Below are 56,723 nucleotides of genomic sequence, written 5' to 3'. Positions count from 1 at the left end.
AACTGAGCGGCGGCGAGCTGAAGCGCGTGTTGTTGGCCTATTGTCTAGTCTGGCCGCGGCGGCTGCTGGTGCTGGACGAGGCCCCCGCTGGTCTAGATAGCCTCAGCGAAGGGGAATTCTATCGGCTATTGGAAGAGCTGCGCCGCTTCCTGGGCTGGGCCATCCTGCAGGTCTCCCACGACCTAGAGATGGTGTCCCGCTACTGTGACCGCGTGCTGTGTCTCAACCGCTCCCTGATTTGTCAGGGATCCCCTGAGGCGGCCCTGGCGCCGGAGATGCTCAGCCGCGTCTACGGCCCCGAGTTTGCCCGCTACATCCACCACCACTGAGGAGGGGCAATGCCGGAGACCTGGGCGCAGGTGGTGGAATGGCTGCAGTTGCCCTTCATGCAGCGGGCTCTCCTAGGCGGCATCCTGACGGGGGTGACGGGGGGGCTTTTGGGCAGTTTTGCCATCTTTCGGCAGTTGGCGTTTTTTAGTGATGCCTTGGGGCATTCGGCGCTGCTGGGTATTCTCGTGGGAGTGGCCTTGGGGCTGGATCCCACAGCGGTGCTGATGGTGTTTGGGGTAGTGTTTGCCCTGGGGGTGACTTTTGTCCTGGAACACACCCAGCTTTCGGCGGATGCGGTGCTAAACATCATCTACTCCTCCTCCTTGGCCCTGGCCATCATTGGCCTCAGCCTGATCCCTGGCTACCGCGGCAACCTTAACCAGTTGCTGCTTGGGGATATTCTCGGCATCAGTCTGCCGGCCTTGTGGATGAGCGGCCTGCTCCTGCTCTTGGCTCTGGGGTATATTGGGCTGACCTTGCCTGCCCAGATGCTGCTCACCCTGGATGAGTCGCTGGCGCGGGCGCGGGGGGTAGTGGGGGGCTGGCAGCGGCTGGCCTTTGTGGTGCTGCTGGCGCTGGTGGTGGCTCTGTCGATCCGCTCGGTGGGGGTGCTATTGGTGAGCGCCTTTGTGGTGATCCCTGCCTCGACGGCGCGGCTTTTGGCATCCAGCTTTACAACCTATGTGCTGCTGGCCATGGGCTTGGGGGGCTTGAGCGCCGTGCTGGGGATCCTCCTCTCAGCCGCCTTCAACCTCCCCTCTGGCCCCAGCATTGTGGCCACCCAGTTGCTGTTTTTTCTCCTGGCCATGGGGCTGAAGGGGGGAGCGCAACTGCTGCGGCGCTAGCTGCCGGCCATTCCCAAAATTCTCTCTGGCAGAAGCTGGCCAAACAGGCGGCGGTAGCTCTCCGGGAAGACCTGGCCCATGAGGGTGGGCTGCTCGTAAACCCGCTTGAGGGTATTGAGATCCCGTTTGGTGATAGTGGGCACCCGCAGCAGGCGGCGATTGCCGGTAGCCGCTGCATGGTGGCCGCCGTACATCAGATCCCGCGGGTTGGGACTATGGCCCCACAGCCCCAGCCCATGGCCAATCTCGTGCCGGGCCACCGCCGTCACTTCTGCCAACCTCTGGTCTTCGGCAATGACAATGCGCACCCGCTGCTGCAGCGAGCCATCGGCGGCAAAGAAAAACTCAGGCCGGGCTGCCCCCGCTATCCCTTCGCCAATGACAGGAACGCGGTAGATGCTCATCCCGTAGAGGGCCTCCTCTTCTTTGCCCACCACTTTCAGGGGGAGGTAGGCCGACCACTCCTTTACCGCCTGCTCCACAAAGGTTTTCCACTGGGGGTGATCCCCCTGAATGTAGACAGGGACGGGGTAGAAGGCCCACTGGGCGTAAGCTCCACCCGGCAGCAGCGGCTCGATTTCTTCGAAGTAGTCTCCCGCCGACTTGTCGTAGGTGTAGCGGGCTAGGCCGGGGGGCAGCTTGAGGCGAACCGGCTGCGGCAGCTCTTCCAGGGGCCTCTGCGCCTGGGCCAGGGATCCCACCTCCCCTAGCGCCAGCGCCAGGAGCATTGCGCCGGCACTAACCCCAAGCTGAAGGATGGAACGCCGCCGCCAGGCCATACCTTGGTTTCCTCCCTTCCTGATTAAAGGCTATTGGCTAGAAAAGCCAACGTCGATGCCAGCCAAGGGATCCCCTGTCCTAGAAGTGGCGGAATTGGCTACACTGAAAATCTGCTGTCCCTAGCTTGGCCAAAGGTTTCCCATGCAGCTTCGTCTTGGCGAGCCGCCCCTAACACAGGCAGAATGCGCCCTAGTTTACTGCTTTGCCCCCACCGGCGAAAACGCCCCCTTCTCGCTGCCTGCCGAGATTGCTGCCTTGGACGAGAAAGTGGGGTCGGGGCTGGTGGCGGAAGCAGTTCAAGAACAGAAGTTTCAGGGCAAGCCCAATAGCAGCCTTGCTCTGCGCCTGCCAGGAGCCATCCGCAAGCTGGTGTTGGTGGGGCTTGGGGATCCGGCTGCGCTGACGCTGGAAGCGCTGCGGCGGGCCACTGCCAATGGTCTGCGCCAGGCCCACAGCCTTAAAGCTAAGCAGGTGGTGCTGTCCTTGCCAGAAACGGGGCTGGATCCGGTGCGGGCGGTGCAGGCAGTAGCCGAAGCCAGCCTCCTTGTGGCCCACCAGGACAACCGCTTTAAATCCCAGCCCAAGCCCGAGGAAGAGCGCGGCTTTTCCGTTGAGGAAGTCACCCTCCTGGTGCCAGGCCTGGCCCAGGCCCGCCAAGACTATGAAAACGCCCTGCAGCGGGCCACCGAGATGGCTGCCGGGACAATCCTGGCCCGCGAACTGGTGGCCGCCCCTGCCAACGTCGTCACACCCCCTGCCCTGGCCGACACTGCCCGGCAACTGGCCCAAGACTACGGCCTAGAGGTGGAGATCCTAGGACGGGAAGAGTGCCAAGCCTTAGGCATGGGGGCTTTCCTCGGCGTGGCCCAGGCCTCAGATCTGCCGCCCCAGTTTATCCACCTCACCTACAAGCCCAAAGAAGGGGATCCCGTCGCCAAGCTGGCCCTGGTGGGCAAGGGCCTCACCTTCGATTCCGGCGGGCTGAACATCAAAACCGACTCCCGCAGCATTGCCATGATGAAAACCGACATGGGCGGAGCTGCAGCCGTCTTGGGAGCGGCCCGGGCCCTAGCTGCCCTCAAGCCACAGGTAGAGGTGCACTTTATTGTCGCCGCCACCGAAAATATGATTAGCGGCCGTGCCCTCCACCCCGGGGACATCCTCACCGCCTCCAACGGCAAGACCATTGAGGTCAACAACACCGATGCCGAAGGCCGCCTTACCCTGGCCGATGCTTTGGTGTTTGCCGAAAAGCTGGGGGTGGACGCCATTGTGGATCTAGCCACCCTAACCGGCGCCTGCGTCATTGCGCTGGGAGAAGAAATTGCCGGCCTCTTTACCCCCAATGAGGCCCTGGCTCAAGAGGTGCAGCAGGCGGCCAACCTCTCTGGTGAGAAGATCTGGCGCCTACCCTTGGAAGAGAGCTATTTCGAGGGCCTCAGCTCCACCGTGGCCGACATGAAGAACACCGGCCCCCGCTCCGGCGGCTCCATCACCGCTGCCCTCTTCCTCAAGCAATTTGTGGAGAAAACCCCCTGGGCCCACCTGGACATAGCCGGCCCGGTGTGGACAGAGAAGGATACGGGCTACAACAACAAAGGCGCCACCGGCTACGGCGTGCGCACCCTGGTGGAGTGGGTCTTGGCGCGGCAGGCTGCAGCCACCTCCCCCTAGCCTGGTTGCTTGCTATTGTTCTCCGCTCCCAAGGTTCTGCTTGTTGCGGCAGTGAGATTGCCCACAATCGCTTCTTGACCCTAGCAGCTTATGATCGAGATGTTGCTAGGCGCCGGCAGTTTACAGGATCCCTCCTTAGGCTTTGTTGAAAACAGTGTTGCTACTCGTAAGGGCAGTGGAGCTTCCCAAGCCTTGCTTGGGTCAACAGCAAGAAATCTAAACCGACCCTAATTGAAAGTCACAGTAGCTGGGTTAAGGATTGAAAGTCACAGTAGCTGGGTTAGAAGTTACTGATTGCGCCCCACTGCTGAAGAGAGTAACTGGGGGATTTGTGTAAGTTGCCGACACTGGATTGATCTGTTGCACAGATACAGAAACCACGCAGGAGGAATTCGGAGCCAGAGTTCCACCTTGAAGGGCAATCGTGGTTGAAGGAATTGCTAGTTGTGTTGAGGAAGCAGGAATGCTGGGGTTTGCCGTGAGCGTGCCACCGCACGTATTTAAAGTAACTACATTCGTTTCAGTAATTCGCAAACCACCTGGCAAAGCATCTATAAAGCTAAGTCCAGACAAAGGTACAGGGGCATCGTTGGTGATGGTAAAGATAACGACTACAGTGCTGCCTGGTGTTGCTGTGCTAGGGCTAAACTCTTTTTTAAAGGTTGGTGGATCAACTGGGTCTACGGTTAGGCTGACAGGTGCGCTTTGAGCGGCAGGAGCCTGGTCGCTGGTGAGCGTTGTGGCAGGGTTCGTGTAAGTGCCCACGTTTGTAGCAACCACCTGAACGCCTATCAAGCAGCTTGAATTGGGACTAAGCTGGCCACCGGTCAGAGAAATAAAGCTTCCATTTGCAGGGGCGCTTGCAGTTCCCCCACAGGTATTGTTGAGGCCAGGGGCGGCAGCAACGGATAGCCCTGCCGGCAAGATTTCCGCAAAGCTGAGGCCGGTCAGTTGGATGCCGGAGTTGTTGGTGATCGAAAAACTTAAAGTAACAGGAACACCCACCGAAGTCGTGCTCGGACTGAAACTCTTGGTAAAGGTTGGAGCAGCCAAGGGGGCCGGAGGCAACCCAACAATGCTGGGAGAAGGGTTGGGGCTGGGCAAGGGTGGGATCGTCGGCGCCGAGACGGGAGGGGACGCGAGAGGGCTGGGCTGGGTTGGGGGAGCAACTCCAACGGGAGGAGTAGCCGGCACTCCCACGCCAGTTCCGCCGGGTTCTACACTTGGGTTTTGCACAGGAAAGATCGGCCCAGGTATAAAGCTGGTTGCATTCTTATCCTTTGCCTGTTGGCAAGCCGTCAGCAAACCAACACAGAGGCAAGCCAAAACCCCAGCCAGCTTTCCGGTTTTCATTCCCTCATCCTCCTGACCTTAAATCTCTCGCAGCAATTAAACACTGCCCTTAGCCAGCTTCACGCTAGGTAGCCTGAGCGCGTGCCTCTAATCTTAGGGCTTGGCCAAACGAATCGCGAATGACCAGGATCACCAAAACCCTTTCTCCGGGAGCAACGTTGGCGCTATAGGCCGCCAGATCAGCCGGGAAGGTAAAGCCATTGGTGAGGGTGATCCCGTCGGTTCGGTCGGCGTAGCTGTTGCCTCGGCCTATGAGCGTATTCCTAAACTGCTCGATGGCTGTCGGCAAGAAAATGCCGGTAATATCTGTGCCGCGGCTGATGTTGAAAAACTGCAGCTCTACGCTGGCAATGACCCCTGGCACCAACAAGCCGCGCAAGGTAACTGTTACAAAAGCGGATCCCACTGGGGGAATCACAGCAGGGTTTGGCGGGGTAGAGAGCAAAAGGTTGAATTCCCCATTTGGAGCTGGCCGCAAGCTGGGTGGATCCGGCAGGTCAGGCTGAATGGGCGGCGGCGTGATGGGGGCAAAGTCTGGCCCAGGGCGGAAGGTGATGGGTGTGAGGTTGGGCGAGATGGTGGGGGCCACGGCCACGGGAGGAGGGGTGGATCCATTGGCGGTCAAGAGGGGTGGCAGGCCGCCCGTGGTCTCGCTGCTGCAGGCAGTGGCTAGCGCCAGCGAAGCCCAAGTTGCCAGAAGAGAAAGGCCGCCACGGCCAGGGCCTGAGCCAGAACGTCGTTTCATCGGGGAATTCTCCACTCACTCACACCACAGCAAATCTTTCCAACAGCGCCCAGCCGGGATCCACTGAATCTGCCCCTATGCATGGGCAAGATTATGAGGGATCCCGTTTCAAAGGCGGATGCCTGCTGTTAGTTCTACTGCATCTTGGGGCGTTGTCAAGCAAGCGGCAAAGCAAATCCAAGAAATTTTTTTGGAAATGGTCCATCCCCTAGATATGGGGTATCATAGCCTCGAGCAGGGGCGGCCAGCTTACCTGTAGCGTTGGGGTTGGGTGCCTTTTCCTCCATTTTGTGTGTGGATTTCCCCAGATTAGGGTGTGTGAGGCAGTGCTGTATGAACTTCAAAGGTCGCTCATTGGCAGTTTTGTGTGGAGTCTTACTTCTAGGCGGCTGCGGTCAAATTGACGAATCCCCCGCCTTGCCGGGGCCTGTCCAGGTGGATCCCACGGCGTTTGTCTCGGCGCAGGAGTACCGCTTTACCCCCGGCTCAGTGCTGGAGACCACCAGCTTGAGGCTGGACTACATCAACCCAAAGTTTGACAACGGGATCCCTGTGCGGAACAGCGGCTTTCAAGGCAGTGGAGAAGCCCGCATTACCAACGTAGAGGCCCGCATTCTGCCGGTCAATGAGATCCCAGCCAATGAACTGACAATTGACTCAACCCTTCGCTCCAGCACACTGGCCCTCCAGATTGCCCGAACCACGCCGCTGGTGAATCTCATCGCCTTCGGCCCCAACGACGGCAGGCTATCTACGCAATTCAGCATTGCCGGCCTGGTTGCCCTTTCGACAAACCCCAACGACCAGCGCATTCGAGTCAACACAACCTTTAGAGCTGCCGATCCGGATACGGAAACTGTTTTAACTTTAACCGTGCGCCGCATCTTGGTTAGCCGCAATGGCAACCAAGTCGTCTTAGAGGGAGATTCTTCTCTCATTGTCCCCACCTTAGGTGTGCTGTTTGAAGATGGTGGCCCTGGTCCTGAGGGTGAGATTTTGGCGCCGGGCTCTTTTGTCAATCCTCCCCCACCTCAAGGGCCTGTCACTGCCATCCTGCAAACCGGCAGCTTCTCCGCCAGCTTTGTGGTGCGGCAGCGGGGCGTGGCCGGCGATGGCACTCCTGAAGATGCCCTGGCTCTCTTTGCTCGCCTGAACTTCCGGCCCAACCAGGCGGAAATCGTCTATCGTCCCACCCAGGTGGGTACGCAGTCGGTGCTATTTGCTCCGGATCCCACTCGTCCGAACATCTTGCCCAACCAGTTGGTACGCATCCGGCGTCTGCTGAACGGTCGGGTACAAGCGGAGTTTGACCCGGCCAATGTCAGCACAGTCCTCAACTTTGTCCAGGTCAGCCCGCCGCCACGACCTTTCCCCACTCCGATCCCGCAGTTGCCCGTCCCTGGACGTCCGGGTGCTCCTACGGCCTTTGACTACTTTTTCTCCCTGCGCACCGAGCGCTCTACGGGTACCTTACCTGGCTCACCTGTGGAAGGAAATACCCCTCAGCCGGTTATTCTTCAGGGCATTGTGCCCGCCACTGGCGATTTTGTCTTCCGCACCCTGGCCGGGGCACAATTGGCTGGCCCATTCAACAGGGCAGATATTGGCGGTTCTCTGCTGCGAGGCAACTTGAATTTGGTTTTCGACTCAACGACTTCTGCCGACCGGATCTCCGGCCAGTGGTTCCTGGAACAGGAGTTTCCTACCGGCAACGTTGAGACTGGGACAGAAGACGAACCGGGAAGCCCTGCTACCCAGCAAGGAGCTATCCTAATCATCCGTGGCTTCTTTGAGGGCGCGCAGGTGCGGCTCTAGCCCTAGCAGCCTGTTTTGAACCCCTCTAGCTCGGCCCTTGTGGCTGAGCCTTTTTTGTTGGATTAGGGAGCCCTTCCTCTATCTGCTCGAAAAAAACTTGAGCCAAACTCTATTCTTCGCTACTCATCCTCCTGGAAGCGCGCAATCGCAAAACCAGGTTCCGGCTCGTGGTTGGGGGGCAGTTGCACGGGCTCCTTGGCCTGCTCTTGCACAAGGCCCATCAACAGTCAATACAGGCGGCTCCCCGTTCGTTATTTTCTGAATTTTCTGGACCAGAGACTCAACCAGCCGGCGAAACTCCTCAAAGGTATATCGCTGGATACGCGGCCAGAGCCATGGGCCCAGCATCCTTCTCGCTTGACCAAGCAGCAAAAAAAGAGGGATCCCGCGGAGGGATCCCTCAATTACTTAACCACTAGAGTTTGCTAGCCAGACAAGGAAGCCGTCGAGGCGATGACAAAGGCCGCGTAGGTCAGGACATACCCCACCGTGAAGTGAGCTAGGCCCACCAGACGACCCTGCACAATGGACAGAGCCACCGGCTTATCCTTCCAGCGGATCAAGTTGGCCAAGGGGGTGCGCTCGTGCGCCCAGACCAGGGTCTCGATCAGCTCTTGCCAGTAACCGCGCCAGGAGATCAAGAACATGAACCCCGTGGCCCACACCAAGTGGCCGAACAGGAACATCCAGGCCCAAACCGCCAGGTTGTTCATGCCGTAGGGGTTGTAGCCGTTGATCAACTGGGCAGAGTTGGCCCAGAGGTAGTCCCGCAGCCAGCCCATCAGGTAGGTGGAGTTCTCGTTGAACTGGGCGGTGTTGCCGCTCCAGATCCCCAGGTGCTTCCAGTGCCAGTAGAAGGTCACCCAGCCAATGGTGTTCAGCATCCAGAACATGGCCAGGTAGAAAGCGTCCCAGGCGGAGATGTCGCAGGTGCCACCCCGACCCGGCCCGTCGCAGGGGAAGCTGTAGCCGAAGTCTTTTTTGTCCGGCATCAGCTTGGAGCCGCGGGCATCCAGCGCCCCCTTGACCAGGATCAACGTCGTGGTGTGCAGGCCGAGAGCAATGGCGTGGTGCACCAGGAAGTCACCAGGACCAATGGGCAGGAAGAGGAACCCATTGGGATCGTTGATGGCTTGCAGCCAGCCCGGTAGCCACACATTGCCGTAGTTGGGCCAAGCTGTAGAGGCAATGCTGTTGGGATCGGACAACAGCACATTCATGCCGTAGAGCATCTTGCCGTGGGAAGCTTGGATGAACTGAGCAAACACTGGCTCAATTAGGATCTGCTTCTCCGGCGTGCCGAAGGCCTGCATCACGTCATTGTGGACGTACAGCCCCAGCGTGTGGAAGCCCAAGAACAGCGATACCCAGCTCAGGTGGGAAATGATCGCCTCCTTGTGATCCAGCACCCGCGCCAGCACGTTGTTCTTGTTGGCTTCGGGATCGTAGTCCCGCACCAGGAAGATGGCCCCATGGGCAAAAGCCCCCACCATCAAGAATCCAGCGATGTACTGGTGATGGGTGTAGAGAGCTGCTTCCGTGGTGTGATCCATGGACATGAACACGTAGGGGTTGAGGGCGTACATGTGCTGCGCCACCAGCGAGGTCACCACCCCCAAGCAGGCCAGCGCCAACGCCAACTGGAAGTGCAGGGAGTTGTTGACCGTGTCGTAGAGGCCCTTGTGCCCTTCGCCCAGCAGGCCCCCGAAGGGAGTACCCTTGGGCGGGTTGTGGGCACCCAGGATCTCGCGGATGCTGTGGCCAATACCCCAGTTGGTGCGGTACATGTGGCCGGCGACGATGAAGATGACCGCAATGGCCAGGTGGTGGTGGGCCATGTCCGTCAGCCACAGGGACTGGGTGTTGGGGTTGAAGCCGCCCAAGAAGGTGAGGATGGCCGTGCCCGCCCCTTCTGCCGTGCCCCAGACGTGGTTGGCCGTATCTGGGTTCTGGGCATACACCCCCCAGTTGAGGGTGAAGAAGGGCTTCAGGCCCGCCGGGTGGGGCAGCGTGGTGAGGAAGTTGTCCCAGCCCACGTGCTGACCGCGCGACTCAGGAATGGCCACGTGCACCAGGTGGCCCGTCCAGGCCAGCGAGCTGACGCCGAACAAGCCGGCCAGGTGGTGGTTGAGGCGGGCCTCAGCGTTCTTGAACCAGCTCAGGCTGGGCCGGAAGCGGGGCTGCAGGTGCAGCCAGCCGGCAAACAGGAACACCGCCGCCAACAACAGCAGGCCGATGGCACCGGCGTAGAGATCGCCGTTGGTGCGCAGGCCGATGGTGTTGAACCAGTAGTAGAGGCCGGAGTAGGCCGCGTTGACAGGGCCACCGCCCCCAGGTTGGGTGAAGGCTTCCACCGCCGCCTTGCCAAATTGGGGATCCCAGATAGCGTGGGCGATGGGGGTGACGCCGGTGGGGTTGGCCACCCATTGCTCGTAGTTGCCTTGCCAGGCGATGTGGAAGACGTTGCCCGAGGCCCACAGGAAGATGATCGCCAGATGGCCGAAGTGGGTGGCAAACAGCTTTTGGTAAAGCCGCTCCTCCGTCATGCCATCGTGGGTCTCGAAGTCATGGGCGGTGGCAATGCCATACCACAGACGTCGAGTGGTGGGATCACTGGCCAGGTCTTGGCTGAATTGCGGAAAACGAGTTGCAGTTGTCATGATTCTCTCTTCCTCCTTGCCTTAGCCGAGTGCGGCAAACCGTGCCAGGAAGAACGCCCACGTGGTGACGATCCCACCCAGCAGGTAGTGGGCCACACCGACCGCCCGACCCTGGATGATGCTCAGGGCGCGGGGTTGAATGGCCGGAGCGACTTTCAGTTTGTTGTGGGCCCAAACGATCGACTCAATCAGCTCCTGCCAGTAGCCACGGCCGCTGAACAGGAACATCAAGCTGAAGGCCCAGACGAAGTGGGCGCCCAAGAAGAGCAGCCCATAGGCCGACAGCGCCGAGCCGTAGGAGTTGATCACCTGCACCGATTGCGCCCACAGGAAGTCCCGCAACCAGCCGTTGATGTTGACGGCGCTGGCTGCAAAGTTGCCGCCCGTGATGTGCTCAATCGTGCCGTCCGGGTTGACGGTGCCCCAGATGTCGCTCTGCATCTTCCAACTGAAGTGGAAGATCACAATCGAGATGGCGTTGTACATCCAGAACAGCCCCAGGAAGACGTGATCCCAGCCGGAGACCTGGCAGGTGCCGCCGCGGCCTGGCCCGTCGCAGGGGAAGCGGAAGCCCAGCTTGGCCTTATCGGGGATCAGTCGGGAAGAGCGGGCAAAGAGCACCCCCTTGAGCAGGATCAACACCGTGATGTGGATGGTCATGGCGTGGATGTGGTGCACCATGAAGTCCGCCGTGCCCAGCACCATCGGCATCATGGACACCTTGCCACCCACGGCCACCACGTCGCCGCCGAAGATGGGGCTCACCGAAGCGCCCACATAGGGAGCGGTGCTGGCGATGGCGTTGGTGTGCAGGGATTGAATCCACTGGGCAAAAATGGGCTGCAGTTGGATGCCGGTGTCCGAGAACATGTCCTGCGGACGGCCCAGCGCCTGCATGGTGTCGTTGTGGACGTAGAAGCCGAAGGCGTGGAAGCCCAGGAACAGACACACCCAGTTCAGGTGGCTGATGATGGCGTCGCGGTGGCGGATTACCCGATCCAGCACGTTGTTGCGGTTCACCGCTGGGTCATAGTCCCGCACCATGTAGATGGCCCCGTGGGCAGCGCCGCCAACAATGAACAGTCCCCCTATCCACATGTGGTGGGTAAAGAGGGAGATCTGCGTGGCGTAGTCGATGCCCATGTAGGGGTAGGGGTTCATGGCGTACATGTGCTGGGCCACGATGATGCTCAGGGATCCCACCATGGCCAGGTTGATGGCCAGTTGGGCATGCCAGGAGGTGGTCAGCACTTCGTAGAGACCCTTGTGGCCTTCGCCGGTGAAGGGACCCTTGTGGGCTTCCAGGATCTCTTTAATGGAGTGGCCGATGCCCCAGTTGGTGCGGTACATGTGGCCCGCCACGATAAACAGCACGGCAATGGCCAGGTGGTGGTGGGCCTGATCCGTCAGCCAGAGGGCGCCGGTTTGGGGATCCAAGCCCCCCTTGAAGGTGAGGAACTCCGCGTACTTGCCCCAGTCCAACGTAAAGAAAGGCACCACCCCGCTGAAGAAGCCCCAATCCACACTGGGGAACATCTCCTTCATCAGGGCCGGCTTGAGGATGAACTCGTGGGGCAGAGGGATCTGAGCCGCCGGCACGCCCGCATCCAACATCTTGTTGATGGGGATGGCCACATGAATTTGGTGACCGGCCCAGGCCAGAGAGCCCAGCCCCAGCAGGCCCGCCAGGTGGTGGTTGAGCATCGACTCCACGTTCTGGAACCACTCCAGCTTGGGAGCCCGCTTGTGGTAGTGGAACCAGCCGGCAAACAGGCAGAGGCCAGCCATCACCAAGCCACCAATAGCGGTGCAGAGGAGTTGAAACTCATTGGTGATGCCGGCAGCCCGCCAGAGGTGAAAGAGGCCCGACGTGATGCGGATCCCTTCAAAGCCGCCGCCCACATCGCCGTTGAGGATCTCCTGGCCAAAAATGGGCCAGACCACTTGGGCGCTGGGCTTGATATTGATCGGATCCGCCAGCCAAGCGGAGTAGTTGGAGAACTGAGCGCCGTGGTAGTACATGCCGCTCAGCCAGACAAAGACCACCGCCAGGTGGCCGAAGTGCGCAGAAAAGATCTTGCGAGAGACGTCTTCTAGGTCGCTGGTGTGACTATCGAAGTCATGAGCAAGAGCGTGGAGGTTCCAGATCCAGGTCGTGGTCTTGGGGCCACGCGCCAGGCTGCGATCGAAGTGTCCCGGCTTGGCCCATTTCTCAAATGAGGTGGGAACCGGATCGATATCAACCGTCACCTTAACCTTTGGCTCTCGCTCCTTGGGTGTAGTTGTCATCAAGAACTCCTCTCTTGCGACAAGGAACGAAGCATTCCCGCCCATCGTCAGGAAACCCCCCAGGGCGGGACTTACCAGGCATTATAGGTCAGGGTTTGTAAACCCCCCGTCGCTTCACAATAATTAAACGAGGGATCCCTTGTCTGATCGGGGTCGGCGTCGATTGGCAATCGTTTTTCCAATTGTAGATGTAAATATATGTAACGAATTTTCACCAACCCAATCTGCTCTGGTGAAATGAACGCTGGGAACTGGGCAACGGGCAGCAAGGGATCCTCTGGGCGGGGATATGTGGTAGAAAGCTGACAGCTTCCTGCGCAGATGTCCTTCTATGACTCTGGAAATTCCCCGTCGCCAGTACGTCAGCAACTACGGCCCCACAGTAGGGGATCGAGTGCGTCTAGCGGATACCGAGCTGATCATCGAGGTGGAGCAGGATTTCACCACCTACGGCGAGGAGATTAAGTTCGGCGGCGGCAAGACCATCCGCGACGGCATGGGGCAATCGCCGACGGCAACCCGCGCCAACGGGGCTCTGGATCTGGTGATCACCAACGCCCTGATCTTGGACTGGTGGGGCATCGTCAAAGCCGATGTGGGCATTCGCGACGGCTACATTGTCGGCATCGGCAAGGCCGGCAACCCCAACATCCAGACGGGGGTGACACCAGGCATGGTGGTTGGCCCCAGCACCGAGGTGATTGCCGGCGAAAACTTGATCCTGACGGCAGGCGGGATCGACGCCCATGTGCATTTCATTTGTCCTCAACTGTGCGAGTTTGCCATCGCTTCGGGAGTGACTACCCTTTTGGGTGGCGGAACCGGGCCGGCCACAGGCAGCAAGGCCACCACCTGCACACCGGGGGCCTGGAACTTGGGGAAGATGTTGCAGGCGGCGGAAGGGTTTCCGGTCAACTTGGGCTTTTTTGGCAAGGGGAACGCGGCGTTTCCTGAAGCTCTGCGGGAGCAGGTGGAAGCGGGGGCCTGCGGGCTGAAGATCCACGAAGACTGGGGATCGACGCCGGCGGTGATCGATAGCTGTCTGCAGGTTTCGGATGAATACGACATCCAGACCCTGATCCACACCGATACCTTAAATGAGTCGGCCTTTGTGGAAGATACCATCGCCGCCATCAATGGCCGCACCATTCACACCTTTCATACTGAAGGGGCCGGAGGTGGGCACGCCCCCGACATCATCCGCATTGCTTCCGAGCCCAACGTGCTGCCCAGCTCCACCAATCCCACCCGTCCCTTTACCCGCAACACCATCGAAGAGCACCTGGACATGCTGATGGTGTGCCATCACCTGAGCAAAGAGGTGCCAGAGGACATTGCTTTTGCCGAAAGCCGCATTCGCCCCCAAACCATTGCCGCCGAAGACATCTTGCACGACATGGGGGCCCTCAGCATCATCTCTTCCGACTCCCAGGCCATGGGCCGGGTGGGAGAAGTGATCATTCGCACCTGGCAAACCGCCCACAAAATGAAAGTGCAACGGGGGCCTCTGCCGCAGGATAGCAGCCGCAACGACAACTTTCGGGCCAAGCGTTACGTAGCTAAGTACACCATCTGCCCTGCCATTGCCCAGGGCCTCAGCCACATCATCGGCTCGGTAGAGGTGGGCAAGCTGGCGGATCTGTGCCTGTGGAAGCCGGCTTTCTTTGGGGTTAAGCCGGAGATCGTCCTGAAGGGGGGCTTGATTGCCTATGCCCAAATGGGGGATCCCAACGCCTCGATTCCAACCCCGCAGCCGGTGTACCCTCGGCCTATGTTCGGCAGCTTTGGCCGCGCCCTGAGCGAGACCAGCCTGCTCTTTGTCTCCCAGGCTGCCCTAGACCTGGGGATCCCAGAAAAACTGGGGATCCAACGCCGGGCCGTAGCGGTCAAGAATTGCCGCGAGATTGGCAAGGCGGATTTGAAACTCAACAGCAGCACCCCTCACATCGAGGTCAACCCGGAGACGTATGAAGTACGGGCCGATGGAGAATTGCTCACCTGTGAGCCGGCAGAAGTCCTGCCGATGGCGCAACGATACTTTTTGTTCTAGGCTAGCGGCAGCAAGTAGCGTCTCGCGGCTTCTGGGCTTTCAGGAGAGGGGCCGGAGCCTCTGGAGCCGTTGGCTAATGTCACCGGATCCGTAGCTAGCAGCGGCGGGGCGGCACCTACCTCTAGTGGTGGCAATGCGGGCAAAGCTGCAAATGACCGGGCAGGGATCCCTATATCGGGTTGAGCACTAGGGTTTGTCTGGTAAACGAATCCCGGCACTTCCCGACACTTATCTTCGTTGAGTCAACACACCATGGCTTACGCCACGCTGCGCGAACCGATAGCGTATTGTGGCACGAACGGCTTTCATCCCGACACTGATTGGCTCTTGGGTAAACACAGTTCACCCCTACAGTGCGGGGCTTCCCGCCGATTAAGCTAAACTGTGGGCAACTTGCTGGCAGGTTCGGGCGATGGCCACTTCTACCTGCACCTTTTTGCATCTAGCCGATGTGCATCTGGGCTACGACCGCTACAACAGCCCGGAGCGGAGCAAAGATTTCTTTTTGGCCTTTCGGGATGTGGTGCGCCGCCATGCCATCCAGAACCCGGTGGATTTTGTCCTCATCGCCGGGGATCTGTTTGAGCATCGGCAAATTCAGCCTGGCGTCCTCAACCAAGCCCAGATTGTCTTGCGGGAGCTAAAGCAGGCCGGGATCCCCGTCTTGGCCATTGAGGGCAACCACGACAATCGCCCCTACGGTGTCAAGACCAGTTGGCTGCGATACTTGGCCGATCACGGCGAACTGATCCTGCTGGAGCCGGAAGCAGGAGAGGAGGGTTTGGAGCTGCGCCCCTGGGCAGGGGGGCGGGGGGGCTATCTAGACCTGCCCTGTGGGGTACGGGTGATCGGATCCCAGTGGTACGGGTCGGCGGCCCCTAAGTCAATCGAGCAGTTGGCGGCGGCCATTCGCCGGCTGCCCCCCGGGCCCGAGCGGGTGGTGTTGATGTTTCACCACGGGCTGGAGGGGCAAATTGCCCGTTACCAAGGGGCCTTGCGCTACCGGGATCTGCTGCCTTTGCGGGAGGCGGGGGTGGGCTACCTGGCTTTGGGGCACATCCACAAAAGCTATACGGAAGAGGGCTGGATCTTCAATCCCGGATCCCTGGAGGCCAACAGTAGCGCCGAGTGGGACTTTCCGCGGGGAGCCTACCGCGTTTGCTGGGGAGATGGCCCGCCTCAGGCTGAGCTGGTGCAGGACTACTATCGGCGGCCTCACCGACGGATCTCTCTCGAAGCCAAGGGCCGGGAAACCCCCGAAGAGATTGCTGCAGCCGCAATTGCCTTGGCCAAGGGATCCGACCTTCCCGAAAGTGGGCTAGAGCCAATGGTGGAGTTTCGGCTGGTGGGGCAGGTGGGCTTTGCCAAGCACGAGCTGGATAGCCGCGCCCTGCAGCAGCAGATTCAGCAGCTTACCGGTGCCCTGCTGGTTCTCTTCCGCTTCGAAGCCACTACTTTGGAGATCGGGTCGGCTGCTCTTTCCCTCGAAGAAGAAGGGCGCAGGCTGCAAATTGAAGAGAAAATCTACAGGGATCTGCTGAGCAGCCATGCCCACTACCGCAAGCGCAGCGAAGAGCTGGCACAGTTACTCTTGGATCTCAAAGAGAAAATCCTGGACGGGCAAGGCGAAGCGGAAGTGTATGCTCACCTAAGCGGCGCCTTTCTGGGGGAAGAAGACTGACCATGCGGATCCTCTCTCTGGCTCTACAGAACTTCAAGTCTCATGAGGACGCCTTCTTCGAGTTTGAGCCCGGTATCAACGCCATTTGTGGAGAAAATGGAGCAGGCAAGACCAGCATTCTAGAGGCCATCGCCTGGGTTTTGTTTGACTACTGCCCCTACAACCAAGAAGAACTCATCCGCACAGGCGCCAACGATGCGGTGGCTACTGTCCAGTTTATTTCCCAGTGGGATCAGCGCACCTATGACGTTCGTCGCAGTGTCAGCCAGGGATATCGCCTCTTCGATCCGCAATTGAAGCAGCGCCTAGATTACGAGCGCAAGGCAGATGTGCTGGCGTGGCTGAGGCAACATTTGGGCGTGCCCGCTGGTACTGATTTGGCACGGCTCTTTGCCACAACCATTGGGGTACCCCAGGGCACTTTCACCGCAGATTTTCTCAAAACCAGTCGGGAGCGGAAAGAAGTTTTCGACCGCATCTTGAAGGTAGAAGAGTACCAGCAAGTTGCAAAGGATCTGCTGGCAGTTGAAAAATACAGTGAGGCGCAAGTTTTGGCCGTCAAGCATCAAATTGAGCTGCTCCATCAACAGATGCAAGACTGGGATCCACTCCAAGTAGAGCAGCAGAGAATTGAGCAAGAACTGAGGCATTGGCAGGAGCGCTTAAGCCACTATACCCATACCTTGGCCGAAGTGAAGTTGGAGCTGGAGCGGCTGGAGAAGCTGCTTGCGCAAATCCAAACGCTCGACCAGCAAATTGCTCAACTGGAGCAAGAGGGATCCCTGCTGGCAGTAGCCCTTGAGCAAGCCGAAAAGCTGTGGGCAGAGGCCCAGCAAGCGCAGGTACAACAACAGCGCCATCAAGAGGGATCCCAGCGCTTTCTGGCCATAGAAGATCGGTTGCGGGAGCTGGAAAAGCAACGGCAGCAGCGCCTGGAGTGGCTGAAGCAGCGGGAGGGCCTGCTCTCGCAAAAGCAGAACCTCGAAAACCAACTGGCGAGGCTGCAGGAAAAACTAAGCCAACAACAGCGCTGGAAGCAGGAGCTAGAGGAGCTGGCTCCCCAGATTCAAGCCCAAGAGGAGCTGGAGCGCCGACAAAGCCACTGGGCTCAGCAGCTCGACACCTTGCTCCAACTGCACCGCGACTGGGAGCAGCTTCAGGGAGAATGGTCAGCCCACGCCGGGCGCTGTCAACTGCTGCAAAGCCGCGTCCAAGAGGCTGAACAGGCGCAGGCCATTTGTCAACAGCACCAATCAGCCTACAGGCGTTATCTGGAGTTGGAGGCTTGGGTGGCAGAGCAAGAGGCGTTGCGACGAACACGGCAGACCTTGACGGCTCAGCGGGAAACTTTACGGCAGCAGCTCCACCAACTCCAATTGCGAGAATCCGAATATCGACAACAGCTCCACCTCTTCCACAGAATGGAGGAGGAAAAGCTACACCTGCAAACTCTCTGCGAAAAGCAAATTGCCCTGGAACAACGGTACTCTCAAATTGGCCAGAAGTTGGCCTCTTTTCAGGCCCTGCGCCTAGAACTAAGACAGAGAGAAACAGAACAGGAACAGGGCCGGGCCCAGTTGGAACAGTTGCGGCTGCAGCTTCGACAGCGACAGGCCGATCGAGAGCACGTAGCCAAGATTCCCCTCCTTGAGGCTCAACAAGAGCGACTGCAAACTCAGCTCAGCCGCCTGGCTGCGGCGCGGCAATTTCAGCAGGAACTCCAAGCCCTTGTCGAGCAGGGCTCTCACCAACTGGCCCAGCACAACCACAGCATTCAAAGTCTTGTGGAGGAGCTGGCCGCTTGCCAACAGAGTTATCCGCAACTCCAACCTCTATGGCAGCGGATCCCGCAAGTTCTGGCCCAGTCTTCAGCCCTCAGCCAACAGCTACTGCAATCCATCCAACAGATTCTCCAGGATCTTTCCCCGCAAACTTGCGAGCCTCAGTTACGCCAGCAACTGGCCGATATCCAGAAGCAACTCAAGACTTTGCAGCCCCTGCTTGGCTTAACGGCGCAGATTCCCGAGTTAGAAGCTCAAATTCAACAGTTGCTGCAATGGCAAAACGAACGCCAGAGCAAAATTGAGGATCTTCAGTGGAGCCTCGAGGCGGAGCCAGACTTTCTTCGGCAACAACAGGAAATTGGCCAAGCGCTGCAGGCACTAGGGGATCCCAAAGGACAAATCCAGCGCCTGGAAAAGGAGCTCAACCATAAGCCGAGAGTTGAGCAAGAGTACCAGCAAGTTGTAGCCAGCATCCAGCAACTTGAACAACAGATACAAACCCTGGAGCAGCAGCTTCAGCCACTTGCCGATCTAGACGAGAGAATTGCCGCTTTACGGGAGGAGCAGAGCTGCCATCGCAACAGCTATGAAACCGTTATCCGTATGCAACCACTTGTCCAAAGTTTGCCACAACGAAAAGATGAACTGCAAGCAGCTCAGTTAGCCCTAGAACAGATCCAGCAAGCCAAGCAGGAAAAACAAGCCCAAATTGATCGCTGGGAGAAAACAGAGGGATCCCAAGATTACCTGCAAGCCCAAATTGCAAAAGCTGCTGAAACCTTGAAGTCCCTGGGGGATCCCAGAAGCCGGGCCGAGCGGCTGAAAGCAGAGCTCAAGCTGGAAAGACAGTACCTGCAAACGCAGGCAGGGTACCTACAGCAAATCCAGGATTTGGAGGCAGCACTCCGTCCCCTTGAGGAAGCGCTGCTGCAAACTGAGCACTTGGATCGAGAGCTGGGATCCCTGCAAGAACAGCGCGAACACTACCGAGCGGATCACGAGCAATATCTACGTCTGGAGCCTATTGCCAAACTGCTCCCCCAACGAGAACAAAAGCTCAGTGAACTGAAGGCGCAACAGCAAGCATTGCAAACCCAACTGTCCCGATTACGGGCAGAGCGGGATCCTTTGGCTTCCCTCTATCAGCCTCAGGAGCACCAACGTCTGCACTCCCTTTTGCAGGCCACCGAAATTCAAAAGGCCGAGGCCCAAGCTCGCCTGGAAAGCCTTGCCCCTCAACTGCAGAAAATCCAGGAAAGGTTACAGCAACTGGAGCGGGTGAGAGAAACCTTAAAACAAGTTGAGACGCAACGCATCGAGAAAGAGCGGCTGCATCGCTTCATTAAGTTTAGCCGAGATACCTACAAAAAGGCCGGCCCCCAAATTACCCAATACTATCTACAGCAGATCAACAACATTGCCGATCACCTCTTCCGGGAGATCCTCAACCGCCCCAATGTTGCCCTCACCTGGGAGGCCGACTACGAGATCCGCGTTCAAGAGGGAGGCGGCCCCAAACGACGTTTTGCCAGCCTCTCTGGAGGAGAGCAGATGTCGGCAGCTCTGGCAGTTCGCCTGGCTTTGCTCAAGGTGTTAGGACAGTTGGATATTGCCTTCTTCGACGAGCCCACCACCAACATGGACGCCCAGCGGCGACAGCGGTTGGCAGAGGCCATCACCAATTTGCGATCTTTTGAGCAGCTATTTGTAATCAGCCATGACGATACCTTTGAGCAAGTAACGGAGAACATCATTCGGGTGGAGAGGCACTCCGGCTCTGACCAGATGAGGAGGGATCCCATCTATGGTATTTAGAGCTGACCGGGTTCTGGCGGTATTGCAGCAAAAGCGAGAGGCTTTCGTGACTTTTGATCAAGGGCTATCGGAGCGCAGAGAAGGGTATCGGCAGGCCATGAAAAGCTTGTGCCGGTGGTCGAGCGCAGAGATTGCTGAAAAAACAGCGCTTTTGGACTTTCCCGGTGCCCTGCCCACTCAAGAATGGGATCTTCATTCCAGTTGGGCAATTCCTTTTAAGCAGCAATGGGCCAGCTACGAAGAAAGCTGTGAGTGGGCAAGGTCGGTTATCAAAAATATTCCCACCTTTGCAGTAGACGGATCCCAGATCTATCCCAGCAAGGATCTGTCGATCCCGGTGGCCTTGGTGCAGATCGGCTGGTATGAGAATCATCACTCTGCCCAAGGCCTGTATGAGAAAGATATTCAAGTCGATGTACTGACTCCAAAGGATTTGGGATCCGATAGCAACGGTGAGCCCAAAGAGCGCGTTGTCAACATGCGTCGCTTTCAAATGGAAACAGAAAAGCTGGTGGAATATATCCGGAGAGCTCAGCCTGGATCCCGAAAGTTGGCCTTTTTAGATGGGGCGTTGGTGGCTACCTTCGCGGAAGCTCTTGAGCCGGAAAGCCGAGATTTCTACGTACAATGTTTACTCCAGGTGCTGCGGGCCAGCGAGCAAAACCGGATCCCCATCGTTGCCTACATCGACACCACCTATACCTCGGATCTGGTGACATTGCTGCGGCATTGCTTCGATCTTCCTGAAGCTCCTCAGCTCCACGATGCCCAATTGCTCAGCCCCTGGCTAGAGTGGGGGGAGCGCACGCCTTTTTTTATCTGCGCTCGTGGCGGCAGCCTCAACCCTCAAGATGGGATCCTCAACTCCTACCAAGAAATGCGGGAGCGGGTGGGATTTATTTATTTGCGCACCAACAACAACTTTCCGGCCCGGCTGGAGATACCGGTTTGGGTTTATGAGGCAGGACTTTTGGACTGGGTGGTGGATCTGGTGCGCTGCGAGGTGATCATTGGAAGAGGCTATCCCTATGTGTTGGAGACAGCCGATCAAATAGCCGTCATTCGCAACGAAGATCGCAACCTTTTCCTGCGCCTGATGCAAGATTGGGCAAGCCGCGAGAAGCTCAGCCTCAGGTTATCTCAGAAAACGGTGAGTAAACTGCAGCGGAGGCGGGTTCGATGAGATTGGGCAAGGTGGTTCGCTCCAACAATCACTGCGACTACGTAGTGCAGGTGGATGACATCTTAGAAGTCAAGAATCCTCCCTCTCCCGACGACTATGGCTTTGGCAGCTTTGTTAAGCTGGAGAGCGATCAACGGCACTGGGCTGTGGGTCTGGTCTATAACACCCAAATTGTCAACCCACTCTTTCTCAACTCCGGCCCACGCCTTTCCAGCCAGCCGGATCCCTATTTTTCCCCTGATTTACAAAACGAGGTGCGCACACTGCTTTCGGTGGTTCTCATCGGAGCTTTGGACGAAGAGCGGGGCTGTGGCCGGCAAGGGATCCCGCGCGTGGTGGTGCCCGTAAACACACCCGTTTTTCGCATGAGCCAAGAAGAAATCCTACGTTTTCACCAAGATCCTCAAGGTCAAACCCAGTTTTCGTATTATGGATTGCTCTTGAGCAGCGGTGGCAACTTTGCTGACCACCTTATTTATCAAGTCTTGAACGATATCATACCCATGTTTTCCGATCCAGCCCAACAGCGGGCCCTGCAAATTCTAAGCAAAGAATTGGCCTGGAAAATGACCGTAGGAGCGATGCGCTGATGACCAAAAAAACTGTAGGGATGCCTCAGCCCTCTGAGAATGGGCGCTATCCAAAAGCTGTTTTCTCCTCTGATGAAGAGGCCCCAGAGGTAATCGGCACCGTCAAGGGCCCCGGTGAAACCCCCAACCAATATGTGTTTATCACTTCCAATACCCAAGCCGTAAGGGTAGGCGATTTTGTCTACTATGAAGTGCGGGATCTCCAGTCCCAAACCCTGCAAATCCTAGGCAAAATCAGCCAAGTCCAGCTTTTGGATCACATTCCCGATCGCATCTTTGCCGACACCGAGATCGATCCCAGCACCATTGTGGCTTTGGTGGGCTTTACCCATCCCAACCCAGAAATCTACGCAGTTACCGTCGAGGTCATCGGCTATTTTCACCGCGCCATGGGCTTTATTAACCCCCGTCGCCCTCCGGATCCCGGTGCCAAAGTCTTTTTGGCCTCCAATCGTCTGCTGAAATCGATTTTGAACAAACGGGATGAAACAGCCATTGGGGGCGCTCACTTGGGCAGTTTGCTGTTGCGCGATGAGGGAGCGGTGCCCGTGGTGCTGGATGTCAAGGAAATGGTTAGCACCCATCTGGCTATTTTGGCAGGGACGGGATCCGGAAAATCCTATACGGCAGGGGTCTTGATTGAAGAGTTGATGTTGCCCAAAAACCGGGCTGCTGTTCTTATTTTTGATCCTCATGGGGAATACCATACGCTGGCAGAGATGCAGTCCCACCCCAAGTTTTTGGGCGAAGACGGCTACCGCCCTAAGGTTAAGGTTCTCTCCCCACAAGAAATTAAGATCCGCGTGTCTTCTCTCAACTTTTTCGATATCCTTACCCTCCTGCCAGAGACCACCGACCGGCAGAAATCTTTCCTAGAGAAGGCTTTCCGCAAGGTTACCCAGTTTAATCCGGTACGTTGGACAATTCAGGATCTGATCGACGCCGTCAACGAAGCGGATTCCAAGGAAGATGGATCTCAAGGATCCTCAGCACCTGCCCTGGAGTGGAAGCTGGAGCAGATCGATCGCTCTCCCTATTTCAGCAATGTAGAACACCTGGCTCCAAAGGATTTGTTTGAGCCAGGGCAGGTAACCATCTTACAAATGCACGAGATTAGCCAGGAAGAGCAGCAGGTGATTGCCGCTGCTATTCTGCGCCAGGCCAATTACGCCCGCATTAACACCCATAAAGGCAAGATCCAGCCGGGGGATGAAAATTACCTGCCCTATCCTGTTTTTATCTTGTTGGAAGAGGCCCATCGCTTTGCCCCTGCCCACGAGCCTTCCCGCTGCAAGCAGGTGTTGCGCACCATCCTTAGCGAAGGACGCAAGTTTGGACTGGGAGTAGGTCTCATTACGCAACGCCCCGGCAAGTTGGACTCGGATATTCTGTCGCAATGCATGAGCCAATTTTTGATGCGAATCGTCAACCCTTCCGATCAAGAAAACCTGCGCCACAGCGTTGAGGCTGCCGGACGGGATCTGCTCCAAGAATTGCCGGCTTTGAGCAAGGGTCAGGTAATCGTCTCCGGTGTGTGTGTCAATACCCCTGTTCTGTGTAAAGTGCGGCAGCGCTACACCCAGCATGGTGGCGAAACCCTAGATATCCTCGGCTTGTGGCAAAATCACTTTCAGGCGCATCGCCAACGGGATCGCCTGGCCCAATCTGCTCCCCTTAAGCCACGTCCTCAGCCTCAAGTGGTTGAGGGATTGAGTATTGACTAGAGATCCTCAAAAGCTGAGGTCAACCAGCAGCCGAGCATCCTGTCTATAAATGTTGAGTCAAAAAATCCATGCAGTTTAGAACGGTTCATGACCGTCCCTTGTAGGTTGCGACACTTCCCAAGTGCTCCGGGATCCCAAGCTTTTCTGCTCAGGAGAGATGAGCATTGCAGCTCAAAAAGTAGTTTCACGACCATTTGGAACGCTAGTTTGCTGCCAGCGGAGAAGAAAGTTGTGGTGAGGAAACAAGCTCTTTGGCGAAGTTGGGTGGGCATTGCCGCTGTGGCTCTACTGGGATCCGGCCCTGCCTATGCCCAGTTGCGGCTGATCCCTGAGGCGGCGCGGCAGGTCTACGCGGCCTTGCCAGATTTGCCGCTGGAAAATGGCTATACCCCCGTGAACCCCAACGACGGCGGCCCCGCGCCCGAGGAAGATACCTTGGTGCGGCGGATGATGGTCTACCACCTGCAGGTGGTCGGTCGCTCTCCTACCGACCGCTTTGACTGGCAACTGACGCTAGCGGACTATTTGGACGCCAATGAGCCGATAGTTGCCCAGCGCTACCCGGGTGCCGAGCGCCTGACGGTTAACCCCTATGCCCAAGACAAGGCAGCCGTGCAAGCCCTGACCCGGCAACAGCGACAGGCCCTGCTGCGGGCCATTCTGCTGGCCTTCGGCGGGGATCCCGATCCCAAGCCCCTGTACATTCCCACCGCCTTGAACCCTGTCCCTGCCCCGCCCACCCCAGAACCGCTGCAACGCTTGCCGATCCCCGGCGCTGGATCCGCCGACCTACTCCGGCCCTAGAGGCGACCCCTCTCCCTGAGGCCCTCACCCCCAGCCCCTCTCCCTGAGGGAGAGGGGAGCTAGGACTTGACGTAGCGAGCGGCTTCGTCAGTTATTAACTAATTCCAGTGGCCATAGCTTTTCTGGGAAGTGCTCCCCTCAGCCCAAAGTCTTTCCGGTGTAGTTTTCAATGCAGCGCAAGAACAGCTCCACGCCAATGCCGAGAGCAGCTTCATCAAAGTCAAAGCGGGGATGGTGATGGGGATAATCTAGTCCTTTGGCAGGGTTGGCGGATCCCAGGAAAAAGTAGCAGCCGGGCACCTCGTTGAGGAAAAACGAGACATCTTCCCCGCCCAGGGTCATCTCAGGAACGATCGCGGCTTCTGAACCAAACACCTGGCGGGCGGCTTGTTCTACCAGGGCTGCTATGGCAGGGTCATTGTGAACCGCCGGATAGCCCCGCTCGTACTGGAACTCGTAGGTGGCCCCGTAGGCTTGGCAAATGCCGGCCACGATTTCTTCAATACGCCTTGCCAGCAAATCCCGCACTTCCGGCTGAAAGCTGCGCACGGTGCCCCAAATCTCTGCCCTGGGAGCGATGACGTTGAAAGTATCGCCGGCCCGGAAGCGGCCCACCGTCACCACCGCCGGCTGCAGTGGATCCACGTTGCGGGAGACGATGGTCTGCAAAGCGCTCACAATGTGGGATCCGACCACAATGGCATCCACCGTCTGCTGGGGAAGAGCGGCATGGCCGCCCCGTCCAATGACCTCGATTTGAAAGCGATCGGCAAAGGCCATTAAGGGGCCACTTTTGACGCCAATGGTGCCCAGAGGACGGTTGTTCCACAGGTGTAAGCCGAGGATGGCTTCTACATCTGGGTTCTTCAGCACCCCCGCTTCCACCATTGGCTTGGCTCCGCCGGGACCTTCTTCAGCGGGCTGGAAAATGACTTTGACGGTGCCTCTGAGGCTTTGGCGCTGCTGCTGCAGCAGCTTGGCGGTGCCCAGGGCAATGGCCGTGTGGCCATCATGGCCGCAGGCGTGCATAACGTTGGGGATGGCGGAACGGTATTCGACTTCGTTGGCCTCGTGAATGGGTAGGGCATCCATGTCGGCCCGCAGCGCCAAAACCGGCCCTGGCTCTTCTCCCGCGATGGTGGCCACAATGCCGGTGTGGGCGATGCCGGTCTGGTGCGGGATCCCCCAACTTCTCAGGCGGTGGCTGATGTAGGCGGCAGTTTGCTTCTCTTGGAAACCCAGCTCTGGGTACTTATGCAAGTGGCGGCGCCAGGCCACCAACTCCGGCTGTAAGGCTTGAACGGCGGGGCGAAGGGCGGGAACTTCCATAAACGCCTAGACAAGAGTCAGTCTGGGGAAGAGCTTCCTTCCCAGTTGGTTTCCCAGAAGCTGTTTAGTTACATGTCGGTTTCATAGAGTATGGCAAAAATTTTGCCAGGGCTGTTTCTTCCTAGGCCCACCGGGATCCCGTTTCTGGCGGCAGATCTTGCCAGCGGCCCGGCCCCACGGCGCGCAACGCCTCCGGCAGGGAGATGGCTCCTGAGTAAAGGGCCTTGCCCAGAATGGCTCCGGCCAAACCCGGCAAGCTCAGCAGGGCAAGTAAGTCCGTCAGCGAGCCGATGCCCCCAGAGGCAATCACCGGCAGGCGGGAAACAGCCAGAACCTGCCGCAACTGCTCCAGGTTGGGGCCGGCCAGGGTGCCATCCCGGCCAATGTCGGTGTAGATGATCCCGGCAGCCCCTTGAGCTTGTACCCGTTGCACCAGTTCGGTGGCCGGCAGGGGGGTGGTGTTCAGCCAGCCGCGGGTAGCCACCTGCCCTTGGCGGGCGTCAATCCCCACCCAGATGCGTCCTGGCAAGGCCTGAGTCATCGCCTCTAGAGTGTTGGGATCCTCCACAGCGACAGTGCCGACGATCACCCGATCTACCCCCAAGTCCAGCAACTGCCGCGCCTGTTCGAGAGATCGGATCCCGCCCCCCACCTGCACCGGGATGGCCAGTTTGCGGACGATGTCTGCAATGATGGGCAAGTTAACCGGATCCCCGCTTTTGGCCCCGTCCAGGTCTACCACGTGCAGGCGAGGCGCCCCTTGGGCAGCCCAGATTTCTGCCTGCTGGATGGGGTCGGCGGCCACCTGTTCCGCCTGGGCGTAATCGCCTTGGTAAAGACGCACGGCGCGGCCCTGCAAAAGGTCGATGGCGGGGATCACCTCGAGAAAGACACTGGCGTGAGGCATGATGGGATCCCTGGAGAAGAGCTTTTCCAGTATCGCCCAGCGGGGATCCTGGACAAGGGCAGCGGATAGGAAAACCTTTGGGGCGACCATGAACGCGCGTCAACTGGCCCTCTTGGCTCTGCAGAAGATCGAGCGGCAAAACGCCTACGCCGACCTGGTGCTGGAGCACCTGTTGGCCCATAGCCGCCTGATCCCCGCCGACCGGCACCTGGTCAGCGAGCTAGTGTACGGCATTACCCGCCGTCGCCGCACCCTTGATGCCCTGATCGACTGCTTTGCCCGCCGCTCTGCCTACCAGCAACCGCCCGACTTGCGGCTGATTCTGCACCTTGGCCTTTACCAACTGGCTTTTCTGGATCACATCCCCCCCAGCGCCGCCATCCACACCAGCGTGGAATTGGCCCGCCAGGTGGGCCTGGGATCCCTGACAGGGGTGGTGAACGGCATCTTGCGTGCCTACCAGCGGCAAGCGTTGGATGGGGCGGAAAAGGATCCCCTCAAGCCCTTACAGGACACGCTGCCCACGGATCCGATTCAGGCCTTGGGGATCCGGCACAGCTTTCCCGACTGGCTGGTGCGCCTCTGGTGGGAGCGCCTGGGGCCAGCCGAGACCGAGCAGTTGTGCGCCTGGTTCAACCGAGCGCCCCACCTGGATCTGCGGGTTAACCCGCTGCGGGCAGATGTGAACAAAGTCATTCAAGCCTTGGCAGAAGTGGGGATCCCCGCCTCACCCATCCCTGAGGTGCCGGGCGCCCTGCGGCTAGGGCGGCCTGCCGGCGATATCAGGGCCCTGCCGGGCTTTGCCCAGGGCTGGTGGAGTGTTCAGGATGCCAGCGCCCAGCAGGTGGTGCATTGGCTGGATCCCCAGCCAGGGGAACGGGTGATCGACTGCTGTGCCGCCCCCGGCGGCAAGACCACCCACATGGCCGAGCAGATGCAGGATCGCGGCGAGATCTGGGCCCTGGATCGCCATCCCCACCGCCTGCGGCGCCTAGAGGAAAATGTGCAGCGCTTAGGCTTGCGCTCGATCCGTCCCCTGGCCATCGACCTGTTATCCCTGAGCGCCGCTGCCGAACCCCCTGCCCCCCTGCCCCCCTGGCAGAGCGCCGACCGGGTGTTGCTGGACGCTCCCTGCTCCGGCCTGGGAACCCTGCACCGCCATGCCGATGCCCGCTGGCGCCAAACCCCCGATCAGGTGCAGGAGCTGGCCCATCTGCAGGGTCGGCTGTTGCAGGTGGCAGCCCGTTGGCTCAAGCCGGGCGGACTGTTGGTGTACGCCACCTGCACCCTGCATCCTGCCGAAAACGAGGCGGTCATCCAGTCTTTTCTGAACCGGCATCCCCACTGGGCCGCCGAAGGGGATCCCCTGCTCATCTGGCCCCATCGCCAGGATCGGGATGGATTTTTTATCCAACGGCTGCGCCGCTGCGATTAAGCCTTCCCCGTTCCATCTCTCCTCTTCCTCCGCATGGCTTCTGAGCTCCTCACCAGCCCAAAAAACCCTTGGATCCGGCAGTTGCGGCAGTTGCACCGCAGCAAAGGCCGGCGGGAACAGGGCGCCTTCTTAATAGAGGGATCCCACCTCCTCGAAGAGGCGCTGGGGGTCGGCTGGCCTCTGCGAGCTGTCTGCTACACCTTCGATTGGGCCGAGCGTCATCCCCAGTTGTTGGCCAGCCTGCCCCAGCATCTGCGGCGGCAGGCCGTCAGCCTAGAAGTGATGGCGGCCCTCTCTACCACCGAGTCTCCGGAAGGGGTTGTAGCTGTGGCCGTTAGCCGGCAAATCGCCTCCCCTCCCCCAGAGGCGTTGCGCCTGGGCTTGGTGGTCGAAGCCCTGCAAGATCCAGGTAATTTGGGATCCCTGATCCGCGTCGTGGCGGCCACCGGAGCCGATGGCCTCTGGCTAAGCGCAGACAGCGTCGATCCGGAAAACCCCAAAGTCCTGCGGGCCTCCGCCGGCCAGTGGTTTCGCCGCCCGCCGCAAGTCTTGCCCGACCTGCCCACCTGGATCCAGGCCTGTCGTCGCCAAGGGATCCAAGTTTTGGCCGCCACCCTCTCCCCTCTGGCCACCTGCCATTGGGATCACGACCTCACCCGGCCAACCCTTTTTCTCTTGGGCAACGAAGGGGCTGGCCTAAAGGCATCCACCATCCAGCAGGCCGATGCCCAGGTGCGGATCCCGATGGCCGAGGGCGTCGAATCCCTCAACGTGGCCATGACAGGGGGATTGCTGCTCTACGAAGCTTTGCGCCAGCGGCGAGCCCAGTTGAGAGACACAGCTTGAAGAGCCGCCCTCGTTTCACAACTCCTCATCTGCAAAGATGGGGGCCTCAATCTCTTCCTGCTCTCCCTCCTCCATCCCCCCCGGTCGGCTGGCAGAAACCGTTACCCCTGCAGAAAGTTTTTCCCGCACAGCCGCTTCCACCTCCGCCAGGATCTCCGGCTTTTCTTTCAGGTAAACGACCAGATTGTCTCTCCCTTGGGCCACATTCTCCTCTTTGTAGCTGTACCAGGAACCGCGTCGTTTGAGAATGCCCATCTCCTCAGCCAAATCGACAATGCAGCCGATGTTGGAGATGCCCTGGCCGAAGATGATGTCAAATTCTGCCCGCCGGAAGGGGGGAGCAACTTTGTTTTTCACCACCTTGACCCGCGCTCGGATCCCGTATTCTTCAGCACCTTTTTTTAGAGTTTGCACGCGGCGAATATCCAGCCGCACCGACGCATAGAACTTGAGGGCATTGCCGCCGGTGGTGGTTTCCTGGGGGCCGTAGCCCATGCCGCCGATTTTGGAGCGCAACTGGTTAAGGAACAGAACAATTGATCCGGTTTTGCTGACGTTGCCGGCAATCTTGCGCAGTGCTTGGCTCATCAGGCGGGCCTGTAGTCCCATGTGGGCATCTCCCATATCCCCCTCGATCTCGGCGCGGGGAACCAGCGCTGCCACCGAGTCCACCACCACAATGTCCACAGCAGCAGATCGCACCAGTTGATCGACGATCTCCAAAGCTGCCTCCCCCGTGTCTGGCTGGGAGATGAGCAGATTCTGGATATCCACCCCCAAAGCTGCTGCATAAGTGGGATCCAGCGCGTGCTCGGCATCCACAAAGGCGGCTGTTCCCCCTCGTTTTTGCACCTCGGCAATGGCGTGCAGAGCAACCGAGGTTTTCCCAGAAGATTCCGGCCCGAAGACTTCGATGATTCGCCCCTTGGGGTAGCCACCGCCCATGGCCAAGTCGAGGGTGATAGCGCCGCTGGGTATGGTCTCCACCCGCATCTGGGCCGCATCTCCCAAGCGCATGATCGCCCCTTTGCCGAAATTGCGCTCGATCTGGCCCAACACTTGATCCAGAGCTTTGCGTTTCTCCGACTTCAACTTGTCCAAGTCGTCTCCATTGTTCACGGCAGCAGCTTTGCTTCGGGTCATGGCCAGCACCCTCCCCCAGGAGTTGCGGTGGAAAATCGAGCCTGCATTCTAGCATTGTCGCCTTGTTGCCCTCAGCGGATCCCTTTATCTCCCTCCAAATTGGAGTCAGCTCGTACCTTGCCTCAGTTCCCAGCTCCCCTCTCCCTTAGGGAGAGGGGCTGGGGGTGAGGGTTGCTCCCTCAGGGAGAGGGGCTGGGGGTGAGGGTCGCAGAATAGGTAGAGTGAGCTAGAAAGACCAGCTCAGGAATACCGCCGTGCTCATGACCCTGGTGTTGCAATCCCCCGGTCCAATTGTGTTCACCTGGGGCCCCTTTAGCCTGCGTTGGTATGGCCTGCTGATCGGCTTAGCCATGGTGCTGGGCTTGCTCCTGGCCCGCCACCTGGCGGCACGGCGCGGTCTTCCCCCCAATTCCATGTCTGATCTGCTGCTGTGGCTGGTGGTGGGATCCCTGCCCCTTGCCCGTTTTTACTACGTGGCTTTTGAGTGGGAGCGATATCGAGATGGCCCTTGGTGGAAAGTCCTGGCCCTCTGGCAGGGGGGGATGGCCATCCATGGCGCTTTGCTGGGGGGCAGTGCGGCACTTTACCTATTTGCCCGCCGGCAGCGGCTGAACTTCTGGCTGCTGGCCGATTGCATCGTTCCTTCCCTCAGCCTTGGCCAGAGCATCGGTCGCTGGGGCAACTTCTTCAACAACGAGGCCTATGGAGAGGTTTTGCCTCCGGATAGTTCTCTGTGGATCCAGCTACAGCTCCCCGACGGATCCCGTGTGCATCCCACTTTTCTGTACGAGTCCCTCTGGAACTTGGGCCTCTTCGGGATCCTGCTCTTTTTGAGCTATCGGCGTCAGCCTCCGCCTGGTAGCCTCCTGGGTCTCTACCTGCTGGGGTATAGCCTTGGACGCTTCTGGATCGAGGGGCTGCGCACCGACAGCCTCATGCTGGGGTCCTTGCGAGTGGCCCAGGGAGTGAGCCTGTTGCTCATCGGAGCTGGCTTGGCCGTGATGCTGACCGCCCAAAGACGTGCTTCTGCTCACCTAAGCCCAGTGAGGCCCTCACCTGATCTCTCGACAGGGATCCCCACCCCTGAGCACCCCTCGAAGGAGCCGTAAGCCATGGCGAGCGCACGAGATGAAGAGCTTTGGCAACAAGCTTCTCCTCTGGTGTTGCCCTTTGCCGCTGCCACCCAATCGCTGGCGGCCCTGGTAGCCCAGGCTGCCGTTCGCCTCCTTGACTCTTCAGGCCAGCAACACAACCCCCAGGGCAGGAGCAGGATAAACCCCCCTCCCGGCCTAGTGATCCTTCTAGAAGGGAACCTGGGCAGCGGCAAAACCACCTTTGTACAGGGCCTAGGCCAGGGCTTGGGGATCCCTGAACCCATCGACAGCCCCACCTTCGTGCTGCTCCAGGAATACCACACCGGACAGATCCCTCTTTTTCATTGCGATCTCTACCGTCTGGGATCCCCCTCTGGCGGAGCCGAGTCCTCAGCTCTCGACGATCTGGGGCTGGAAGAACTTTGGAGCCAAGCTGGGATCACCGCCATCGAATGGCCTCAGTACCTGCCCTACTTGCCAGCAACCTACCTCTGGCTGCGCCTAGAACCCGATCCTCAGGCAGAGGGATCCCGCCTGCTGTACGCCAAGGGCAGGGGATCCCAGCTTGCCCACCTTTGGCAGCAAGTTCTCTCTCGATTCACCCAGCAAGACCGTAAACTACCCGGCTCCGACCGCTAAGCGGTACGGAGCGGGCTTTCTGTAGCCCTGCAGTTGGCAAGCCAACCACGGGCCCCCCTCGTTCCCCCCGTATACGGGGGGATGTAAGGGGGGCCGGGGGCCAGTTTACAGCGACCCCCAAAAGGGCAATGACGTTGGCACTGTTAAAATCTGCATCCCCTTCCCAACCACAAGCTGGGTTCACACAACGAAAATGCTTCCCTTCCCGCTGCCCAAGCCACAAACACCGGTGGCAGGTCTGCGAGCTGTAGGCAGGCGGCACCACCACAACCTGGATCCCTGCTCTGGCGGCCTTGTAGTGCACAAACTGCCGCAACGGGTAGAACGCCCCTCGCGCTAGCGGGCCGTAGGCCTCACTGTTCGACCGCCGCCGCTCCGTCTTGCTGCGTGGCTGTTGGTTGACTCGTTCACGGATCCCAGTCAAGTCCTCCAAGGCAAGGATGCTACAGGTAGCTTTGGCCCTAGCAACAATGGCTAAGGACTCCGTCCCGCTGACGCGAGTAGAGATGCAGTGGTTCACCCAGGCTTGAAAGCGTCTCTCCCGACCAGACAGCCGTTGCAGCAGTTGCCGACATCTCCGTCGAGAACTGCGTGTGCCCTGACTGGCTTTGCGTTGGAGAACCGCTCTCAACCGGGAGTAGTGGTCTCTGACCTGGTTCAACTGCTGTCCATTCCAGTTGTCCCCCTCAGAGGTATGAGCAATATCCGCAATATCCCTCCTACCCAAATCCACGCCAATCGCCTTGGCGGTGTTCTGCGGTTCCAGTACCTCAGACTCCACGCAAATTTGAATGGAGTAGGAATCGTCTTGGCGTTTGACCAACGTGGCTGCTTTGGGATGAGAACCCGCCAGCATCCCGCGCTGGTAGGAGCCAACATCCAGCTCAAAGCGTTCGCGTCCCTCAACGGTGGTCAGCGATACTGTCCAGTCCCTCTCACGGAAGGAGAAAATGCGAGCGTCGTACGTGACAAAGCCGCCCTTAAACGCTTTAACTGAACGGTTTTTCTGTTGGGCACTCTTACGTGCAGCGGCTAGCCTCCTGCCTACCTGCTGTGCCACTTGCGCTAGCGGGACGGAGTCCTTATTGCTGGAGAACCCAAATCGGGTACGAATTTCGTGGTAGCAGAGCGATTGAAGCTTGACTGCGTTGACCACCTTCTCTGGTGTGTTTTGGTTGACCCAGTTTAGTGCTTGTGCAAAGGCATCCAGAGTCGCATCCAGCTTGGCGGCTTGCGACGCAGATACCTTGAGCTTGCAGGAGACAGTTAAAACTTGGGTCATGTTGCAACTATACGTCCTCTGCATTCCTCCTGGCCCTGACCGGCCCCCTCCTCCCGTATACGGGGGTACAGGGCGGGGCTCCTGCGGTTTCTAGCTGAAATCTCAGGGGCAGAGGGGATTGGCTGCTGCGGCTGCTCTCCGGGATCTTTGGGGCTAGAGTAGAGATAGTGCTGTGGAATCGGGCAACTGATGCTCTCTCTGGAGCCCAAGGGCCTGGCAGACGGCCCGATTAACTTGGCGGAGTACATCGACCACACTCTGCTGCTGCCGATGGTGACCCCAGAGGAGATCGACCAGGGGTGTGAAATTGCTCTGCGCTATGGCTTCCCCACTTTTTGCGTGCCTCCCTGCTACGTGCCACGGGCGGTGGAGCGGTTACACGGAGCTCGGGTACGGGTGAGCACCGTGGTGGGGTTTCCCCTGGGCACCAACACGGCGGAGGTCAAGCTCTACGAGGCCCAGTTGGCGGCGGAGCAGGGGTGCCAGGAGCTGGATGTCCGCATCAATTTGGCCTGGCTCAAGGCGCGGGAGCTGGATCGCCTCCACGCCGAGATTGCTCAAATTGTGGAGGAGACGGGGGTGTGCGTCAAGGCCATTTTGGAGACAGCCCAGCTCACTGACGAGGAGAAAAGGCTGGCCGCTGAGATCTGCATGGACGCGGGAGTCGCTTTCTTGATGACCTCTACCGGCTGGATGGGAGGGGCGACACTGGCCGATGTGCAACTGCTGTGGCAGCTTAGCCGCGGCAGGGTGGGAGTCAAAGCTTCGGGCGGCATCCGCACAGTGGCGCAGGCGGAGGCGATGATCGCCGCGGGGGCAAGCCGCATCGGCACCTCCTGGGGGCTGGAGCTGATGCGAGAGCTGCAGGCTAGAGGAGCTGACGGCCCATGAGTGGGGTCACCTACCGGGTGACGGGCATTAACCTCAAAGCGATACCGCTGGGGGAGGCGGATCGGATCGTTACCATTTTGACCCGCGAGCAGGGCTTGATTCGGGCGGTGGCCAAGGGATCCCGTAAGCAGCCTTCCAAATGGGGAGGACGGATGGAGCCTTTTGTTGTCAACGATCTGCTGGTGGCGCGGGGGCGTTGGTCGGCCCAAACGGATCCCTCGCGGCGTCTCCAGCGCATCGCCCAGGCAGAAACCCTGCAGAGTTTTCCCCGTCTGGGCCGCAGCCTGGCCCACCTCACAGCAGCCCAGTACCTGGCGGAGGTGGCTTTGCTGCTGGCCCTGCCCAACCAGCCCCAGGAAGAGCTGTTTGTGCTGCTGGTGGAGCATCTGGAACGCATCGAGCAGGCCCCTGCAACAGAGGCCGTTTTGCCGCTCCTTGTCCATGGGCTCTACCACCTTTTAGTGGTGGGGGGGGTTGCCCCCTCGGTACAAGCCTGCTACTCCTGTGGGAAAGAGTTAGTGGGCGAGGTTTTCTTCTGTCCCCAGGTGGGCGGCCTGGTCTGCGATCCTTGTCGGCTGGCGCAGCGACTCAGCCCAGTTGCCTGGGTCTCTCATTCCGTCCTGCAGGCTTTAGGATCCCTGCCCAACCCGACCTTGTCCCGGCTGGCCGAGCGTGCGCTGCCTCTGGCAACTTGGCTGGCGGCAGAACGTCTGTTGCGGCGGGTTTTGGAGCTGCATGCCGACCGCGAAATCCGTTCCGCCGGTCTGCTCGTCAGTTGCTACCCTGTCCCTGTTGCCGAAACCCTCCTCCCTGCTTCAAATGGCCAGGGATCCCCAGTTGCGGCAGCAGCTTTTTCTGAGGAGGATTCCGAAAGCTTGGCAGCAACCTGAAGAAGTTGTGAAGGTATGTATCAAGTCGGGCAAAATGGCCGCACAATAGAGGGTTAAGGCGGGTTAGCAGCCGCTTCTGGATGATAGATTAGGTGGTAGAAAGTAACTTCTTACGAAGGCTTCTCAGATTCGGTTTGGCGCCAGTCAACCGCGGTAGGGTTTGGGGAGGAGTGCCACACCTGTGCTACCGAGCAGGAGCAAGTGAAGTTGAAGTTGGCGCTTTTAACAAGATTGAATCGAGTGCCGGGCGAGCCTTCGGTGTTTGTTTTCTGGAGCTGCATCCTTGGATTGCGGTTTCCGTTGCCGACAAACAAGGGTTTGGCAGCGTTGCAGTTCCCAGGGGAAGTCCACCCATCCAGAAGGAGCCCCTGAGGAGGCTGCGTCTGACCACCTCGAGTTCGCGCTCACCTCAATTTTTTCCAATCCTTTTCATCTAGAAGTTTAGGAGTTGCAGCACCGTGGAAGCCCAGCGCAAAGAACGGATTCTCGTGGTCGATGATGAGGCCAGCATCCGCCGTATTTTGGAGACTCGCCTCTCGATGATCGGGTACGACGTGGTTACTGCTTCCGATGGGGAGGAGGCGCTGGAGGTTTTCCGCAAGCAGGACCCTGACCTGGTGGTGCTGGATGTGATGATGCCGAAGCTGGATGGCTACGGGGTCTGCCAGGAGTTGCGCAAAGAATCCGACATCCCGATCATCATGCTTACGGCGTTGGGGGACGTGGCCGACCGCATTACCGGGCTGGAGCTGGGGGCAGACGACTATGTGGTTAAGCCGTTTTCGCCCAAAGAGCTGGAGGCCCGCATTCGTTCGGTGCTGCGGCGGGTGGCGCGGTCGTCCCATGAAGGGATCCCCAGCTCAGGGGTGATTCAGGTGGGGGACATTCGCATCGATACCAATAAGCGGCAGGTTTACAAGCGGGACGAGCGCATCCGCCTGACGGGGATGGAGTTTAGTTTGCTGGAGCTGCTGGTCAGCCGCTCTGGGGAGCCGTTTTCCCGCGCCGAGATTTTGCAAGAGGTGTGGGGCTACACGCCGGAGCGCCACGTGGATACGCGGGTGGTGGATGTCCACATCTCGCGGCTGCGGGCCAAGTTGGAGGATGACCCGAGCAACCCTGAGCTTATCCTGACAGCCCGCGGTACCGGCTATCTGTTTCAGCGCATCGTTCCAAAAGGCGAGGAGTAGGACGGGATCCCCCTTAGCAGCTCTTCCAGAGCCCTCCGCATCTGCTGCAGCGGGCCAACCCAGTTGCCACGAGCTTCTTGACGGAACAGGCGCATCACGCCGGGGTACCAGGGGCTGTCCTGCTGCTGGAGGAGCCAGCGCCAATCGGCGGCAAAGGGCAGCAGCACCCACACTGGCTTGCCCATCGCCCCGGCCAAGTGGGCCACGGCGGTATCGACACTGATCACCAGATCCAAGTGAGCAACCGCTGCAGCGGTATCGACAAAGCTGCGAAAACGGGATCCCAGCTCCATCACCTGGTGCTGCTCCAAGAGGGGGGCCCACTGGCTGAGATCTTCCCCCACCTGTAGGCTGACCCACTGCACGTCGGGCAAGTGGAGGTGCTGGAGCAGGAGGTCGAGAGGACAGCTTTTCAACCTTTGCACGCGGTTGAGTTCGGGGGTGGCGCGGCGGCCACTGGCCCACACCAGCCCCACCTTTATCCCCCTCTGGGGAACCTCGGGCCAATCTTCCGGCCAGGCGGAGCTGCAATCGGGACAGACCAGATAGGGGATGCGGTTGGGAATTGTCTCCAGCGTGGTGCCCAGGCGGCGGGGCAGGCTGAGCAGGGGCAGGTGCCAGTCAAAGGGAGGCAAGGGATCCCTCTCCGAGATAACCTGTACCTGGGGGAAGGCGGCTTGCACCAGCTCGACGAGGGAGCCCTGACAGCGGAAGAAAATTTGGGCTGCAGGATGGGCGGCGGCCAAGAGCGGCAGGTAGCGCACAAACTGAATGGTGTCCCCCAGCCCTTGTTCAGCGTAGACAAGCAGCGTCTGCTGGCCCAAGGGGGATCCCGGCCACAGGGGCGAAAGCAAGCGCGGATAGGCTGCCCCTTGTCGCTGCAGCCGCCATTCGTACTCCCGCCACCCCTCCTCGTAGCGGCCCAGGGTGAGCAAGGCCGTGCCCAGGTTGTAGTGGATCTCCGGCCAGTCGGGGGCCAACTGCAGGCCGCGCCGATAAGCCTCAATAGCGGCCTCGAGTTGGTTTTGCTCTTGCAGGACGGTGCCCAGGTTGTTGTGGGGCTGGGCATCCTCTCGCAGCAGCGGGATGGCCCGTCGCAGACAGTCGGCGGCCTCCTCTAGGCGGTCTTGTAGGTGCAGGCAGTGGCCGAGGTTGACGAGAATCCGCCCCTCCTGCGGCGCCAGGGCAAGAGCGCGGCGAAACCAGGCTTCTGCTTCCCCAAGCTGGTTGTCGAACAGGAGGGCGTTCCCCAAAGTCGCCAAAGCATAAACTTGGGGAGGCTGGGCTGCTGCGGCCTGGCGCAGCACTGCAATCGCCTGCTCCCGTTTCCCCAAAGCCAGCCAACAACTGCCCAACCGGAAGAGCAGTTGCCCATCGGCAGGAGCAAAAGCCAGGCCCTGTTCATAGGCGTGCGCCGCCTCCTCCGGGTTGCCCAGTAGCATCCAGGCATCGCCCAGCTCCTGCCAGGCTGGCACCCAGTCCCTTCTCAGATGCAAAGCCAATTGCAGGGGGGTCAGGGCTTGGCAGGGATCCCCCATCTGCAGATAGAGGGATCCCAGCAACGCCTGGGCGGCGAACAGGTGGGGATGGGCCCGGGTAAGCTGCCGGCAGAGGTGCAGTGCCGTCTCCAGATCCCCTGCTTGTCGGTGGCGCTCGGCCAGCGCCAGGGTCGCCTCCGGGGAAGGGCAGGGGGGTAGAGCGGAGCCTCGTCCTAGGCCCTTTGGCCCAGCCGTCTGCCGGTCGCTTTTTCCTCGCCCGAAGCCCTGTGGCACGGTTTTTCCCTTGGTGGATCCCTTTTTACCCTTCCCGCCGGCATGCGGCAACAGCGGGACATCTTCCTACTCAGGTTAACAGTTCAGGTTAGTAGGACGTTCTTGACAGAGTGTTCCTACCCCCCTGCCCATGCATCGGGCCATCCTCGGGGCTTGCCTTCCGAGGGCTCAGTTGCGGCGAAACAGGCTGTCTAAGTAAATACGGGCGGCGCGCCGATCTGTGTCTCCGCTCTGGAGCAGGAATAGCGAGAGTGCCGCCGTCACCACCCGATCTTGATCCCAGTCGGGGTGACGAGAGAGGTAGTTTTTGAGAGTGTCGTGTAGCTCCTCGGGAATTTCGCTCAAAATGCTGACGGTGGGAGAATCCATAGCCCAACCACCTACTCGGGGTTAACAGTGAAACCAAGAAAACCTAGGGATCCGGCCAAAACCGGGCCTGCCCAGAAGGGAATCGCAAACAAACCAACCCAGCTCTCTAACTTGGGTATGCCGGGGGCCGCATCAGCCCCGTCAAAAGCAAGACAGTCTGTAGAAGTTTGCCCCTAGCCCGTCCGGCAGCGGCCAGAGGATACCAGGCTGCCCCTTGGCCTTGTCTCAGGCAGGAGAAGGGATAGAGTTCTTGGGCAAAGGGTTCTTTGCCTCTGAGGAGAGCTGCCAGGAAAATCTCCCCCTCACCTCAGGTGCGGCTATTCTCCCCTCTGCCCCATGGGGGCTGTCAATCCTGGGCAGCGGCTCCAAGTTTGTTAAAGTCCGCCGCTGGTTTTGATGCCATCGGCAAAAACGGCGCGATCCCGTTACATTCCTAAAGGTGTATCCGCCTGAACTTTCCAGTTTGGACTTTTCCACAGAAACCCTCGCTGCCGTTTCCTGTGGCAAGGAGTCTGTGGAAAACAGCCCGCCCGCCTGTGGAAAGTCTGGGGAAAACCTGTGGATTTCTGAGAAATCTAAATTTGTCCAAAAATTTTTTCTCGCGAGCCCCCTCAGGGCCACTCGACCCGGTAGCGCAAAAACAGCTCCTTAGAGCCACGGTGGCACTCCAGCAGCTCCAGCTGGGGCGGGGATCCCTGCAGTTGCCAGCCCTCGATGCTAGCCGGGGCATCGGCATACCCACTCAGCAACACCGGCGCCAGGGTTACCCACAGCTCATCCAAGCTCCCTGCCTGCAAAAACGCGCCCAAAAGCCGCCCCCCGCCCAGCAACCCCACCCGTTCAATGCCCAAACTGCGCAGGCGGGCCAGCCGTGCCGGCAGATCCCAATCGGCAGCCACCCAGATATCTGCAAAGCCGGTGCGGTTCTCCCAAATCCGGGATCCCTGGGGAGTGGTCCACAGCCAACGGGTGAGGGGCTGCCGAAAAAACGGCAAATCCTCAGGAATATCCCCGCTGCCGGAGCAGATGATCGTCAGAGGCTGAGGGGAGAGGCCCTGCTGGAGTCGGCGTTGGATGAGCTCGGGATCCCGGAGGCGAAGGCTGGTGCCGTAGGCCCGCAGCGTGGCCGCCCCCATAATCAAAGCCTGTTGCCGGGCAGCTTGGTTTTCCAGGTGCCGATAGTCTTCGGCGCTGGCGAAGTGGGGCCTTTGCCCGCGGTGAGCTGCCAGCTTGCCATCCAGACTTTGGGCCAAGATGGCCACCACATGGGGACGAGCCGTTTTCAAAGGCAAATCGGGAGCAATCGGCCAGAATAGAGTTAACAGGGGTCACCCCCTTGCCGCTTTGGTTTTGGGGTCACCTACGCGGGACAAGGATGCTCGGGACATTCCAATCTTCCACCATCCGCATCGAAGTCGAGGCCAGTGCATCGACGATACAGCGCTGCTTGACCGAGGTGGAGTTGTTGCAGCAGTGGATCTGGCCACAGCAATTGCAGGGATCCCTGCCCGCCAGGCTGGAGCCGGGCAGCACCTTTGCCGTCCAATGGGGCCCCCTCTCGATCCTGCACCAAGTGGAAACCCTGCTGCCGGAACGGCTGCGCCTGCTGATGTGGGGCGGAGCCGATGGCTACTGTGATTGGCGGTGGGGGAACGGCTGGGTGCAGTTGCGGGTAGAAGCCGTTTCTCTCTTGCCCTTGGGCTTGGGACAATTGCTGATGCTGCGCCGGCTTCAGCAGTTTGCTCAGAGCCGGGAACAACGGCCTCTTGCAGCTTAAAGATGGACATTCCTGCAACATCCGTGGATCCCCGGCTTGACAAAATGCATCACAGTTACACTCCCTCGCCTTTCTAAGAATTTTCCGACATGATAGCTGTAGTTAAGCTTACTCCTCATGTCCGAGAGGCCCCATGAATCCGTTGACCAGCCCCAGCCCAGCCGCTATTGAGCGGGAGAAGTTCGAGATCCGCTTGGGGGAAGCCCTCAACAAAGCGGGGTTGCTCACCCCCGCCCAGTTGGCTCAGGCCATGTGGGAAAAGGCGGACAGCCCCCTGATGTTGGGGGAGCTGTGTATGCAGCACGGCTGGGTTGCCCCGCAAGATCTCTATCCTTTGATCCCGGTCGAGTTGGTGCGCATCGGCGAGATCCTGGTGCTGCACGGCTACCTGGAGGTGGAGCACGTGTATCAAGCTCTGCTTCAGCAAAAGCACCACCCCGAGCGCAAGTTGGGGGAGATCCTGGTGCAGCAGGGCTGGGTGCAACCCCACTGGTTGGAGTGGGCCCTCGACAAGCAGCAGCAGCTACGGCGACGGCGAGGAGCTGCCAACAGTTGGGAAGTGATGGTGGAGCAGTGGTCCACCATTCCGGATCAGCCTCCCCTCTACGCTTCGCCGCTGCAGGCAGCGCAGCAGGTTCACAAAGCTACCGCGCAATACAAAGCCCAACTGGAGCGCTACCAAGAGCAGGTTGCCGCCCTAAAGGCGCAACTGGAGCAGGAGCGACAGCACCAGCAAGCTACAGCCGAGCAGTTGCGGCAGCAGATTGCTAACTACCAGGCCCAGCAGCAGCGAATGGCCGAGTTGGAAGCCCAACTGGCCGCCCAGATTCAGCAGGGATCCGAGCAACACAGGGCTGCCCAGCAGCGCATTCAAGAGTTGGAGGAGCAGCTCCAAGCCCAGCAAGATCGGGGATCCGCGCAAGTCCAGGCCCTGGCCAAACAGTTGCAAGCTTCCCAAGCCGAGCTGGAGACCTTACGTCGCCGCTGCCACGAGCTGACAGAATGGCAATCCCAGGCCAAACCCAAGCTGCAAGAGCTGGGATCCCGGCTGCAGCAGCACCAGCAAACGGAAGCCCACCTGCGCCAGACGCTGGAGCAGAAGGAAGCCCAACTGGCCACCCTGAGCCAATCGTTGCAGGAGCACCAGCACCAACTCCAACTGGCTCAATCGACGAAAACTCGCCTCATCGCCGACCTGGCCCACGCCCGCCAAGAAGCCGCCGAGACCATCCACCGGCTGCAGATGCAACTGCAGGAAACTCAAGCCCGACTCCAAGAAACCCAAGCCCAGCTCCAACAGGCCCAAGAGCAGGTGCGTCAGCTCCAAGCCCAACTGCAAGCAGTTCAGACACAGCCAGCCCCTCCCCCTGCCACCGTACCTACGGCCCAGCAACAAGTCCCGCCGCAGGCCATCTCAACGCCGACTGTAGCCGCAAGAGCAGCAGAAGGGGAATTACCGCCCCAAGGGTATTTGGGAGAAGAGGACTTGGAAGCGCTGCAGCGGGCCACCCCTTGGGTGCAGCGGATCTTGACCCAATTGCGGGCAGCCGGCCTCCTCGACAATGCTGGCATCGAAGCCGTCATCCATGCCTGGGAAACAGAGGGCGGCACCTTCACGGATGTGCTGACCCACCACAGCGGCCTCAAGCCAGAGACGGTCAAGTTTTTCAGCGAAGACGGCTACTCTGTGTACCTAGCAGGTGGACGGCATGTAGCCGACTACCTTAAGGCTTCGGGGCTGGTCAGCGCCGTCCAAATCGAACAGATCCAGAAGCACCTGCCGCCGGGGGGATCCCTGTGTCAGGCGCTTGTCGAAGCCGGGCTCCTGTCGCAAGCCACCGCCCTCTACTTTGAGCGCCACTTCGGCGGCAAAAAGCCCCGCCGCTCCCTGCGGGAAGAGCTGATGTTGTGAGAGTGGGTCGGGAATCCGCACCTCTTTCCCATCTCTTGCACCGGCAAGGAATCCGAGGGCAAACATGGGCTGCCTGCAGACCCCATGCGTCCACTGAAGTTAACTAGACTAGGAACTAGAATAGACTCAGAATCAACAGCGGCCTATTTTTGGCTGTTGAGAAAGCTGAATCAAATCTGAGGCATTAAAGTTACGGGATGTTGTCTTGAGTTCTGCTGCTATGACCACGGAAGCTCCCACTCGACTGGCTCAGCAGTCGTCTCCGTCGAGAACCCGGGTTCGTCAGCCCTACCCCCACTTCAAGGTGATCGTCTTGGATGACGATTTCAACACCTTTCAGCACGTTACCGAATGCCTGCTCAAGTACATCCCCGGCATGACCCTGCCCTTGGCGCGACAACTAACCGTGCAGGTGGATGCCGAAGGGCAAGCGGTCGTCTGGGTCGGCCCGCAAGAGCAAGCGGAGCTCTACCATCAACAGTTGCTGCGGGAGGGCCTGACGATGGCCCCCCTGGAGCCGGCCTGAAGCACAAGTTGCTCGTAGCTGCGCTCAACGGCGGCCAACAGCTCTGCCTGGCCCCAGCCGGCATATAGGCTGCTGGCAATGGCCAGCCCACCCGCCCCCACCCCCTCCTTGACATAGCCTCGCTCGTAAGCCTGTAAGGGGGCGTAGCGGCTCTGGGCAAAGCTCAGTTGGGTAGCCAAAAGGGGGGCAGTTCCCAGCAACTCGGCCAAGGCCACCGTATTGCCGGAGGGATCCTCGGCCACCCAGCGGGTGGTGCCTACCACTACGTTCTCCGGGGGCCAAGGGATCCCTTGCTCTTCCCCCCAGCGCCGCATCAGGGCCAGCACCGCCAGCATCTGGGTGCCGCCCGCCAGCAGCACCGGCCCCCGCTGGGCTGCCGCCATCGCCAGCCCGGCCACAAAGGGCTGCATCGGATCCCCCACAGCGGCCACCACCTCCGGCGCTGTAGCGTTGGGCGAGAGATGGGCCAGACCTTGCCGCGCCAAGGCCAGCTTTTGGGCGTGGTTACAGACCGGGTGGCTGCTGTTGACCATGCCCTCTGCTTGCCAGCCCAGCCCCAGCAACACCGCCAGTGCCGTGGTGGTGCCCCCTGCCACACATTCGCCGATGACGCAGTAGCTCGACTCCAGCCGGGATCCCCGCTCGTACCCCTCCTGCCACAGGGATCCCACCCGTTCCAGAGATAAAGCCTGCCCTGTGCTCAAGCAGCGGGCCATCCCCCTGGCGCTTACCGTTTCTGCCCCCGGCAGCGGCTCCGGCAAACCACAGTCGAACACGCGACAGGGGATCCCCAACTCCCTCAGGACGGCGCGGCTGATCACCACCGGTGAAGGATAGCCATCGGGAGAGGTGGGTAAGCGGTGAGAATAGCCCCCCAGCAGCACCTCTCCATCGGCAAGGGCCGTGTAGCGCCGCAAGGAGGGCGTGGCGCCGGCAGCGGAGATGCCCGGCACAAGAGCTGTTTCCGTAAACCCCAGGCAGGCCAAAAACAGCGGTCGGGATCCCTGCACCCGTTGGCACCACTGCCGGGCTAAAGCCGGCTGCGTGTAAGCCTTCACACCAGGAAAGGGGAACATAGCAGAGAGCGGGGCAGACAGGCCCAAACTCCATTCTCCACCCAAGCGAAGGGCGGGATCCCGTACTGGCCGGAAAACGGCAGGGACTGCGCCCCCCAGCCCGATCGGATAGGATAGGTATACCCAATACAGTTTATGCAGAGCAAACCGAAGGCCATGAGTTTTTTCGACTCGGAGATCGTCCAAGAAGAAGCCAAGCAACTGTTTCAGGACTTCCAAAACCTGATGCGACTTGGCGAGCGCTACGGCCAATTCGACCGGGAAGGCAAAAAAATCTTCATTGAACGAATGGAAGAATTGCTGGAGCGCCAGCGCATTTTCATGAAGCGGCTGGAGCTCTCCGACGACTTTATGGCTCAGATGACCATCAAACAACTGCAAACCCAGCTTGGGGGATTTGGGCTCTCCCTAACCCAAATGTTCGACCAGATGCACCAGACCCTAGAGCGCATGAAAGCCGAGGCAGACTCTGAGCGTTGACCCCAAAGAATGACCCAGACAAAAGGATCATGTCTTCTTCCCGCCAGACCCGCAACCAGAAATTAATTCTGGAGCTGCTAGAGCAGCGCTCACAGCCCCTTTCGGCGCAAGAGATCTTTTTGGAGTTACGCAATGCCAACCACACGGTGGGTCTGGCCACGGTTTACCGAGTTTTGGATGCTCTGCGCAATGAGGGCAAGCTGCAGGCGGTCAACTTGGGGGATCAGCAAACCTACTATCAGGTTCTGCCCAGCAACGGCCACAACCGCCATCACCTGATCTGCACCGAATGTCGGCGGGTGGTGCCTCTGCCGGATTGCCCGGTGGAAGATCTGGAGGAGCAGCTTGCCAGCCGCTACCAATTTGTGATCGAGTACCATGTGCTGGACTTCTACGGCATTTGCGCTGAATGTCGTGGAAAAGGTGGGCCAAGCCCTGCTTTGCAGAGATCCCCTTGCCGCGAGGCCAAGCCGCAATGATGAACTATCTCTGGACGGTGTTGATCGGGTTGGCAGGTGCCCTGATTGCAGTCAAGCTGAGGCTGCCGGCAGGAGCCTTGGTGGGCTCGATGGTAGCAGTGGGTTTGGTCAATGTTTGGGGGGCGATCCCGATCCCCACTCCCCCAGCCGGGATCCGCTTTGTCATGCAGGTGGTGCTGGGCATCCTTTTGGGCAGCAAGCTCACTGCTGAGACCTTCTTTGCCCTGAAGGATCTGTGGCGACCGGCCCTGCTCTGTACGGTGATTGCGGTGGGCACGGGAGTTTTGTCGGGGTATTTGATCTCCCGTTGGTTGGGCATCGAGCGCCTCACGGCCATCTTGGGCACGGCGCCAGGGGGCATTTCCGATATGAGCTTGATTGCCCTGGACATGGGAGCCCAAACCAGCACAGTGGTGGTCATGCATCTGGCCCGCCTGATCAGCGTCATCGTGGTCGTCCCCTGGGTGGTACGGCTGCTGATCCAGCCGGGCACCAGCTAGGCAAGCCCCTAGAGCTGCAGCAGGGGGTGGGTTAGACTAAGGAGCGATACAGAACTTAACAACCGAACCTCCGCCTTGGAACTTTCCCCTTCTCCACTGACCTACCAGGCCGACGCCGCGGGATCCCCTTGGAGCGCTGCTCTCTGTTCTAACGTCTCCTCTGGCCAAGGCGATTGGTGGCCCCTGCAACTGCATTGGCAGGGGGAGGTAGACCCGCTACAGCCTGAGTTGGTGCAGGTGGATCCCGTGTTGCGCCTGCTGCTCTTGGGGGATGGCTTGACCACCCGCAACCTGGCTGCCTTGACCCAAGAGCCGATTCAGGCCCATCTGCTCGACACGGGCCGGGTCGATTTGCCGGCGGAGCAGAGGGCCGCCCCCCAGTCCATGCAACGGCTGGCCAAGGATTTGGCACGGCTGGGATCCTCCTTGATGCGGCGGCGGGTTTGGCTGTGTGGAGCAACCTCTCAGCAGCCCTTGCTCTATGCCACCTCTTGGTGGAACTCCGACCATCTGGCTCGATACTTGCCCCATCCCAATCTGCCCATTGGTCAAAACCTAATCCAAGAAAAACTGGAGACCTTTCGCGAGTTGCGGCGGCTCTACTACGGCGAAGCCGAGCCCATTGCCCGGCTTCTCAACTGCCCCGGTCCTTTTTGGGCTAGGCACTATCTCCTGTTACACCGGGGCCAGCCTTTGACGGTTATTTACGAGGTCTTTTCCTCCCGCCTGCGGGCCAGAGTCCTGCCTGGTTAGGGCACCCAGCGCACGGCTTGCCGGCGTTCTTTGCTACCGTTGGCCGATAGCATGCGAGTTGGGCTGGCCGCTAGGAGGGAGAAAGGAGACCAGCAGAAGGGGCAACTGGGACCGAGATCCTTCTAGGGCGTTGCCCGTGTCGGATGTCTGGGGGGACAGAGGAGGCTGCCAGAGAAGGATCCGCATTGCCGAGAAACTGAGAGGTGCCAACAACAACCGTTTTGCTGGCCACATCCAAACCTTGGGCCGGGCTGAGGACATTCCAGAGGGCCAAACTTGCCAAACAGAGAGCAGCCCCCCTCTAGCCGGCACTCAAGAGCGCAAGCCAAGCAGCAGAGGTCACAGCCGGCTGCGGCAAGGGGGAGGGCTTGGGGATGAGACTGAGGATGAATCTGCTGCTTAACCTGCTCATACCGCTCCTTTGGGCGATAGGGCTGTGGAGGGTAGACGGGTTATTCGGCAAGGCTTACCTGCCTATTGACAAAGAACGGATTGGCTTAGCCCACCAACTGTTTGGCCTGTGTTTTCGCAGAGTTCCCCCTAGTTGGCGAGACGACATTGGCCGGCTGGAGTTGATCCCGCGACATACCAAACGGGATTTCGAGCTTGAGCGGCAGAAAGAGTAGTCCTCAATCTAGGTAAGCGCTCAGCTCCTGCTCCAAGGTGGGCAGTTGCACCTCTCCCCGCTCCAGCTCCTCCAGGTCTTGCAGTTGTCTACGCAGGCGGGCAATCCGCTCCCGTAGATACTCTTTGATGCCCTTAGCCCCCAGGCTGAGGCAACTGCGGCAGATCTCGCCATAGATTTGGCCGCGGTCGTTGTAGACCACCGCCAGCAGCACCTGCTGCCCCTTTTTCTGGATCGGGGTGGCCCATCCGCCGCAGATAATGCAGGGCACGCGGCCATTGCCCCCGTAAATGCTGCGTTCCCAGACAATTTTCACGCTCGGCCTCCCTGCAACTGTCGCCCACCAGCATAAAAACCCAGGGGGATCCCTTGCCACCCTAGATCACTTGCCAACTCCCCTCTCCCTCAGGGAGAGGGGTTGGGGGTGGTCGCGTTAGCGGCGCGGAGCGCTTGGGCTGCCTCAGGGAGAGGGGTAAGGGCGGGATCCCTACCATCTAAGCCTAAGCGTTGGGTTGGGTGGGCTGGCTGGGCCGGGAGCGGTCAATGGTGCGGTAGGTGAGGCTGGCTGCTACCTCTAGGGCTTTGGCAGCGTCGCGGAAATAAAATCCCAGCTCCTCATCTTTCTCAGTGCGGTTGGGTTTATTGAACTTGGCCTTGAACTGCACATTGCAATACATGGCCAACCCCACCAAAACCTCTGACAGGCCGTGCTGGTTGATCAGCCGTTCCACATCCGTGAGCAGGCTTTTGATTAGGGCGTCGGCTACTGGCTCTGGCAAACTGTCCAGGTCGTGCATCGGGATTCCTCAGCAAACGAAATGGCAAGCCGGCGGGTTTGGATTCCGGCTCAACTTCTCCTGATTTTCCTGCATCTTTTTGGGAATGCCCAATTCTGTCGCTAACGCTGCTGCCACTGCCGGAGCCACAGGGTGACGAATGGAGGGCTCTCTAGCCACCTGCTCCAGGCGATAGCCATGCTCTTTGGAGCCGGGATCCGCACGCGGTTCAGGCAACTGTGCCGGGGGCAGCGCGAAGCAAGCCGGGCAAAGCGGGCCGAGAACCACTCCCGCATCGTTGAAGAGGTGGCGCACCCGCTTCTTGCCTTCAAACCATCTGCCACAGGCCGCGCAGTAGCAGGCAGGGGTGAAGTGGCAAGCCGTTGCCAAAGGACGCCGTCCCGCTGACGCGATGGATTCGCATAAACCTCCGGAAGGGCGTAGTGTCTCTTTTGAGCCCTCGCTTTTTGGAGCTTCCCCGCAAGGGACAATGCGAAAATAGGCCAAGCGCAGCGTAGAGTGCAGGTTTGGAGTGAAGCCATGCCGGTAGCTTCTGAATATGCCTTTCCCTTCGAGCACCACCAGAAGTTCTCCCTGGATAACCCCACCATCTCTAGCCCTGGCGTCTCCAAACGGGAATACGTGGCCATCAGGGTGTTGCAGGGCATGCTCAGCAATCCCCAAACCGCCATTGGCGATCTCTCGCCTGAGCAGCGACAGGCTTTGGTCTACACGGCAGTGTTGTTGGCAGATGAGCTTTTGGCTGCCCTCGCCACGCCATAGGCATTTCTCTAGTCCCTCTTGTTGGAAATCACAGGCTCAAGGCCGGCCCAGCCACAGGCCACTGAAGCCCAAAGTCAGCAGCGTTAGGGGCAGACCAAAGCGCAGGTGCTCTCCAAAGGTCAACACATACCCCTTTCTGGCTGCCGCCTCAACGGTAATCAAATTGGCCACTGCCCCAAACAAGGTCAGATTGCCCGCCAAGGTGGAGCCGGCAGCTAGGAGTAGCCAGGCAGTCGTCCCCTGCAGTGGGAGCAGCGACTGCAGCAGCAGCACTGCCGGCACGTTGGAGATGAGGTTGGACAGGAGGGCAACAGCAGCCAGCAGCGCCAACGGGGATCCCGCCACCTGCTCCGCCCAGGGCCCTAGGCTGGGTCCCCAGCCGGCCAGCAGCTCTCGGGTTGCCCGTGTCAGGATAAACAGCCCAGAGAACATCACCAACAGATTCCAGTCCACCTGCCCCAAAAACCGCTCCGGCTTCAGCCGGCGGGTAATCAACAAGAGGGCTGCTGCCAGCAGGGCCGACTCGGCTAGGGGCAAGCCGGCCACAAAGGCCCCAAACAGCGCCACTGTAATGGCTACGCTCTTGCGCAACAGGGGTGGGTAGAGGCGCAGCGGCGTCCAAGGCGCCTGATGGATGAAGGGCTGCAGCGAGCGCACCTCGGGGTAGTAGAGCCACAGCAGCCCCACCTCCAGCAGCAGCCCCACCACGGCAATCGGGGTCATCTGGGCGGCAAACTCCAGGTAGCCAATCCCGGAGAAGGAGCCGATGAGGATGTTCTGCGGGTTGCCGCTCAGGGTGGCTACAGACCCTAGGTTGGTGGCTGCCGCCAAGCCCAAGAGATAGGGAATGGGGTTCAGCCCCAGCACAGTGGTTACCTGCAGCGTGAGGGGGGTAAACACCAGCGCCAGGGTATCGTTGAGGAGAAAGGCCGAGAGCAGCCCACTGCCAAACACCAGCATAAGCAAAAGCCCGAAGGGGCTGCGGCTAACCCGAATTAGGCCCAGCAAAGCCAACTGGAAGGCGCCGCCCTGAGACAAGCTGGCGTTCACCACCATCATGCTGAGGAGAAAGACAATTGTGGTTGGGTCGATGGCTGCCCAGGCCTGCGGCAGCGGCACCGTTCCCAGGGCAATGAGCAAAGCGGATCCCACCAGGGCAATCGTGGCCCGGTTCATGCGCAGCCGGGGCAGGGATCCCAGCCCCAGCCCGACATAGCTCAGGATCAGCACCACCCAAGAGAGTGCCTGTTGCACCTGCCAGCCTCTTAGCCCTCCCTAGAACTCGTAGCCAAACAGGCGCGGATCCGCCGGCTGCAGCTTGAGATCCGCCAGACCGTACTCGGCCCAGCGGCGATCCACCCGGCGGGCCACTTCCGGATCCGAGGCAAGCGGTTGCCGCCAAGGGGTGTCCGTTTCCGGCGGGATCTTGGTGGTGGCGTCGATCCCCATCTTGCCCCCCAGGCCCCGCTTTTCGGTGGCAAAGTCCAGGGCGTCAAAGGGGTTGTCCGGCAGAATAAACACATCCCGCTGCGGATCCACCCGCGAACACAGGCACCAGAGCACCTGCCGCGGATCCCGCACGTTGATGTCCTTGTCCACCACGATGACAAACTTGGTGTAGCTAAATTGGGGCAGGGCGCTCCAAAAAGCCAGGGCCGCCCGCCGCGCTTGGCCGGGGTAGGCCTTGTCGATGGACAAAATCGCCGCCTTGTAGCCCAGGGCCTCCATGGGCAAAAAGAAGTCCACAATCTCCGGCACCTGCTGCCTGAGGATGGGGGTGTAAATGCGGTTCAGGGCCAGCGCCATCATGTCGTTTTCCTTGGGGGGCTTGCCGCTGAAGGTGGTGAGGTAGAGGGGATCCCGGCGGTGGGTGAGGCAGTGGAAGCGAATGAGGGGAGCCTGCTCGTTGCGAGGGCCGTAGTAGCCAATGTGATCCCCGGCGGGGCCGTCGGGGGCCACCTCCCCCGGCGTGATGGTGCCCTCCAGGACAATCTCCGCGTGGGCCGGCACCTCCAAATCCACCGTCTTGCAGCGGGCGAGCGGCAGTCCTTCCCCACTGTAGAGACCGGCAAACAGCCACTCCGACAGATCCACCGGCAGGGGCGTGGCTGCTGCCAGGATCACGGCGGGATCCACCCCAATGGCCACCGCCACTTCCAGCTTCCGGCCCAGGGCCGCCGCCTTGCGCAGGTGCCGCGTCGCCCCCCGCACCGACAGCCACTGCACCGTCATCGTGTTGCGGCTTTGCAGTTGCAGGCGGTACACCCCTACGTTGGGGATGCCGTTTTCCGGGTCTTTGGTAACCATCAGGCCCAAGGTCAGCACCCGCCCGGCATCGCCAGGATAGACCCGCAGCAGGGGCAGTTGGGTGAGATCCACCGCCTCACCCAGCAGCACCACCTGCTGACAGGGGGGGAGCAGATCCCGGCTGGGCCTAGCCTTGAAGACACTAAACAGCGCCTGTCCCAGCTCCACCGCCTGGGCAAAATTTTTTGGCGGGCGCGGCTGGTAGAGCAAGGCCAACTTTTTCCCCAGCTCCTCCAGCTCCCGCGGCTCCTCCATCCCCAGCGCCCAGCAGATGCGCTCCACCGTGCCCAAAACGTTGATCAGCAGCGGCATCGCGGATCCCTTCACCCGCTCAAACAGCAGCGCCGGCCCCCCGCAAGCCAAAAGGCGATCGGCGATCTCGGCAATTTCCAAATCGGGATCCACCTCCGCGGCGACGCGGCGAAGCTGGCCACGGGACTCCAGCAGGGCAATAAAACGGCGCAGATCTCTGGGCATGAGTTGGGGACAGTTTACTTGTCGCGGCTGAGGGCTAGGCCGCTCATGAAAGGCTTTTGCAGGGCAATAAACACCACCAGCGGCGGAATGCTGGCGATGATCGCCCCCAGCATCATGGGGCCATAGGAGGCGGAGCTATCCAAGTTGAGTAGAGATTGCAGCCCCACCTGCACCACCTGTCGCTCCCGGCCTTGCACGATCAAGCGGGGCCACAGGTACATATTCCAAGCGTAGACGAAGTGAATCACCGCCTGGGCCCCGATGGCGTTCCAGCTCAGGGGGATCAGCACTTGGGTGAGAAACTGCAAGGGGTTTGCCCCGTCCAGTTGGGCTGCCTCCGCCAGCTCGCGCGGGATGTTGGAAAAATGTTGGCGAAACAAAAATGTAGCCGTGGCGCTGGCCAGAAAAGGCACGATCAAAGCGTAGTAGGTGGATCCCCAGCCCAAGTTGGTAACTAGCCTCAGCAGGGCGATGATCAAGATTTCTGTGGGCATCATCAAGGTCATGAGCACAAAGCCAAAGGCCAGCCCCTTGCCTGGAAAGCGAAAGTAGACAAAGGCCAGCCCCGCCAACAGCGACAAAACCGTCTTGCCCACTGTGATGGCCGTCGCCACGATGGCGCTGTTGACCATGTAATGGCCTAGGTGACGCGCCACCATCACCTGCTGCCAGTTAAAGGCAAACGAAGAGCCAAAGGTCAATTGATAGCGAAACACCTCGGCGTTGTTTTGGGTGCTCACGATCAGGGCATACAACACCGGAAACCCCAACGCCAAACAGGCCAGCCACAGGCCCAGGTGGACATACCAGCGCTCCGGGATCCAGCGCCGCCAGGACAAGGGAGAAGACTTTTGGCCCACGGGGCTGGGCTGGGCGGCTAGCGACTGCGGATCCTGCAACAGTTGAGCCATGACACCTCCAGGCAGAGGACGCTGAGGGGCAGGGGGAGCTTTTGCCCTCTCTGTTGAGGATAATTCGTCAGGATTAACCCCAGGCTAAAAAGGCCGATCTGACCTGGGTTCCCAGCTTGGCGGGTACTTTATACCGGCGAGAGGAAAGGAGTAGAGTAGAACAGCAGTGTCTGAAAGAGGATCCCATGACCCGAGGCTTTGGTCCCTTCGGCAAAATTCAGGAAGCCCTCAAGAAAGCCCAAGAGGTGCGCGACGGTGCCCAAAAACTGCAAAAAGAGCTGGAAGAAATGGAGATCGTCGGCGAGGCCGGCAATGGGCTGGTGAAGGTGACGGTGAACGGCAACCAGGAGCCCCTCAAGGTCTCTCTGGATCCCCAAGTACTCCAGGAGCCGGTGGATGTGGTGGAGGACTTGCTCCTAACGGCGATGGTGAACGCCTACACCCAGTCTGCCGAGACGATGCGCAAACGCATGGAGGAGCTGACCGGAAATATTAGCCTGCCGGGGTTAGGGTTGGGCTGATCCCGGCCAGCCTGGCTTCCTATGTACACTCGCCCTTTGGCTCGCCTGATCGAGGAGCTGCAGCGGTTGCCCGGCATTGGCTCCAAAACAGCTCAGCGCCTGGCCTTGCACTTAATTAACCGGCCCGCTAGCGAGGTCGAGGCCCTGGCCAAAGCCCTGCTGGAGGCCAAGCAAACCGTTAAGTACTGCTCCGTCTGCTTCAACTGGTCGGCGGAAGATCCCTGCGAGATCTGTCGCTCGCCGCAGCGGGATCCCTCCACCTGGTGCGTAGTGGCCGATGTCAAGGATCTCATCGCCATGGAGCGCACCCGCGAGTTCAAGGGCCTTTACCACGTTTTGGGAGGCCTGATCTCGCCCATGAACGGGATCGGGGCCGAGCAGTTGCGCATCCGCGAGCTGGTGGCCCGGGTGGCGCGGGAAAAGCCCCAGGAGCTCATCTTTGCCCTCAGCCCCAGCGTGGAGGGGGAGGTCACCATGCACGTGGTTAAGGATTACCTGAAGCCGGTTGCCCCCGGCCTGCGCATGACCCGTCTGGCCTTTGGCCTGCCCATGGGATCCGAGCTGGAGTATGCCGACGAGGTCACCCTGGCCCGTGCCCTAGAAGCGCGGCAGGAGTTTTAGCTTAATCGGCGGGAAGCCCCGCACTGTATTTGTGAATTGTGCTTACTCAAGAGTAAATCAGTGTCGGGATGAAAGCCGTTCGTCCTACACTTGAGGAGAACAAGTTAAATCTCCGGAGAGTTTCCCGCCGTGGGTCGCACGGTGGCAGCACGCTGAGGCCTCTGGACAAACAAGTCCAAACAAGTCTGTGAAGCGTGAAGCCCGTCCTCTATCTAAGTTGCGTTTACTCAACGAAGATGAGTGTCGGGAGGCGTTCACGCCTAGGCAACTGCGGGCTGAGTTTGCCCCAGAGTAAGCCTCCGATGTCCAACCCCGAAGTTGTTGCTAAGGTGAGGACAAGGGGTTTTGTCATGGGATCCCGGTACTTACCTGAGGTCAAGTAAAGTTCAACCAGCAATGCGGAGGGGGCAGCGATGGCGGATACGGCGCAAACTCACCTCAGTTCAGGCCCCGTCCAGGGGCTGGACTATGTAGTTCTGGGAGTGGCCTCTTGCTTCCAACGGGATGAGGACGGTCGCCTCAGGGAGGTGTTGGTGGCCGAGCCGGTTCCCGCCGCCGCCCTGGATTGCCTCGCCCAAGAGCGCCGCAGCACTTCTTACTGCCTTCTCTACGCCACTACTTACGCAGAAGTTGTCGATAACGGGATCCCGACTTTGCCCGCCGATGTTTTCCCGCCAGGGGTGGTGCTGGGAGAAGGTTTTGTGGAGCGGCTACAAGCGGCGGCCCGTACGTACCGCAGCAAGCCCCAATTTCGTCACATCCCCCTGCACCAGGTCTGCACGCCAGAGAGGGGGGTGTTCAAGCTCCATTTCAGCGCTGAGCCGCGGCGAATTCTCAACGCGGTAATGGAAGTGAGGGATGCCGACAACATCAAGCAGCACCCCCACACCCATCAGCCTTTCTAGGCCCGCTAGCAGCTATCGCTACCACGTCTGATGAGCAACCAAAGTTGCTTACGGGCTTTTTCGCCCCGCACTTAAGTACGGGGCTACCAAGCCGCCCCGCTGTGTGATAAGGAAAGCTGCGCTGTCGGGCAAAGAAGGGATCCCTGTAGGCCTCAGAGGGGCTCCCCAACCATGATCAAAGAGCAGGTGAGGCGTTCTAGGAGGCGAGTGGTCGTGTCGCTGAAGGATAGGCTCCCGCTGGGGTTACGCCGCCGAAAAGAGGGCAACACCACCAGGTCAAACCCTTGGGCCTCCTGCAAGAGAGCTTTGACGACCTCGTCGCTGGCCAAGACTTTTACCTGGACGGGGTAGCCCAAGTCTGGCTGTTGGGCCAGGGACAAAAGCTGCGCCTCCAGCCACTGGCGATCGCTTTCGGGGGTGCTGGCGAGGCAGATGTGGAGCAAGGTAACCTCTCCCTGGTTGGCGGCAGCCAAGATCTCGGCTAAGCGCACTGCCCGAGCCGCCTGCGAGCGAAAGTTTTCCAGCGCCACCAGGATCCGCCGCAGCTTGTGAGGGGGCTGGAGCAGGCGCGCCACGGCAACCGGGCAATGGGCAGCCCAGAGGACACTGTTGATGACACTGCCGAAGAGGCGGGCCCGCAAGCGGGTGGGATCGCTCCAGCCCATGACGATGAGGCTGGCGTTCTGCTCACGGCTGGCGTGGCTGATCCCTTGGGCAACGTGGCTGTCGATGCGGCTGAGGGGGGTAACTTCTACTCCCAAGGCCTGACAAAACTCCACTGCCCGCCGCAGCAGACCCTCGCCGTGTTCTAGAGAGTCCTGCAGCAAGGGAGAGTCCATGTGCAGGTGGCCGGTCGCCACTGCGAGGGGAACCACCCGCCCGCCCTCGTGCTTGGCCAGGAGGCAGGCCATCTCCAGCAGGTTTTCCTCGGTTTCGGGATTGGCCAGGGGCACCACGACCACGTAGGGCTGGGGAGGCGGCGCTACAGAGACCCCTGCCCCAGACGGGAGTCGGCCCTGTTCCTCCTCCCTGGCCATCTGCGTAGCCGCCCGAGTAGTCAAAATTGGGCCCAGCGTGGCCGTAACCAGCATTAACACCACCACGCTGTTGAGCACCTCTGCATTGAGCAACCCCACGCGGTACCCCACCAGGGTTGCTGCCAAGGTGGCCGCCACCTGGGGTAAGGAAAGCGACCACATCATCAGCTTTTGCGCCGGGGTGTAGTGGTAGAGCCACTGACAGAGTTGGGCGGCAGCGTATTTGCTTAGAGTCAACCCCAGCAGGATACTCAGTATCAGCCAAAGGGAGCTGAGGGTTTGTAGAAAGGCGCGCAGGTCGAGCAACAGCCCTATATCCACAAAGAAGACGGGGATGAACAAGATGCTGCCGACAAAGACGATCTTCTCTTTGACAGAGCCCTCCCGCAGCACATCGTTCACGGCTAGCCCCGCCAGAAAGGCGCCGATGATCTTCTCTACCCCAATCCACTGCGCCCCCAGAGCTGCCACAAACAGAGCCAGCAGCACAAACAAAAATTGGTTGCCCTCTTCGCTGCCGGTTACACGAAAAAACCGCTGCCCCAGCCAGTCCACCCCAAACAGGACCGCAGCCGCATACAGCAGCAGGGATCCCAGCAGCCGCACCAAGCTCCAGAGGGAAAACTCACCGCCGTGGATGCCGACACAGACTGCCAAGACCAGCAGCGCGGCAATGTCGGTGAAGATGGTGCCGCCGATGGTGACCAGCACCGCCTCGTTTTTCACCAGGCCATAGCGGCTGACAATGGGGTAGCCCAGGGGAGTGTGGGAGGCAAACAGGGATCCCAGCAGGATGGCGGCGTTCCAGCCGAAGCCAAATAGCCGCCCAATGGCAGTGCCCACGGTTAGGGGGATGGCAAAGGTCAACACGCCAAAGGTGGCGGAGCGGTTGCGGGTCTGCCGAAATTGCTCCAGGTCGATCTCCAGCCCAGCCACAAACAGCAGGTAGACCACGCCGATATCCGAAAGCAACTGCACTGTCGGCAGCTTTGAGCTCAGTAGGTTCAGCCCCTGCGGCCCCAGGGCGATCCCCGCCGCCAAAAGGCCCACCAGCCCCGGCAAGTGCAGCCGCTCAAAGAGCAGCGGCACCACCAGGATCACCCCCAGCAGTAGAGCAAACGAGAGGATAGGCTCCTCTTGCAAAAGTGAGCGTATGGCCTCCATTGGCCAGGCCCTCGAGTGGACACCTTCCTGATTATGGAAGCAACCTGCCCAAATAGCCGCAAGCAGCCCCCCGGCTTGGTCAACCCTCCTCTGGCCAGGAAGGGGCTTGCCAACTTTAGCCAGGAGGGATCCCACCCCTTCTCGGGACTCTCCTAAAGGTGCTCTCAGCAAACCTTAGCTACTGGGGGGACCCTCCTGGACTTGCAGCGTCAGGGCCAGGATCCAGATACCCCCGCGAAAGAAAGTAGGATACTCTACAACCACGCGGTGGGACATCCCGTGGCTGCTCGTGGAGGGACTCCAGGATCTCTGTTACAGAAACTGATGGCTTTCCGGCTGCAGCACCACCTCGTTGGGCACGGCATTGGCGGGCAGCGTGAGGACAAAGTGAATGGCCTCGGCAGCCGTGGCGGGGCTGAGCATTTTGTCCCGCTGCACCTTGAGGCTGATGGGATCCCAGAAGGGCGAGTCAATGCCGCCAAAGTAAAACAGGGTAAAGCGCACCCCAAAGCGCTTCAGCTCATCGGCCATGCACTTGCTAAAGCCGACCACGCCAAATTTGGCGGCACAGTAAGCTGCAGCCATAGCCATAGGGTGACGCCCAAGAATGCCGGGGAAGTTGAGGATGTGGCCGGATTTTTGCTCCCGCATGGCGTTGGCCGCCAGTTGGCTGGTGTAGAAGCTGCCCTTGAGGTTAACCGCCAGCATCCGCTCCAGCTCGGCAGGGGTAATTTGCGGGGCAGGCTTGAGGATCCCGGCTCCTGCCAGGTTGATCAACACGTCGATCCGCCCGTGCCTTTGTAGGGTCTGGTTGACAAGGGCCTCCACCTGGGCATAGTCCGTTACATCGGCAGGGATCCCCAGCCCGGAGGCAGCCCCCAGGGACACCGCTTTCTCCGCCAGCGCGCGCAAGGGATCCTCTCGCCGCGCCGCCAGCACCAGATGGGCTCCGGCCTGGGCCAACATAGGCACAAGGGCGCTGCCAATACCCCCTGTGGCCCCTGTAATGAGAACAACCGCCTGGGACAATAAGGAAGACACGTTATGTTTTTTAAACTCTTCCCCTCATCATACCTAGGGAGTGGCCTTGAGGGGCGATCCAGAGAGTTAACGTAAGGTGCGGAATTCCCCACCGTCTATACGGTGGGGATGGATAGCACCCTCTGACTGATTCTGGATGTATT

Annotated in this window: 51 protein-coding genes (1 of these 51 running past the window's edge); 30 read left to right on the top strand and 21 right to left on the bottom strand. The window is 59.8% G+C overall.

Annotated features, from left to right (window positions below):
• Together NW845_RS00700 and NW845_RS00695 are read left to right on the top strand one after the other, a co-directional pair.
• A protein-coding gene (locus NW845_RS00700; protein ID WP_414376288.1) for a metal ABC transporter ATP-binding protein crosses the window boundary here: on the top strand, positions 1-329 show its 3' portion. The gene continues 448 nt to the left of window position 1, outside the view; only the last 329 of its 777 coding nucleotides appear in the window; its start codon lies beyond the left edge, outside the window; the stop codon is at positions 327-329.
• Positions 330-338: 9 nt separating this feature from the next.
• Entirely contained in the window at positions 339-1,175 is an 837-nt protein-coding gene (locus tag NW845_RS00695) for a metal ABC transporter permease (RefSeq protein ID WP_414376285.1), read from the top strand.
• Here the strand turns inward: NW845_RS00695 and NW845_RS00690 are convergent.
• Positions 1,172-1,954: a hypothetical protein gene (locus NW845_RS00690; RefSeq protein ID WP_414376282.1), complete on the bottom strand. Its 783-nt coding sequence runs from the start codon at positions 1,952-1,954 to the stop codon at positions 1,172-1,174. The genes NW845_RS00695 and NW845_RS00690 overlap by 4 nt on opposite strands.
• 142 nt (positions 1,955-2,096) lie before the next feature.
• On the opposite strand from NW845_RS00690, the gene NW845_RS00685 reads away from it, so the two are divergent.
• Positions 2,097-3,629: a leucyl aminopeptidase gene (locus NW845_RS00685; protein WP_414376281.1), complete on the top strand. Its 1,533-nt coding sequence runs from the start codon at positions 2,097-2,099 to the stop codon at positions 3,627-3,629.
• A 252-nt stretch (positions 3,630-3,881) separates the two neighbouring features.
• Here NW845_RS00685 and NW845_RS00680 read toward each other — a convergent pair whose 3' ends face one another.
• Both NW845_RS00680 and NW845_RS00675 read right to left on the bottom strand, forming a co-directional pair.
• Positions 3,882-4,682, bottom strand: a complete 801-nt coding sequence (locus NW845_RS00680) for a hypothetical protein (protein ID WP_414376279.1) — start codon at positions 4,680-4,682, stop codon at positions 3,882-3,884.
• A 364-nt stretch (positions 4,683-5,046) separates the two neighbouring features.
• On the bottom strand, positions 5,047-5,727 hold the full coding sequence (locus tag NW845_RS00675) for a hypothetical protein (RefSeq protein WP_414376278.1): 681 nt from the start codon (positions 5,725-5,727) through the stop codon (positions 5,047-5,049).
• A gap of 363 nt (positions 5,728-6,090) precedes the next feature.
• Here NW845_RS00675 and NW845_RS00670 point away from each other — a divergent pair, with 363 nt between their 5' ends.
• Positions 6,091-7,542: a hypothetical protein gene (locus tag NW845_RS00670; protein ID WP_414376276.1), complete on the top strand. Its 1,452-nt coding sequence runs from the start codon at positions 6,091-6,093 to the stop codon at positions 7,540-7,542.
• Between the two features lie 425 nt (positions 7,543-7,967).
• Here NW845_RS00670 and psaB read toward each other — a convergent pair whose 3' ends face one another.
• Together psaB and psaA are read right to left on the bottom strand one after the other, a co-directional pair.
• Positions 7,968-10,202 carry a photosystem I core protein PsaB gene (gene psaB / locus NW845_RS00665; RefSeq protein WP_414376274.1) on the bottom strand — a complete coding sequence of 745 codons (2,235 nt, stop codon included), beginning with the start codon at positions 10,200-10,202 and terminating at the stop codon, positions 7,968-7,970.
• Positions 10,203-10,223: 21 nt separating this feature from the next.
• A complete protein-coding gene (gene psaA / locus NW845_RS00660) occupies positions 10,224-12,491 on the bottom strand; it encodes a photosystem I core protein PsaA (RefSeq protein WP_414365602.1) in 2,268 nt (755 codons plus the stop codon).
• 331 nt (positions 12,492-12,822) lie between these two features.
• On the opposite strand from psaA, the gene ureC reads away from it, so the two are divergent.
• The 7 genes from ureC to NW845_RS00625 all read left to right on the top strand — a co-directional run bounded on the left by ureC (position 12,823) and on the right by NW845_RS00625 (position 24,122).
• Positions 12,823-14,541: an urease subunit alpha gene (gene ureC, locus NW845_RS00655; RefSeq protein WP_414376271.1), complete on the top strand. Its 1,719-nt coding sequence runs from the start codon at positions 12,823-12,825 to the stop codon at positions 14,539-14,541.
• A 412-nt stretch (positions 14,542-14,953) separates the two neighbouring features.
• Positions 14,954-16,222, top strand: a complete 1,269-nt coding sequence (locus NW845_RS00650; RefSeq protein ID WP_414376268.1) for a metallophosphoesterase family protein — start codon at positions 14,954-14,956, stop codon at positions 16,220-16,222.
• Positions 16,223-16,224: 2 nt separating this feature from the next.
• The gene (locus NW845_RS00645; RefSeq protein ID WP_414376265.1) at positions 16,225-19,821 is read left to right on the top strand and encodes an AAA family ATPase; all 3,597 of its coding nucleotides are present in this window, start codon (positions 16,225-16,227) and stop codon (positions 19,819-19,821) included.
• Entirely contained in the window at positions 19,811-21,004 is a 1,194-nt protein-coding gene (locus tag NW845_RS00640) for a DNA double-strand break repair nuclease NurA (protein WP_414376262.1), read from the top strand. Before NW845_RS00645 ends, NW845_RS00640 begins: the two co-directional genes overlap by 11 nt.
• Positions 21,001-21,594 (top strand): hypothetical protein, encoded by a 594-nt coding sequence (locus tag NW845_RS00635; protein WP_414334988.1) that lies wholly within the window; start codon positions 21,001-21,003, stop codon positions 21,592-21,594. Before NW845_RS00640 ends, NW845_RS00635 begins: the two co-directional genes overlap by 4 nt.
• The gene (locus tag NW845_RS00630) at positions 21,594-23,318 is read left to right on the top strand and encodes an ATP-binding protein (RefSeq protein WP_414376261.1); all 1,725 of its coding nucleotides are present in this window, start codon (positions 21,594-21,596) and stop codon (positions 23,316-23,318) included. The genes NW845_RS00635 and NW845_RS00630 overlap by 1 nt, the downstream gene beginning before the upstream one ends.
• A 231-nt stretch (positions 23,319-23,549) precedes the next feature.
• Positions 23,550-24,122, top strand: coding sequence for a hypothetical protein (locus NW845_RS00625; RefSeq protein ID WP_414376258.1), 573 nt, complete (start codon positions 23,550-23,552; stop codon positions 24,120-24,122).
• 138 nt (positions 24,123-24,260) lie between these two features.
• Here the strand turns inward: NW845_RS00625 and NW845_RS00620 are convergent, their stop codons facing one another.
• Entirely contained in the window at positions 24,261-25,451 is a 1,191-nt protein-coding gene (locus NW845_RS00620; RefSeq protein WP_414376255.1) for a M20 metallopeptidase family protein, read from the bottom strand.
• 121 nt (positions 25,452-25,572) lie between these two features.
• On the bottom strand, positions 25,573-26,358 hold the full coding sequence (gene hisA / locus NW845_RS00615; protein ID WP_414335765.1) for a 1-(5-phosphoribosyl)-5-[(5-phosphoribosylamino)methylideneamino]imidazole-4-carboxamide isomerase: 786 nt from the start codon (positions 26,356-26,358) through the stop codon (positions 25,573-25,575).
• 88 nt (positions 26,359-26,446) lie between these two features.
• On the opposite strand from hisA, the gene NW845_RS00610 reads away from it, so the two are divergent.
• Positions 26,447-27,793, top strand: a complete 1,347-nt coding sequence (locus tag NW845_RS00610) for a 16S rRNA (cytosine(967)-C(5))-methyltransferase (protein WP_414335764.1) — start codon at positions 26,447-26,449, stop codon at positions 27,791-27,793.
• Positions 27,794-27,826: 33 nt separating this feature from the next.
• Complete coding sequence (locus NW845_RS00605; protein ID WP_414335762.1) at positions 27,827-28,639, top strand: TrmH family RNA methyltransferase; 813 nt, start codon at positions 27,827-27,829, stop codon at positions 28,637-28,639.
• 15 nt (positions 28,640-28,654) lie between these two features.
• Here the strand turns inward: NW845_RS00605 and recA are convergent, their stop codons facing one another.
• The gene (recA, locus tag NW845_RS00600; protein ID WP_414376251.1) at positions 28,655-29,782 is read right to left on the bottom strand and encodes a recombinase RecA; all 1,128 of its coding nucleotides are present in this window, start codon (positions 29,780-29,782) and stop codon (positions 28,655-28,657) included.
• Between the two features lie 260 nt (positions 29,783-30,042).
• Here recA and lgt point away from each other — a divergent pair, with 260 nt between their 5' ends.
• Both lgt and tsaE read left to right on the top strand, forming a co-directional pair.
• Entirely contained in the window at positions 30,043-30,891 is an 849-nt protein-coding gene (gene lgt, locus NW845_RS00595) for a prolipoprotein diacylglyceryl transferase (RefSeq protein WP_414347756.1), read from the top strand.
• 3 nt (positions 30,892-30,894) lie between these two features.
• Entirely contained in the window at positions 30,895-31,515 is a 621-nt protein-coding gene (tsaE, locus tag NW845_RS00590; RefSeq protein ID WP_414376248.1) for a tRNA (adenosine(37)-N6)-threonylcarbamoyltransferase complex ATPase subunit type 1 TsaE, read from the top strand.
• On the opposite strand, the gene NW845_RS00585 is transcribed toward tsaE, so the two are convergent.
• Positions 31,475-32,797 (bottom strand): RNA-guided endonuclease InsQ/TnpB family protein, encoded by a 1,323-nt coding sequence (locus NW845_RS00585; protein WP_414376246.1) that lies wholly within the window; start codon positions 32,795-32,797, stop codon positions 31,475-31,477. The genes tsaE and NW845_RS00585 overlap by 41 nt on opposite strands.
• A gap of 189 nt (positions 32,798-32,986) precedes the next feature.
• Here NW845_RS00585 and deoC point away from each other — a divergent pair, with 189 nt between their 5' ends.
• The 3 genes from deoC (at position 32,987) to rpaB (ending at position 35,768) form a co-directional block, all read left to right on the top strand.
• Complete coding sequence (gene deoC, locus NW845_RS00580) at positions 32,987-33,688, top strand: deoxyribose-phosphate aldolase (protein ID WP_414376243.1); 702 nt, start codon at positions 32,987-32,989, stop codon at positions 33,686-33,688.
• Positions 33,685-34,578, top strand: coding sequence for a DNA repair protein RecO (recO, locus tag NW845_RS00575; RefSeq protein WP_414376241.1), 894 nt, complete (start codon positions 33,685-33,687; stop codon positions 34,576-34,578). Before deoC ends, recO begins: the two co-directional genes overlap by 4 nt.
• Before the next feature lie 458 nt (positions 34,579-35,036).
• Positions 35,037-35,768, top strand: coding sequence for a response regulator transcription factor RpaB (gene rpaB, locus NW845_RS00570; protein ID WP_414365957.1), 732 nt, complete (start codon positions 35,037-35,039; stop codon positions 35,766-35,768).
• Here rpaB and NW845_RS00565 read toward each other — a convergent pair.
• The 3 genes from NW845_RS00565 to NW845_RS00555 all read right to left on the bottom strand — a co-directional run bounded on the left by NW845_RS00565 (position 35,738) and on the right by NW845_RS00555 (position 39,195).
• The gene (locus tag NW845_RS00565) at positions 35,738-37,540 is read right to left on the bottom strand and encodes a tetratricopeptide repeat protein (protein ID WP_414376238.1); all 1,803 of its coding nucleotides are present in this window, start codon (positions 37,538-37,540) and stop codon (positions 35,738-35,740) included. The two genes, rpaB and NW845_RS00565, sit on opposite strands and share 31 nt — an antisense overlap.
• A 168-nt stretch (positions 37,541-37,708) precedes the next feature.
• Complete coding sequence (locus NW845_RS00560) at positions 37,709-37,909, bottom strand: DUF2811 domain-containing protein (RefSeq protein ID WP_011430239.1); 201 nt, start codon at positions 37,907-37,909, stop codon at positions 37,709-37,711.
• Positions 37,910-38,520: 611 nt separating this feature from the next.
• On the bottom strand, positions 38,521-39,195 hold the full coding sequence (locus NW845_RS00555) for a RibD family protein (RefSeq protein ID WP_414335053.1): 675 nt from the start codon (positions 39,193-39,195) through the stop codon (positions 38,521-38,523).
• An 89-nt stretch (positions 39,196-39,284) separates the two neighbouring features.
• Between NW845_RS00555 and NW845_RS00550 the strand changes: the two genes are divergently transcribed.
• From NW845_RS00550 to clpS, 3 genes are all read left to right on the top strand, one after another.
• On the top strand, positions 39,285-39,686 hold the full coding sequence (locus NW845_RS00550; RefSeq protein ID WP_414335052.1) for a hypothetical protein: 402 nt from the start codon (positions 39,285-39,287) through the stop codon (positions 39,684-39,686).
• Positions 39,687-39,819: 133 nt separating this feature from the next.
• Positions 39,820-41,598, top strand: coding sequence for a hypothetical protein (locus NW845_RS00545; protein ID WP_414376236.1), 1,779 nt, complete (start codon positions 39,820-39,822; stop codon positions 41,596-41,598).
• Positions 41,599-41,818: 220 nt separating this feature from the next.
• Positions 41,819-42,124, top strand: a complete 306-nt coding sequence (gene clpS / locus NW845_RS00540; protein ID WP_414335062.1) for an ATP-dependent Clp protease adapter ClpS — start codon at positions 41,819-41,821, stop codon at positions 42,122-42,124.
• On the opposite strand, the gene cobT is transcribed toward clpS, so the two are convergent.
• Positions 42,073-43,200 (bottom strand): nicotinate mononucleotide-dependent phosphoribosyltransferase CobT, encoded by a 1,128-nt coding sequence (cobT, locus tag NW845_RS00535; protein ID WP_414365961.1) that lies wholly within the window; start codon positions 43,198-43,200, stop codon positions 42,073-42,075. The two genes, clpS and cobT, sit on opposite strands and share 52 nt — an antisense overlap.
• 156 nt (positions 43,201-43,356) lie before the next feature.
• On the opposite strand from cobT, the gene NW845_RS00530 reads away from it, so the two are divergent.
• From NW845_RS00530 to NW845_RS00510, 5 genes are all read left to right on the top strand, one after another.
• Positions 43,357-43,680, top strand: a complete 324-nt coding sequence (locus tag NW845_RS00530; protein WP_414335060.1) for a DUF1825 family protein — start codon at positions 43,357-43,359, stop codon at positions 43,678-43,680.
• 29 nt (positions 43,681-43,709) lie between these two features.
• Complete coding sequence (locus NW845_RS00525) at positions 43,710-44,159, top strand: Fur family transcriptional regulator (RefSeq protein WP_414336590.1); 450 nt, start codon at positions 43,710-43,712, stop codon at positions 44,157-44,159.
• Entirely contained in the window at positions 44,156-44,659 is a 504-nt protein-coding gene (locus NW845_RS00520) for an AbrB family transcriptional regulator (RefSeq protein WP_414335049.1), read from the top strand. The genes NW845_RS00525 and NW845_RS00520 overlap by 4 nt, the downstream gene beginning before the upstream one ends.
• A 75-nt stretch (positions 44,660-44,734) precedes the next feature.
• Entirely contained in the window at positions 44,735-45,412 is a 678-nt protein-coding gene (locus NW845_RS00515) for a chorismate pyruvate-lyase family protein (RefSeq protein ID WP_414376234.1), read from the top strand.
• A 386-nt stretch (positions 45,413-45,798) separates the two neighbouring features.
• Positions 45,799-46,038: a hypothetical protein gene (locus NW845_RS00510; RefSeq protein ID WP_414376231.1), complete on the top strand. Its 240-nt coding sequence runs from the start codon at positions 45,799-45,801 to the stop codon at positions 46,036-46,038.
• A gap of 3 nt (positions 46,039-46,041) precedes the next feature.
• Here the strand turns inward: NW845_RS00510 and NW845_RS00505 are convergent, their stop codons facing one another.
• The 3 genes from NW845_RS00505 to NW845_RS00495 form a co-directional block, all read right to left on the bottom strand.
• Positions 46,042-46,353 carry a hypothetical protein gene (locus NW845_RS00505; RefSeq protein ID WP_414371039.1) on the bottom strand — a complete coding sequence of 104 codons (312 nt, stop codon included), beginning with the start codon at positions 46,351-46,353 and terminating at the stop codon, positions 46,042-46,044.
• Positions 46,354-46,537: 184 nt separating this feature from the next.
• Positions 46,538-46,834, bottom strand: coding sequence for a hypothetical protein (locus NW845_RS00500; protein WP_414366127.1), 297 nt, complete (start codon positions 46,832-46,834; stop codon positions 46,538-46,540).
• A gap of 9 nt (positions 46,835-46,843) precedes the next feature.
• The gene (locus NW845_RS00495) at positions 46,844-47,203 is read right to left on the bottom strand and encodes a hypothetical protein (RefSeq protein WP_414371041.1); all 360 of its coding nucleotides are present in this window, start codon (positions 47,201-47,203) and stop codon (positions 46,844-46,846) included.
• Between the two features lie 150 nt (positions 47,204-47,353).
• Here NW845_RS00495 and NW845_RS00490 point away from each other — a divergent pair, with 150 nt between their 5' ends.
• On the top strand, positions 47,354-47,596 hold the full coding sequence (locus NW845_RS00490) for a hypothetical protein (protein ID WP_414376229.1): 243 nt from the start codon (positions 47,354-47,356) through the stop codon (positions 47,594-47,596).
• A gap of 36 nt (positions 47,597-47,632) precedes the next feature.
• On the opposite strand, the gene NW845_RS00485 is transcribed toward NW845_RS00490, so the two are convergent.
• The 3 genes from NW845_RS00485 to NW845_RS00475 are packed head-to-tail and all read right to left on the bottom strand — an operon-like array spanning position 47,633 to position 51,291.
• A complete protein-coding gene (locus tag NW845_RS00485) occupies positions 47,633-48,850 on the bottom strand; it encodes an anion transporter (RefSeq protein WP_414376227.1) in 1,218 nt (405 codons plus the stop codon).
• Positions 48,851-48,871: 21 nt separating this feature from the next.
• Entirely contained in the window at positions 48,872-50,380 is a 1,509-nt protein-coding gene (locus tag NW845_RS00480) for a UbiD family decarboxylase (protein WP_414376224.1), read from the bottom strand.
• A 14-nt stretch (positions 50,381-50,394) separates the two neighbouring features.
• Positions 50,395-51,291, bottom strand: coding sequence for a carbohydrate ABC transporter permease (locus NW845_RS00475; protein WP_414366134.1), 897 nt, complete (start codon positions 51,289-51,291; stop codon positions 50,395-50,397).
• A gap of 185 nt (positions 51,292-51,476) precedes the next feature.
• Between NW845_RS00475 and NW845_RS00470 the strand changes: the two genes are divergently transcribed.
• The 3 genes from NW845_RS00470 to NW845_RS00460 all read left to right on the top strand — a co-directional run bounded on the left by NW845_RS00470 (position 51,477) and on the right by NW845_RS00460 (position 53,338).
• Positions 51,477-51,812 (top strand): YbaB/EbfC family nucleoid-associated protein, encoded by a 336-nt coding sequence (locus tag NW845_RS00470; RefSeq protein ID WP_414366136.1) that lies wholly within the window; start codon positions 51,477-51,479, stop codon positions 51,810-51,812.
• Positions 51,813-51,833: 21 nt separating this feature from the next.
• Positions 51,834-52,433 (top strand): recombination mediator RecR, encoded by a 600-nt coding sequence (gene recR, locus NW845_RS00465; protein ID WP_414366137.1) that lies wholly within the window; start codon positions 51,834-51,836, stop codon positions 52,431-52,433.
• Between the two features lie 413 nt (positions 52,434-52,846).
• Positions 52,847-53,338: a hypothetical protein gene (locus NW845_RS00460; protein ID WP_414376223.1), complete on the top strand. Its 492-nt coding sequence runs from the start codon at positions 52,847-52,849 to the stop codon at positions 53,336-53,338.
• 152 nt (positions 53,339-53,490) lie between these two features.
• Here the strand turns inward: NW845_RS00460 and NW845_RS00455 are convergent, their stop codons facing one another.
• Positions 53,491-55,518, bottom strand: coding sequence for a cation:proton antiporter (locus tag NW845_RS00455; RefSeq protein ID WP_414376220.1), 2,028 nt, complete (start codon positions 55,516-55,518; stop codon positions 53,491-53,493).
• A 333-nt stretch (positions 55,519-55,851) separates the two neighbouring features.
• Positions 55,852-56,580, bottom strand: coding sequence for an SDR family oxidoreductase (locus NW845_RS00450; RefSeq protein WP_414376217.1), 729 nt, complete (start codon positions 56,578-56,580; stop codon positions 55,852-55,854).
• Positions 56,581-56,723: the final 143 nt, after the last annotated feature.

Origin of the sequence: Synechococcus sp. H60.2 (assembly GCF_047462315.1) — a bacterium.
Classification (GTDB): domain Bacteria; phylum Cyanobacteriota; class Cyanobacteriia; order Thermostichales; family Thermostichaceae; genus Thermostichus.
This window is presented reverse-complemented; position numbering and strand designations above follow the sequence as displayed.

Excerpts from the sequence above, each read along its gene's own strand:
- NW845_RS00695 (WP_414376285.1), top strand. The coding sequence starts at position 339 with ATGCCGGAGACCTGGGCGCAGGTGGTGGAATGGCTGCAGTTGCCCTTC.
- NW845_RS00690 (WP_414376282.1), bottom strand. The coding sequence starts at position 1,954 with ATGGCCTGGCGGCGGCGTTCCATCCTTCAGCTTGGGGTTAGTGCCGGC.
- NW845_RS00685 (WP_414376281.1), top strand. The coding sequence starts at position 2,097 with ATGCAGCTTCGTCTTGGCGAGCCGCCCCTAACACAGGCAGAATGCGCC.
- NW845_RS00675 (WP_414376278.1), bottom strand. The coding sequence starts at position 5,727 with ATGAAACGACGTTCTGGCTCAGGCCCTGGCCGTGGCGGCCTTTCTCTT.
- psaB (WP_414376274.1), bottom strand. The coding sequence starts at position 10,202 with ATGACAACTGCAACTCGTTTTCCGCAATTCAGCCAAGACCTGGCCAGT.
- psaA (WP_414365602.1), bottom strand. The coding sequence starts at position 12,491 with ATGACAACTACACCCAAGGAGCGAGAGCCAAAGGTTAAGGTGACGGTT.
- ureC (WP_414376271.1), top strand. The coding sequence starts at position 12,823 with ATGACTCTGGAAATTCCCCGTCGCCAGTACGTCAGCAACTACGGCCCC.
- NW845_RS00650 (WP_414376268.1), top strand. The coding sequence starts at position 14,954 with ATGGCCACTTCTACCTGCACCTTTTTGCATCTAGCCGATGTGCATCTG.
- NW845_RS00645 (WP_414376265.1), top strand. The coding sequence starts at position 16,225 with ATGCGGATCCTCTCTCTGGCTCTACAGAACTTCAAGTCTCATGAGGAC.
- NW845_RS00640 (WP_414376262.1), top strand. The coding sequence starts at position 19,811 with ATGGTATTTAGAGCTGACCGGGTTCTGGCGGTATTGCAGCAAAAGCGA.
- NW845_RS00635 (WP_414334988.1), top strand. The coding sequence starts at position 21,001 with ATGAGATTGGGCAAGGTGGTTCGCTCCAACAATCACTGCGACTACGTA.
- NW845_RS00630 (WP_414376261.1), top strand. The coding sequence starts at position 21,594 with ATGACCAAAAAAACTGTAGGGATGCCTCAGCCCTCTGAGAATGGGCGC.
- NW845_RS00620 (WP_414376255.1), bottom strand. The coding sequence starts at position 25,451 with ATGGAAGTTCCCGCCCTTCGCCCCGCCGTTCAAGCCTTACAGCCGGAG.
- hisA (WP_414335765.1), bottom strand. The coding sequence starts at position 26,358 with ATGCCTCACGCCAGTGTCTTTCTCGAGGTGATCCCCGCCATCGACCTT.
- NW845_RS00610 (WP_414335764.1), top strand. The coding sequence starts at position 26,447 with ATGAACGCGCGTCAACTGGCCCTCTTGGCTCTGCAGAAGATCGAGCGG.
- NW845_RS00605 (WP_414335762.1), top strand. The coding sequence starts at position 27,827 with ATGGCTTCTGAGCTCCTCACCAGCCCAAAAAACCCTTGGATCCGGCAG.
- recA (WP_414376251.1), bottom strand. The coding sequence starts at position 29,782 with ATGACCCGAAGCAAAGCTGCTGCCGTGAACAATGGAGACGACTTGGAC.
- lgt (WP_414347756.1), top strand. The coding sequence starts at position 30,043 with ATGACCCTGGTGTTGCAATCCCCCGGTCCAATTGTGTTCACCTGGGGC.
- tsaE (WP_414376248.1), top strand. The coding sequence starts at position 30,895 with ATGGCGAGCGCACGAGATGAAGAGCTTTGGCAACAAGCTTCTCCTCTG.
- NW845_RS00585 (WP_414376246.1), bottom strand. The coding sequence starts at position 32,797 with ATGACCCAAGTTTTAACTGTCTCCTGCAAGCTCAAGGTATCTGCGTCG.
- deoC (WP_414376243.1), top strand. The coding sequence starts at position 32,987 with ATGCTCTCTCTGGAGCCCAAGGGCCTGGCAGACGGCCCGATTAACTTG.
- recO (WP_414376241.1), top strand. The coding sequence starts at position 33,685 with ATGAGTGGGGTCACCTACCGGGTGACGGGCATTAACCTCAAAGCGATA.
- NW845_RS00560 (WP_011430239.1), bottom strand. The coding sequence starts at position 37,909 with ATGGATTCTCCCACCGTCAGCATTTTGAGCGAAATTCCCGAGGAGCTA.
- NW845_RS00550 (WP_414335052.1), top strand. The coding sequence starts at position 39,285 with ATGCTCGGGACATTCCAATCTTCCACCATCCGCATCGAAGTCGAGGCC.
- NW845_RS00545 (WP_414376236.1), top strand. The coding sequence starts at position 39,820 with ATGAATCCGTTGACCAGCCCCAGCCCAGCCGCTATTGAGCGGGAGAAG.
- clpS (WP_414335062.1), top strand. The coding sequence starts at position 41,819 with ATGACCACGGAAGCTCCCACTCGACTGGCTCAGCAGTCGTCTCCGTCG.
- cobT (WP_414365961.1), bottom strand. The coding sequence starts at position 43,200 with ATGTTCCCCTTTCCTGGTGTGAAGGCTTACACGCAGCCGGCTTTAGCC.
- NW845_RS00530 (WP_414335060.1), top strand. The coding sequence starts at position 43,357 with ATGAGTTTTTTCGACTCGGAGATCGTCCAAGAAGAAGCCAAGCAACTG.
- NW845_RS00525 (WP_414336590.1), top strand. The coding sequence starts at position 43,710 with ATGTCTTCTTCCCGCCAGACCCGCAACCAGAAATTAATTCTGGAGCTG.
- NW845_RS00520 (WP_414335049.1), top strand. The coding sequence starts at position 44,156 with ATGATGAACTATCTCTGGACGGTGTTGATCGGGTTGGCAGGTGCCCTG.
- NW845_RS00510 (WP_414376231.1), top strand. The coding sequence starts at position 45,799 with ATGAATCTGCTGCTTAACCTGCTCATACCGCTCCTTTGGGCGATAGGG.
- NW845_RS00500 (WP_414366127.1), bottom strand. The coding sequence starts at position 46,834 with ATGCACGACCTGGACAGTTTGCCAGAGCCAGTAGCCGACGCCCTAATC.
- NW845_RS00490 (WP_414376229.1), top strand. The coding sequence starts at position 47,354 with ATGCCGGTAGCTTCTGAATATGCCTTTCCCTTCGAGCACCACCAGAAG.
- NW845_RS00480 (WP_414376224.1), bottom strand. The coding sequence starts at position 50,380 with ATGCCCAGAGATCTGCGCCGTTTTATTGCCCTGCTGGAGTCCCGTGGC.
- NW845_RS00475 (WP_414366134.1), bottom strand. The coding sequence starts at position 51,291 with ATGGCTCAACTGTTGCAGGATCCGCAGTCGCTAGCCGCCCAGCCCAGC.
- NW845_RS00470 (WP_414366136.1), top strand. The coding sequence starts at position 51,477 with ATGACCCGAGGCTTTGGTCCCTTCGGCAAAATTCAGGAAGCCCTCAAG.
- recR (WP_414366137.1), top strand. The coding sequence starts at position 51,834 with ATGTACACTCGCCCTTTGGCTCGCCTGATCGAGGAGCTGCAGCGGTTG.
- NW845_RS00460 (WP_414376223.1), top strand. The coding sequence starts at position 52,847 with ATGGCGGATACGGCGCAAACTCACCTCAGTTCAGGCCCCGTCCAGGGG.